Genomic DNA, 45,772 nt, shown 5'->3' with positions numbered 1-45,772 from the left:
CGGCGCCCCCCCCCCCCCCCCCCTCCGCCGCTGCGCTCCCGCGCGGGCGTGGGGGGGGCGGGGGGTGGGGGGGCGCCCCCCCCCCCCCGGGGGCCCCCCCCCCCCCCCCCCCCCCCAACGGCGAGGTCCATCTCGCCGACGTGGCCCAGCTGCCCCTGGTGGACTTCACACCCGGCTGGGCCATCCGCTACGCGGTCGACCGGGCCTTCCGGGCCGCGGGCGTCGATCGCGGCACGACGTTCGAGGTGAACGACATCGTCGCGGCAGCCGAACTGGTCCGTAACGACCTTGGCGTCTGCATCATGCCCGAGTCGATCGCGGACCGCTTCCCCGATCTGCCCCAGTACCGGTTCGGCCGGCACGCGCCGAGCTGGAAGATCATGGTGGTGCGACCTCCCGGCGAGGCGTCCCCGGCGGTCGCCGCGCTGCTGCGGCACATCACCTGACGGCGACCAGGGCACCCTCTGGGCCCTCCCGGGCCGACGCCGCCCCCAATGTCATGGCGGGCTGCGTGCCCCTGTCGAGCTGATGGGGCTCCACGCGGCAGGGCGCGGACCGCTGCTGCGGCGAGGTGGGTGAACGGCCGACGACGAGTCACACCGGCTGCCATGACAGCGCCTTGACGCGCCGAGCGTGAACCGACCCCCTCGGCGAGCACTGCCTCCTTCAGTCGCAACGCCCGGCTTGCGATGCGGAACCTCCGCTCCGACGGACAGGGCAGGAGAGGAGAACGCTGCGGGACCACTTCCCGCGGTTCGACTCCCGAAGTGACGGGCTCTGCGGGATTGCCACGCGCCGCGAGAGGACCGCCGCCCACAAGGTGGCGGTCCTTTCGCGGCGTTCAGGCTCCGGCAGGCCCGTTCCGAGGCGGGACCCTACCCGCACGCCTTGACGTGCAAGGTCGCCGGTACCGTGGTCATGCGTCCGGCTTGAGGGCGAGATCCATGCGGCGGACCCGATCGGGCCGCACTGTCGTCCTCCGGCGCAGCTCCGCGTAACCGGACGCGGTGACCTGGAGGACGTGCGGGCCCGGATTCGCCGAGAACACGGTGTAGAAGCCGTCCTTGACGGCCGGGTCCTCGGGCGTGGCCGTGGTGAGGGTGGATTCGTCCGGGTCCGCGGTGTCGCTGACGGTGGCGCCGACCAAGCCGGCGCCGCTTGTGCCGTCCCGGACCGTGCCGACGGTCAGGCCCCCGGGGGTGGGCACGAGGACGCGGGTCTGGACGTTCACGTCGTCGAGTGACCAGAAGTAGCCCCAGTCGGCGACGAAATGGAAGCGCAGCCGCACGGCTTTGTGCCCGGCGAACTGCCGGAGTGACACGGGCACGGTCAGGCGCTGCGCGGAGTCGCTGACCTTCGGCCCGGTCCAGACATTCTCCCAGGTGGCGCCGTCGTCCGTGCTGGCGTCCACGGTCATGTGCTGCTGGGTGGGGTTGGCCAGGTACGCGGTCTTGAAGGTGAGTTGCGCCGACTGTGCGGCGGACAGGTCGTATGCGGGGCTGATGAGTTGGCTGTTCTGATGCGGTCCGATCGGCCCGTTGTCGCTCTCGACGACGGCGAAGGCGCCATCGCCGCCGGTGGAGTTGCCGCGTTGGGTCGGGTCGTCGAACTCCCATCCGTTGTCGGTACCGGCCGCGTTCACCACGGTCCAGCCCTGGGGCGCGGTCGTGGTGGACTCGAACGTCTCGGCCCGGTCGGCGAGTTCGAGCCGGTAGCCGACGGCAGTGGCGGTGTCGGGATCGGCGGTCAGCGCCACGTCCGCGGTGACGGCCTTGTTGTGGACCGTCACCGGCCGTGCGAGGGATTCGTAGCCGGGCAGGGCGGCGGTGACGTTCAGCGTGTAGTCGCTCCCCTTCGGCAGGGTCATTTCGTATGCGCCGGTGACCGGGTCGGTCCAGACCGGGGCTTCCGGGGACCCGCTCACGGCGAGTCGGGCGTAGAGCGGCCAGCCGTGTCCTGACCCGTCCTTGACGGTGCCGTGGACGCGCTCACGAGGGATCGGGGAGAGACCGAAGTCGCGGGTGAGGGTCTGGCCGTCCGCGATGTCGAGGGTGACCGGTGTGGTCGTCGTGTAGCCGAAGGCCTTCACCGTCAGGGCGTTGACCGTGCCCGCGGGGAGGTCGAGCGTGTACGCCCCCTGCGTGTCGGTCGTGGCGATGTCGAGCCCGGACCCGACGGTCGCGTGGGCGACCGGCTTGCCGGTGGCCGCGTCCTTGACCGTACCGGAGAGGGTGCCGTGCGGTCCGCTGCGGAAGGCGGCCAGGCCCGCCGGGGTGCCCAGGCCGGTCGGACCGTCGTAACCGGTGCCGGCGTTGCACAGGTACGCGACGGAGCAGGTTCCGTTCGACCCGGTGGTGATGTCGTTGAGACCGACGCCGTTCGCAGCGTAGGGATAGGAGTTGGGGGAGGTGCCGGGGCGCGGGGGCCCGGCCAGCGCGTAGACGGAGGCGATCACCGGCGTCGCGACGCTGGTGCCGCCGTAGCGTTGCCAGCCGGTCCCCTGTGAGCCGTAGGTCAGGTAGACGGCAACGTTGTCGGCGACGGCTGACACGTCGGCGACGCTTCGCCCCGCGCAGCCTGTGTCCTGCTGGAAGTCCGGCTTCCTCTGCTGGGACGCGCACCCGGAGCCCGGTCCGTAGGAGTCCCTGGTCCAGACGGTCTCCGACCAGCCGCGCGCACTGGCCGGGTCGGCCGTCAGGGTGGTACCGCCGACCGCGGTCACGGACGGGAGGGTCGCGGGGAACGAGACGCCGTATTTGTTGTCGCCGCTGGCCGCGACCACGGCGACGCCGGGATGGTCGTAGGAGGACCCGTAGGTGGCCAGGTCGGTCGGGTAGTCACCGGTTCTGCCATAGGAGTTGGAGACGTACTTGGCGCCGAGGGCCACGGCCTCGTCCACACCGGCGGCGAGGTTTTCCAGACCGTCGTTGTCCGTCTCCACCAGCAGGATGTCGGCGTTCGGTGCCGCCGCGGAGACCATGTCCAGGTCGAGGGCGATCTCTCCCGCCCAGGCGTTGCTGGGGAGCGGGTAGTCGGTGCCGCCGCGCTGGTTCACCTTCCTGAAGCAGCCGTTGGCCGTGGTGCAGGGAGGCAGGCCGTACTGGGCGCGGTAAACGGCCAGGTCTGCCTCGGCGTTGGGGTTGTCGTAGGCGTCGACGATCGCGATGGTCTGGCCGGCGCCCCCGTCGGCGGGCAGGCTGTAGGCGCTCTGAATGTCCTGCGGACCGAGCCCCGCGGGAACCTCGGACGCGCTCAGCCGCATCCTGGCCGGCTGGTCCGTCGCGCGCATGGCGTAGCAGGTCGCGTGCCCCTTGGCCGGGGTGCCGCAGACGGGTGCCAAGTCGGGCTCGGCGTCGTATGCGTCCTGGGCGGTGCCGGTCGTGGCCTGCGCGAGCGTGGGCGGTGCGGCGTGCGCAAGGGGCTGGACGCCCAGGAGTGCCAAGGTCGCGACACCGACAATCGCCGCACCGCGATGGAATATGCGCAAGGCCGGGAACACACCTCTCGCACGAGTGGATATCGACACAAGACGCCAATCATGACTGGGCCCTCAACTCGGGCCGGACGAAAGTGAATACGCATGATGTGCGGGCGATCAATTAGCCGATGCCAATTGGCGGCCTGTCAACCCCCGAATTGTTGCGCGCATGTGTCGTCATCGACCCGATCGAGACAAACCCACAGCAACGCATCCGGCCCGGTCCGTGGCCTGCGCCCGACCCGTTCAACAGGCCATGCGCAGCCTCGGGGACCAAGCCGCCGACGGGCTTCTCACTTGCGCAGGATCACATATTCCGCACGGTTCACCCTTGCCGGGCAGGGTAAGCAGGCAACAGAATGAAATCGCACTCCCAGTTCTGAACTCCGCTCCATCCGGGGGTTTTTGTCTTCCTCCGGTAAAAGCGTCAAATCGAGTCGGGGAGAATACCGAGAACGGATCGGACGAGGTTGTGCTCCGGCCCTTACTCGTTCGAGTTCGGTGTCTCCAGCGGCAGCCAGCCTCGTTCGGCTGCCCGGAGGGCGATCTGGAAGCGTGTTCTGGCGCCGAGTGCGGTACCTGCCTCGCTCACATGCTTTTGCACGGTGCGGCGGCTGATGTCGAGTACCCGGGCGATGGCGTCGTCCTTCATCCCGGTCGCCATGAGGTCGAGTATCGCCTGGGTTCGTTCGTCGAGCGGTGTCGTTTCCCGGGTCTGGCGGGGGGCGGGCCAGTCCTGCCGGCTTTCGAGTGACACCGGCACCGCGTGCTTCCAGATGGCCTCGAACAGTGCGGCGAGTGCGGCGACGAGGGCAGGTGAGTGGACCACGAGTGATCCTGCCGAGGGGCGGTCGTCGTGCAGGGGCAGGAGGGCGGTGGTCCGGTCGAACAGGACCAGTTTGAGGGGGAGTCGGGAGCTGAGCCGGAACTCGCCGCCGCCGGCGCTGCCCCGCAGTGCCGTCTCGAGTGACACCGTGTCCGTGAAGCCCTCGGTGTCGTAGACCGACCGCAGCCGTATTCCCTCGCGGAACTCCGGCTGTGCGCCATCCACGTGACCGGAGGCATCCGCGTGATCGGAGGCATCCGCGGGCCCGGTCACATAGGGCGGCTTGGCCAGGTGCAGTACTTCATGGGTGCTGCCCTTGAGGAGATGCGCATAACGTGCGGCGACCTCCTCGTTGTCCTCCAGGACCTCCATCAGGTGCGGAGTCTGCGGGCGGGCCGCGACGTCGTAGATCTCGTGAAGCTGCTCCATGTACAGCTCGGCCTGGGCCAGTTCGGCGCGCCTGCGGGCCAGCAGGGAGCCCAGGGACGAACGTGGCGGGCCGGCCTTCCAGCGCGGGGGCCGGTCGGCAATGGGGATGACCAGGAGTACGTCCTCCAGAGACCGCAGTGCGCTCTCGGCCTGGTCGGGCGAGGCGCCGACCGCGGCGGCCACGGTGGGGGCGGAGGCGGCGGGGTGGCCCACCAGGTACTCCAGGACTCGGCCGCTGAGTGCGTCCAGCCCGAGGCCGGCCCAGGGGCTGTCCGACGTCACGTCCATGCGGTCTGACGCTCCTGCTGTAGTGCGCATCGGGGTGGCAGGTGTCGCTGCCGCATCTGTGCGCCGCCGCCCGCGGGAGGCAGGCGCATGTGCGCAATTGCGCGAAGCCGCGACAGCCGGATCTTGTCGCGCATGACGCGACACCGTCAAGGTGGGCACGCTCCCACCAGTCCCAAGGACGCGACTGGCCCTGTGCGTCAACTGCCAGTACGCCCATTCAAGTCGAGGGAATCCTTTGACACGCCACCCCTCCGGAAGACGGCGCCGCCTGCTCGTGGTCGCGACCGCCCTCCTGGTCACCGCGGCGACCCCGCACGTGGCCTCCTCCGCAGACACCTCGCCGACCGACAACTCGGCCCGTGCCACCCGCACTTCCGACAACATTGCCCCATCCGTCGTCACCCTGGTGACCGGCGACAAGGTCACCGTCGCCCCCGGCGCGGGCGGCGGCCCCGGCACGATCACCGTTCAGGGCCCCGGCGGCGAGTCGACCGGCGCCCGCGTGCTGACCGTGGGCCGCGACACCTACGTCTATCCCGACTCCGCCCGCCCCTACCTGGCGTCCGGCGCCCTGGACGACCAACTCTTCAACGTCTCCCGGCTCGTGGCCGACGGCTACGACGACGCGGCGCTCACGCACCTGCCCCTCATCGTCACCTACGGCGGCAAGGAGGCGCCCGCCTCCGCCTTGCGCAAGCGCGCCGTCGCCATGCCGGGCGACGCGACGGACGTACGCCCCCTCACCAGCGTCAACGGTGTGGCCCTCGCCGCGGACCGCGAGGACACCGGCGCCCTGTGGAGCGCGCTCACCGGCACCGCGTCCGGCTCCGACGTCGGCTCCGTGAAGGCGCCGGGCACCGACGCCGACGCGGCCTTCCGCGGCGGCGTCGTCAAGGTCTGGCTCGACGGCAAGGCCGAGGCCACACTCAGCGACTCGGTCGCCCAGATCGGCGCCCCCGAGGTCTGGGCGGGCGGCAACACCGGCGACGGCGTCGACGTGGCTGTCCTCGACACCGGCTACGACCCGGGCCACCCCGATCTGAAGGACGTCGTCGAAGACAGCGCCAGTTTCGTCCCCGGCCAGGACGTCACCGACCGCCACGGCCACGGCACGCACGTCGCCTCGACCATCGCCGGCAGCGGCGCCGCCTCCGACGGCAAGGAGAAGGGCGTCGCACTCGGCGTCGACCTGCACGTCGGCAAGGTCCTGGCCAACGAGGGTTACGGGTACGACTCCTGGATCCTGGCGGGCATGGAGTGGGCCGCCCGCGATGTTCACGCCCGGGTCATCAGCATGAGCCTGGGCAGCAGCGAGAACGCCGACGGTGAGACCGTCCTCGCCCGGGCCGTGAACGAGCTGAGCGCCGAGACCGGCGCCCTGTTCACCATCGCCGCCGGCAATGACGGTCCCGGTGCCCAGACGGTCCGCTCGCCCGGCACCGCCGACGCGGCCCTGACCGTCGGCGCGGTCGACTCCTCCGATGCCATCGCCGACTTCTCCAGCCGTGGCCCCCTCTACGGCGACGACACCCTCAAGCCCGAGATCACCGCGCCCGGCGTCGGCATCCTGGCCGCCCGCTCGCAGTACGCGGCCAACGGCAGCGGCTCCTACATGACGGCCAGCGGCACCTCCATGGCGACCCCGCACGTGGCCGGGGTGGCCGCGCTGGTAGCCGCCGCGCACCCCGACTGGACCGGCAGCCGCATCAAGGACGCCGTGGTCAGCACCGCCAGGCCTACCCCCGACATCAGCGCGGACGACGGCGGCAACGGCCGGGTGGACGCCGCCGCGGCGGCCACGGCGACGCTCACCGCCACCGGCAAGATCGACGCCGGCATCCACTCGCCCGGCACGGAGCAGGGCACCGTCCCGTCCACGGCGACCTGGACCAACACCGGCGACCGGGCCGTCACCGTGGACCTCGTCGTGGACGCCCCCGGCGTTCCCGACGGCGTCTTCACCGTCACCCCCAGCCGCGTCGAGATACCCGCGCACGGCACCGCGACCGCCACGATCACCACCGACCTGGACAAGGCGGGCGACCTCCAACGCCGGACCGGACAGCTGACGGCGTCCGCCGACGGCACCGCGCTGACCCGCACGCTGCTCGGCGTCAGCACCCGCCAGCAGCTGTTCCACGTGCGCACCAAGGTCACCGGTCGCTCGGGCGAGGCCACGGACGGCGTCCTCACCTTCTACCGCAAGGGCGACGAGTACGCGGGCACCTACCTCTACGGCAACAGCCAGTCCGACGAACTGCTGCCGCCCGGCCTCTACACCGTCTACGCCGACTTCCGCGTGCAGGGCACACATGGTTCCGCCTCGGCCGGATACGCCCGCATGGTCATCCCCCAGGTGAAGGTGACCGGAACCACCGGCCTCGTGCTCGACGGCACCAAGCTCAAGGAGGTCAAGACCGTCACGCCGAAGAAGACCGAGAACTTCTCCCGGCGCCTGGACTACTACCGCGAGTTCAAAGACGGCTCCTCGGTCGCCGACATGTCGCTGATCGGCGACGGCTACGACAGCATCTGGACGGCGCCCACGTCCGCCCCCAATGACGGCGAGCAGTACCTCACCGCCCGCTGGCGCAACCAGGAACCACTGCTGTCGGTGACCGCAGGCGGCCACGAGTTCGACGACCTGTGGATCATGCCCGGCTCGACGAAGCTCCCCGAGGACGACTACACCCTCGACCTGATCCACCCGGGCGACGGTCTCACGGAGGACTACCAGGGCGTCGACGCCGCCGGCAAGGCCGCCGTGGTGCCCTGGGACTCCAGTGACGAGGACACCGCGGACGACCAGATCAGGGCCGCACAGGCCGCGGGCGTGAAGCTGCTGCTGTTCGTCAACGACCTCGACGGGCGACTGCGCGAGCCCATCATCAAGTCCTCCATCGAGGTGGTAGGCCTGTCCCGCACGGACGGCGACAAGCTCATGGCGAGCGTCGACGCGAGCACGACGGGCAGTGTGCCGGTGCGGGCCGTCTCCCGCCCCGACACGGACTACCTGTACGACCTGGTCCGCACCTGGAAGGGCCGCATCCCCGCCGACCCGGTCTACGCACCCACGACCGGTCAACTGGCCCGGGTCGAGACCTCCTTCCGTAACCCAACCGGCCGCGAGGTGTACGAGAACCGCTACGACGTCCACCCCTGGACCACCTACCAGGTCGCCACCAACCGGCTGAGCACGGCCGGCGCGCACCGCACCGACTACGTCAGCACCGACAAGACCTTCTCGTGGACCGAGGAGGGCGAGCTCCAGTCCCTGTCCTACAGCGCGTCCGGAGCCGTCACCTATCCGGCGGGAAGCACCACGGACGTGGAGTGGTTCGGACCCGTGGTGCGGCCCCGCATCAACGACAGCGTCCAACTGCCCGTGCGCACCGGCGACCAGCTGGACGTCATCATCCCGTCCTGGGGCGACTCCGGCGGCGGCCACACCAACTACGCCGCCTTCGGTAGCACCGACACCACCCAGGAGACGTCCCTGTACCGGGGCGACACGCTGGTCGCCGAGGGCGGCGCCGGGGTGAGCGCGACCGTACCGGCCGCCAAGGGCACCTACCGTCTGGTGCACACGGCGACCCGAACCGCCACGGCCGCCTTCCCCTACTCGACCGCCACCCGCACCGAGTGGACGTTCACCTCCGCGGCGCCCGGGAACGCCGACGACAGCGAGCAACTCCCGCTCGTCCAGGTCGACTACACCCTGCCGACGTCCGACGACGGCAAGGCAGCCGCCGACGCGACCCTGCTCGTCACTCCGCTGCACCTTCCGGGCGGCTCCAACCCGGCGCTCAACACCCGCAAGGTGGAACTGTCCTACGACGACGGCGCCACCTGGACGGCGGCACGCCTCAGCGGCAGGGGCAACGGCAAGGTGACCCTGCACCTGCACGCGCCCGCATCAGCGCGATACCTCACGCTGCGCGTCCAGGTCGGCGACAGCCACGGCAACACCGTGACGCAGACCGTCGTACGCGCCGCGGGAATCGCCGGATGACCTGACCTGACCTCGGCCTGACCGAAGCCGCCCGGCGATCCCCGCACGACCGCCGGGCGGCATCCGTCCATGCCCATCCCCTCCTACACGGACCGAGTTGACGCACCGTCACCTCCCCTCCGCACGGTTGGCCCACGCATGCCGACGCACCCCTGGCAGGCGATCCCGCACAGGGTGCTCATGAGAGAGAAGAAGAAGCCGGTGCACATACCACCCCTCAGACGTCCCGACACGGGCCGCCCACGCCGCGGAGTCCGGATCGCGGCGGTCGCCCTGAGCGCCGCGATCGTGGCCGTGTCCGGTGCGGCGGACGCCTCCGCCGGCGACCGAACAGCGCTCGCCACGTCGTCCTCCTCTGCTACCTCCTCCTCTGCTACGTCCTCCTCCGGCAAGGCCGACGGCACCGAGTCGTTGTGCGGTACGCCCTCGCCCGGAGAGGCGACCTGCTTCGCCATCCGGCGCACCGGTCCGTCCGCGAAGCGGTCCGGCGCCGTGGCCGCGCAGGCGCCCCCCGGTTTCGGCCCGGCCGAGCTGCGAACGGCCTACGCGCTGCCCGGCGACGGCGGGGAGGGCCTGACCGTCGCCGTGGTCGTCGCCCAGGACGCCCCCACCGCCGAGGCCGATCTGGCCGTCTACCGCGCCCAGTTCGGCCTTCCGGCCTGCACGAGCGCGGACGGCTGCTTCACCAAGGTCGACCAGCGCGGCGGCACCGACTACCCGGAGCCCGAAGCCGGCTGGGCCGGCGAGGCCGCGCTCGACCTCGACATGGTGTCTGCCGCCGCGCCCCACGCCCGCCTGCTGCTCGTGGAGGCGAACGACGCCACCATCGACAACCTCGGCGCGGCCGTGCGGCAGGCCGTCACCCTGGGCGCCGACGTCGTCTCCAACTCCTACGGCACCCGGTACGACCTCTTCGACGAGGACCCGGCCGAGACCGCCTGGGACGCCTACTACGACCACCCCGGGGTGGCGATCGTCGCCTCGTCCGGCGACGACGACGCCGGCGTGTCCTTCCCCGCCGCCTCACCCCACGTCACGGCGGTCGGCGGCACCAGTCTGCGCCGGGACACCGGCACGGCACGCGGCTGGTCGGAGTCGGTGTGGTCGCACGACGGCTACGGCACCGGATCGGGCTGCTCCCGCTACCTGCCCAAGCCCGCGTTCCAGCACGACTCGGGCTGCGACCACCGGACCGTGGCCGACGTGTCGGCCGTGGCGGACCCGGACACCGGCGTCGCGGTGTACGACAGCTACGGCTCGGCGGGCTGGGGCGTCTACGGCGGCACCAGCGCCTCGGCGCCCCTCATCGCGGGCGTGTACGCCGCCGCCGGTGCCCCCGTCGAGGACACCGAGCCCAACGCCTACCCGTACGCCGCCCCCGACGAAGCGCTCAACGACGTCACGGACGGCTCCAACGGCACCTGCGATCCCGCCTACCTGTGCACCGCGACCGCCGGCTACGACGGCCCCACCGGACTCGGCACGCCGAACGGACTCACCGCCTTCCGCATGGGCCCGCACGGCCGGATCACCGGCACGGTCACCGACGCCCGCACCGGCCGACCGGTGCCCGGCGCCGCCGTCTCCGCCGACGACGACCACCGCACCAGCACCGACACCCAGGGCCACTACGCCCTGACACTGCCCACAGGAACGTACGACCTGACCGTCGACGCCTACGGCTACGCCACCGCCGCACCCGGCAAGGTCCGCGTCGACGACGGCACCGCCCTCGCCCGCGACCTCACCATCACCGCGGTGCCCAGCCGGACCGTCTCGGGAACCGTCACCGACGGATCGGGGCACGGCTGGCCGCTGTACGCGTCGATTACCGTGGACGGCACGCCCCTGGACCCGGTGTGGACCGACCCCGCCACCGGTCGGTACTCGGTGTCGCTGCCGACCGGTCACACCTACACGCTGAACATCGCCGCGGCCTACCCGGGATACCGGGCGGTGACCCGGGAGTTGAGGGTCGCGGGGCGTACGGTGAAGGCCGACGTCGCCGTACCCGCGGACGAGGAAGCGGCCCTGGCCCCCGGCTACGCGGTGCACCGCTCAGGCCCCACCGAGCCGTTCACCGAGAGCACCGCCGCACCGGACGGCTGGCGGGTCGCCAACACCGACTCGTCCACCGGCGGCTGGACGTTCGACGACCCCGGTGCGCGCGGCAACACCACCGGCGGCAAGGGGGCGTTCGCCATCGTGGACAGCGACCACTACGGGGGCGGCGTCTCCCAGGACAGTCAACTCACCAGCCCCGTCTACGACTTCACCGACCGCACCGCCCCCCGGGTCGCCTTCGACACCGCCTACCGCGGCATCGACGGGCAGAGCGCGACCGTCGACGTCAGCACCGACCACGGCACCACCTGGACCACCGTCTGGCGGCACACCACGGACTCGGTGGACGGCCCGGCCCACATCGAGATCCCCCTGTCCGACTACGCGGGCCGCGCCGCAGTCCAGTTGCGCTTTCACTTCACCGGCAGCTTCGGCTGGTGGTGGGCCGTGGACGACGTCTTCGTCGGCGACCGCACCTACGACAAAGTGCCGGGCGGGCTGGTCGTCGGCCACACCCGGGACGCCAACACCAAGGAGCCGGTCAACGGCGCCGAGGTCACCGGCGGCGCCACGGGTACCTCGCCCGCCGTGTCCGTCGCGACGCCCGCCGACCCGGCCACCGCGGACGGCCTGTACCGGCTGTTCGCGCCGACCGGTGACCACGGGCGCACCGGCACCGTGAAGCTGACGGCGGCCAAGTCCCTGTACGCCGACCGCACCGTGACCGCCCGCGTCGTACGCGACAGCGTCCGGACCGCAGACCTCGATATGCCGGCCGGCCGTCTCACCGTCACCCCGTCCGCCGTCGCCGCCTCGGTACGGCAGGACACCACGGCCCGCGCCACGGTCACGGTCCGCAACACCGGCGGCGCCCCGGCCACCGTCCGGATCCAGGAGTCCGCCGACGCGTCCGCGACACCGCCGCAGGGAGGGGAGTGGCAGCCCGCTCCCGACATCGCCTACGGAGTCATCGACAACGCGGCCGACACCTTCCGGGGAACGGTGTACACCGGTTTCGGAATGGAGGGCGACGACACCGTCGAGAAGGGCCTGTGGGCCTACGACTCGACGGCGGGCGACACCGCCGGCTGGGTCCGGCGCGCCGACGCCCCGGAAGCACGGCGCGGTCCCGTCCACGGCTTCGTCGACGGCAAGTGGTACGTCGCCGGCGGCAAGAACGAAGCCGGCCAGGCCGTCACTCCCGTCGCCGTCTTCGACCCGGCGACCGACACCTGGTCCCACGGCGCCGCCGCTCCCGAGGCATACGCCCTGGCCGGCAGCGCCGTTGTCGACGGCCGGCTGTACATGGTCGGTGGCTGCGGTGTCAGTTGCGGCGTCACGGCCGTCCAGTCCTACGACCCGGCGACCGACAGCTGGCGGAGCCTGGCACCGTACCCGCTGCCGATCGCCTATCTCGCCTGCGGCGGACTGGACGGTCACGTCGTGTGCGCCGGTGGGCAGTCGCCCGGCACGGGCGTCGTCGACGACGTCTACTCCTACGATCCGGCCGACGACACCTGGTCACCGGTCGCCTCCCTGCCCACCGGCACATGGGGCGCGGCGTACACCACCGCGAACGGCCGGCTGCTGCTGACCGGCGGCTCCGTCGCCACCCAGGCCACGGCGGACATCACCGCGGCCACCTGGGCCTACGACCCGGGCGCCGACGCCTGGCAGCGGCTCCCGGACAACACCGCGCCCACGTACCGCGGCGCGGCGGCGGCCGGCCTGTACAAGATCGGCGGTAGTACCGGATGGGGTGATGCCAACGCCGTCACCACCACCGAGCTGCTGCCCGGCTACGGACAGACGGAGGCCGACGACATCACCTGGCTCGGTGAGGAGGCCACCACGCTCACCGTCCCGGCGCACTCCGCCGTCACCCTGCGGCTCACGCTCGACGCAACGCTGCCCGAGACGCGGACCCCAGGCCGCTACACGGCCGCACTCGGTCTCGTCCACGACACGCCGTACACCGTTGCGCCAGTGCCGGTCTCGATGAAGGTCACCGCGGTCCGACCGCACTCCTGACCGGGCGGGGAGCCGGCCCGGTACACGCCATCCGTGCCGGACCCGGCTCCCTCGTCGAGCGTCACGTCCACAGCATCAGGCCCGGGTGCCGAACCTCCGCAGGACCCGAACGGTGTTCCAACAGGTTCCGATTTCAGCGCAGAGGCGGTCGCCGCGACCATGAGCGACGTCGGCCTTGTCCTGGGGTACTGCGTCGGCGAGTCAGGTGTCGAGCGAGTTGATCAGGTCTCGTTGGGCGGGGTTGACGTTGCGGGGGTGTGCGACCTCCTGCTTGTTCCAGACCTGCCGTCCGGTATGGCGGAGGTTGGACAGGATCGCGCGTCCTGCGCTCGTCGTCCCCTCAATAGGTCTCGGAGTCCGGGATCAGATGGATCGCGGCCTCCTCGGCCGATGCCCCGGCGCCGTCCAGGCCCATGTCAGAAGCGATCAGATCGGATTCGGTGTTCTCATGGCTGCCCTCGTCCGGCGCGACCAGCCGTCCGGCGCGCTCGTCTCCGACCTCGTAGTCGATGAGCTCACCGTCTGTGTCCCAGGTATCCCCGATACCGTCGCCCTCCGGGACACCGATGTCCGGCAACTCCTCGGAAAGACGCTCGTCCAGGCTCTCGCCCCGCCGCTGCTCCGACGCCGTGACGCCGGTGTGCTCCACGCCCCAAGGCCTCTCCGGGGGCGAGTAGCCCTCATCCAGGGCCTGGTCGCCGCCCCGGTAGTCCAGGGTGTCCGACGCGTCGAGCAGCCCGACATCGTCCTGCACCCCGGAACCGTCCGGCTGGTAGACATCGTCACCCATCGCTTCGTCCGCCATTTGTGTTCTCCATCGTTGTTCGGGGCCGGAGGGTTGGGGGTGGCCATCCCTCACCAAGCCCGTCCACTGCACCACGCCGTCCCGGCGAAGACGGTGACGGGCCACAAGCGTCCCGCCCTGGCTCCTTCGCCACCTCCCCGAACCTGGAACCGTGCACTCCTGGGCAAGAAGTGCGCGCGCGGAGGACACCGCCCGCGCCGGGTGGCCGCTCCCGGACGGCGCGGGTTGGGGGCTCGTTCGTGGGCACGTACAGCCGGACGGCTGAGCGGGAACGACGATTGCCTCCGAGCGTCGTCCACCTGACCGACACTCCACCCTTACGGCCGGACAGGCGGCGCCTCACCAGTCGGCCCCGGAGAGGGCGCTGACGGGCAAGCTCTCCTGCACACACAGGCACGACGACCGTCCGACCGGTGCCTACATTTCCGGCACCCACACAGTTGCCGGAACGGAGAGGTCCCATGCAGTTCGGTATTTTCTCGGTAGGGGACGTCGGCCACCAGCTCGGGGTCCGCCAACGTTGGTACCGCCGGCTCGTCGGGCAGACCGACGCCGACCGCGTCCGCGGCTCAGGCTCCGACGGCGACCCGATGCCACAGCTCCGAACTGCGGGCATCCGTCGGCCCGGACCACCCGGGCGCAGGGCAGGAGAACTTCGCCATCATCTTGGCCAATGGCTCGCACCGCACCTGCACGGTGTACGGATTCCCGGGTGTGGCGTTCGTCAACGGTGCCGGTGAGGCCGTCACACCGGACCCCGAGCGGACCACCGGGCAGGAGCGAAGGATCGTCACCCTTGCCCCGGGAGCGAGCGCGTGGTCGGCCCTGAGCTTCACGAATCCGGCGATCTCCGGGGTCACCACAGTGACACCCGTGGCCGTACGCGTCACCCCGCCCGACGAGACGGAGTCGATCAGAGTCCGCTGGACCGGCGGAAGGGTCTCCAACACGGGCAAGGCGTCGGTTCCCCAAGTGAGTCCCTTCAGGCGTGGCGACGGCAGCTGATTCCCACCTGACCAGCATCCTGGCGGCCGGGTGATCAGTGACAAGTGACCGGCGTCGACCTTCGCGATACGAGCGCCCGCACGGGTGGCCATGGCCGGCTGCTCGCCGGGCGGGATGACACGGTCGGCGGTGCCGACCACGGCCCAGGAGGGGATGGTCTGCCAGGTGGGCGTACGGGACGTTCGGATCCGGCGCTGACCGCGACACCGTGCGCGAGGGCGGCTCGGCCTCGGTGGCCGATCGTGGCAGCGCGCAGGAACCACTCGGCATCGGCGAAGCGGAGGGCATCGATGCCGCCGCCCATGGTCAGCCGAAGCGTTCGGTGCGGATCGCGGCCGGGTTGCACCCCATGTCGATCAGCAGATTGCTCACGGATTCGACGAAGCCGGTGGGCCCGCAGACGTAAACGGGGCTGTCCGGCTGAAGCCGTGCCGCCTGCTTGTCCAGGTCGCCACGGGTGACGCGGCCGGGCCTGCGCGTGCTGCCCGGCGGGGCCTGCCGGGTGTACACGATGCGGACGTCGAGCTGCGGGTCCCGCTCGGTCAGGTGCTCCCGGTACCAGACGTCGTCGGGAGTGCGCGCCGAGTACAGCAGCTGGAAAGCGCTGCGCGTCCCTGTCCGGCCGCGGGCGCGGATCATTGCTGCCAGCGGGACGACGCCGGAGCCGCCGGCCACCAGGAGCACCGGCTCTGTCTGCTCGGGCCGCCAGACGAACCAGTTGCCGAGCGGCCCGCGCAGTTCCACGTCGGCACCGAGCGGCAGATCGTGGGCCAGGTACGGGGAGACCTCCCCGTCGGACAGGGCTTGCACGCCGAGTTCGATGCGATCGCCGTCGGCGGGTGCGGCCAGTGAGTAACTGCGCACCGCCTGGTAGCCGTCGTCTGCGGTGAGCCGTACGTCGACGTGCTGGCCGGGCAGGTGGCCGGGCCAGCCGGGGACTGAGAAGACCAGGGAACTCGCCGTAGCGGTCTGGGGGCGGCGCTCGGCGAGCCGCGCGGCGCGCCAGGCGATGCTCATGGTCAGTCGCCCCAGTTGCGCTGCTCGCGCCACGGATCGCCGTAGTTGTGGTAACCGACGGACTCCCAGAAGCCCGGCTCGTCTTCGAGCGTGAGCTCAAGTCCGCGCACCCACTTGGCCGACTTCCAGAAGTACAGATGCGGCACGAGCAGCCGGGCGGGTCCACCGTGCTCGGGTGAGAGCGGGTAGTCGTCGTACGTGTGCGCGATCCAGGCCTTGCCGTCGAGGAGGTCCTCCAGCGGCAAGTTGGTGGTGTAGCCGCCGTAGCTGTGGACGACGACGTGGTCCGCGGCCGTCTCGACCTCGTCGAAGAAGGCGCTGACGGGGACACCGCGCCAGCGCGTGTCGAATTTGGACCACCTGGTGACACAGTGAATGTCGGTCACCGTCTCCTGCTGGGGAAGAGCCATCATCTCCTCCCAGGTCCAGCGGTGCGTGCGTCCCTGCTCCGTGGTCACCGTGAAGGTCCAGGTGTCGAGGGGAACGCGGGGCGTGGGCCCCGCAGACAGCACGGGAAACTGCTCCGTCGGGTATTGGCCGGGAGGCAGTCGGTCCGGCAGGGGACGGGCGCGCCCGCGAAAGCCGGGTGAGAAGGAGTTCATGCGTCGTCTCCTGAATGCCTGGGGCGCCGAGATGCTCGATGCGGTTGCCGCCCGTGTGTCCGGTGCGACCCGCGACCGGTGTGTCGCAGAAGGGCTCGACAGCGAGGCCGCGCGGACGCGGTAGGGGGAGTCCGTCCGCGCGGCTGCCTGTTTCACCTGGTCAACTCGTGGCGCGTACCGCGTCCAGGATCAGGCCGGCGACCTCCTTCGGCTGGGACACGGCGACCGCGTGCGACGCACCCTCGATCTCGACGACGGTCGCCCCGGCCCGCTTGGCGCCGAAACGCTCGACCTCGGGGTTGATCGCGTGGTCGGCGCCGGCCACGAGCGCCCAGGAGGGCTTGGTCTTCCACGCGGACGCGGAGGCCGTCTCCTCGAACGCCGCGGCGGCCAGCGGACGCTGGGCCACCGCCAGGACCCTGGTGACCTCGGCGGGCACGTCGGCGGCGAAGACGTCCGGGAATGCCTCGGGCGTGATGGTGACCTCGACCGCAGGGTCCGTGCCCTCGACGGGGTACGTCCACTGCTTCAGGTTGCTCACCAACGGGCTGTCGGGGAACCGGCCCTGCAGTTCGCCGAGGCTCTCGCCTTCTTCGAGGACGTAAGCAGCGACGTAGACCAGACCGACGACGTTCTCGGTGGCGCCGGCCACGGTGATGAGCGCACCGCCGTAGGAGTGGCCGACCAGGATGACGGGGCCGTCGATCTGGGCGGCCACCGAGGCGACGTACGCGGCGTCGGAGGCCAGTCCGCGCAGCGGGTTGGGCGGCGCGATCACCGGGATTCCGTGACTCTGCAACTCGGTGATGACCCCGGACCAGCTGGCCGCGTCGGCGAAGGCGCCGTGGACGAGAACGACGGTGGGAGCGGAGGTAGTCATGTCAGGGTTCTCTCTTCGGGATCAGGCTGTGTGAAGGGCGGCGCGCAGGGTGCCGACGGCGAGCGTGATGGCGGCCTCGGCGGCGTGCGTCCCGCGCAGGGCGTTGAGCATCACGAAGTCGTGGATGATGCCCTGGAACCGCACGGCGGTGACGGGCACGCCGGCCTCACGGAGCTTGGCAGCGTAGGCCTCGCCCTCGTCGCGCAGCACGTCGGCCTCGCCGGTGATGACCAGGGCCGGCGGCAGGTCCTTGAGCTGCTCGGTGGTGGCCCGCAGCGGGGACGCGGTGATCTGGGCCCGCTCCGCCTCGTCGGTCGTGTACTGGTCCCAGAACCACTGCATGCCGTCCCGGCGCAGGAAGTAGCCGGTGGCGAACTGGTGGTACGAACCGGTTTCGAAGCTCGCGTCGGTGACCGGGTAGAACAGCACCTGCTGGACCAGGGGAATGTCGCCACGCTCCTTGGCCATCAGGGTCAGCGCGGCGCTCATGTTGCCGCCCACCGAGTCTCCCGCCACGGCCAGCCGCGCACCGTCCAGCCCCTTGGAGGCGCCCTGCGCGACGACCCACTGGGCGACGGCGTAGTTCTGCTCGATGGCGACCGGGTAGCGGGCCTCGGGGGAGAGGTCGTACTCGGGGAAGACCACGGCGGCGCCCGCTCCGACGGCGAGTTCCCGCACCAGGCGGTCGTGGGTGTGGGCGTTGCCGAACACCCAGCCCGCGCCGTGGATGTAGAGGATCACTGGCAGGGTTCCCTCGGCACCCGCGGGCTTGACGATGCGTGCACGGACGCTGCCCGTCGGACCGCCCGAGACGGTGATCCACTCCTCGTCGACGTCCGGCTTGTCGATCTCGCCGGACTGCACCTCGTCGACGGCCTTGCGGCCCTCCGCCGGGGCCAGGTCGAACAGGTACGGCGGATTGGCGGTGGCCTCCGCGAACGCGGCTGCCGCGGGCTCCAGCACCGGCTGAACCGGCTTGATGGTGTCGGGCATGTGAATCTCCTGAATCGGTCGTGGGGACGCCGGCTCTGCCGGCAATTCGGCCAGGGTCTCGCGAAGAACGTCCCGGAGCCGCTTTTCGCCACGCTAAACCACCGAGCCGTGCGGTAATTGTCCCTGGGTGCACCGCCGCTGTCCTCACAGCGCACTGCTGCCTTCAGGCCAATTGAATGACATTCAGAGCGTGGCTGAGTCAGTGCGCTGTGAGGCCAAACCGTGTGCACTGACAGGACATGGTGGGCGCAACGGTCGCGTCTATGGTAATGGCCATGCAGCGGCCCCTCACCCACAGGGTCTTCCCTCGTTCTCAGGGCACGACGAGTGTCGGTGAAATTCACTCGGTTGGATTCGAGTAAACGGGAATTCGAGCATGACTCAATCGCCGGAGTCCGCCCGCTTCCGGCCACGACTCGAATCGAAGTCGTTTTCCGAAGGGGATTTCAAGAGATGTCGACCATGCCCGTCGGCGGACTGGTTCCGCAGGCCATCGACGATGCCGCGCTGTTCGCGGCGAGCATCGAGCGTGCCGCACTGGCAGACGGCTGACCCGGCCCGCGCATTGCCCTGCCCTGGATTGGCGCCCGGCTTGCACAAGTGGAGGAGGTGCAGGTCACCCAGAGTCATGGCCGGGCGTCGCGCTCAAGGGCGCGGAATGTTGCGCAGGTTGGCCCTGGCCAGATGAACCATGCGTCCGACCCCGCCCGAAAGGACCGTCCGGCTCGCCGACAGGGCGAAGCCACTGATCTGATCCGCCGTGATCTTCGGCGGAACGGCCAGCGCGGCGGGGTCGGTGACGACATCGACCAGCGCGGGTCCGTCATGGGCGAAGGCCTCGCGCAGCGCGTCGCGTACCTCGGTGGGCTTCTCCACCCGGATGCCCCGTGCACCTGCCGCCGCGGCGATGGCGGCGTAGTCGGTGTGCGCGTAGGTCGTGCCGTGCGGGGGCAGGCCGTCGACCAGCATCTCCAGGTCGACCATGCCCAGTGAGGAGTTGTTGAAGACCACCACTTTCACCGGCAGGTCGTACTGGACGAGCGTCAGGAAGTCGCCCATGAGCATGGAGAATCCGCCGTCGCCGGAGAGGGAGACGACCTGCCGCCCGCGGTCGAGGAACTGCGCACCGATGGCCTGCGGCAGCGCGTTGGCCATCGAGCCGTGCACGAACGAGCCGAGGATGCGGCGTCGGCCGTTCGGCGTCAGATAGCGAGCCGCCCACACACAGCACATCCCGGTGTCGACGGTGAAGACCGCGTCGTCGGCAGCTTCTTCGTCGAGTACCGAGGCCACGTACTCGGGGTGGATCGGGGTGTGCTTCTCGACGTTGCGCGTGTAGGCGCTCACGGCGCCCTCCAGCGCATGGGTGTGCCGCTCCAGCATGCGATCGAGGAACCGGCGCGACGGCTTCTCCCGCACCGCCGGGGTGAGGCACCGCAGTGTCTCGCGTACGTCCCCCCAGACGGCGAGGTCGAGTTGAGTGCGCCGCCCGAGCCGCTCGGGCTGCACGTCGACCTGCACCGTCCGCACCTGCCGCGGCAGGAAGTCCGTGTACGGGAAGTCCGTTCCGAGAAGCACCAGGAGGTCGCACTCGTGCATGGCCTCGTACGCGGCCCCGTAGCCGAGCAGCCCGGACATGCCGACGTCGTAGGGGTTGTCGTACTGAATGTGCTCCTTGCCCCGCAGCGCGTGTCCGACCGGTGCCTTGACCTTCTCGGCGAAGGCCATCACCTCGGCGTGGGCGCCGGCAACGCCTCGGCCGCAGAACACCATGACGCGTTCGGCGGAGTCCACCAGTCCCGTCAGCCGCGCGAGTTCCTGGTCGCTCGGGCGGATGGCGGGGAGGTCCGTCGGCATGGCGAGCTCGACGGCCGCCTCGGGAGAGTCCTCTGCGGCGGTGTCGCCGGAGAGGGACACGACCGACACCCCCCGTCGGCCGACCGCGTGCTGGATCGCGGTCTGTACCACGCGCGGCATCTGACGGGGCGAGGAGATCAGTTCCGAGTAGTGGCTGCATTCCGCGAACAGCCGGTCGGGGTGGGTCTCCTGGAAGTATCCGGTGCCGATCTCTCCGCTGGGTATCTGGGCTGCCAGCGCGAGCACCGGCGCCATGGAGCGGTGGGCGTCGTACAGGCCGTTGATCAGGTGGAGGTTGCCCGGTCCGCAGGAGCCGGCGCAGGCGGCGAGCCGGCCGGTGAGCTGGGCCTCGGCACCGGCGGCGAAGGCCGCGACCTCCTCGTGGCGGACCTGGATCCACTCCATGGCGTCATGTCGTCTGACCGCGTCGACGACCGGGTTCAGGCTGTCCCCGACCACGCCGTACATGCGGCGCACGCCGGCGCGGGCCATGAGGTCGACATACTGTTCCGCGATGGTCTGCTTGGCCATGGCACTCCTCGGATCCCGGCACCGCGGCGGGCTTGGTCGTGCGGTGGCACGGGCGGACCGCGGTTCGTCCAGATCACGCTACTGAGGAGCAGAGGAGGCTATTGACCGTCCGCGCACGAGACCGGTTCCGGCAGCGCACCGGCCCGCCCCGCGGAACGGGCGGCGCTCGCACCGGCGGAGGCGACGACCGAGCCGTCCGACACCGCCGCACAGGAATCCGCCTGCGCCACCGCCCGGGAGATACTCACCGACGACCGGATCTCCGCATCTCCGCGGTGACTTGGTTGGCGGTCACCATCAACGCGTTCAACCGTGTCTCGATCATGGCACGCGCGCGGTACGGGCAGAGCTATGAATCGGCGGTGCCGTCCGGCGCCGCGCCCTTCACCGTCAGCGGAGGGCCGCCAGGACCGGTTCGACGGCGCGGTGGAACGTCGGATAGGTGTAGATCATGTGCTGGAGGCGCTCGACCGGGACCTCCGCGTGGACGGCCACGTTCAGTCCGTACAGCAACTCGCCCCCGGCCGGTCCCGCCGAGGTCGCGCCGACCAGGACTCCCCGGTCCGCGTCCTCGACCAGCTTGACGAATCCTTCGCCGCCCGGCCCATGGATCCAGCCGCGGGTCGAGGAGGCGTTGGGCAGGACCGCGGTCCGCACGCGCAGACCCCGGTCGCGGGCCTGTCGCTCGGTGAGTCCGACGGCGGCGATCTCGGGATCGGTGAAGGTTACACGGGGCAGCGCCCGGTAGTCGGCGTCGGGACCGGGGCTGCCGAGGATGTCACGGACGGCGATCTGGGCCTGGTACATCGACACGTGAGTGAAGGCGCCGCGGCCGGTGATGTCGCCGACCGCCCACAAGCCCTCCGCCGCCCGCAGCTGCCCGTCCGTGGGCACGGCGCCGGCCGCCGGATCGAGCCCCACGGTCTCGACGCCCAGCCCTGCGAGCTCGACGTGACGTCCGGTGGCGACGAGCAGCCGCTCGGCGCGCAGGGGCTCCGCCGAGCCGTCGAGCAGGATGGTGAACTCGGTCCCGTCATGGCTCACTTGACGGGCCCGCACCCCGGTCAGGACAGTCACACCGTCGGCCCGCAGGGCCTTGGCGGTGAGCTCTCCCGCTTCCGGTTCCTCCAGTGACAGGAGCCGTTCCTGCCCCTCGACCACGGTGACACGGCAGGTGAAGCGGGCGAAGACCTGGGCGACCTCCACGCCGATGGCACCCCCGCCGAGGACGACCATCGATGCGGGCAGGTCCTTGGCGGCCATGGCATCGCGGTTGGTCCAGTACGGTGTCGCGGCGAGCCCGGGCACCGGGGGAATCCGCGGCCGACTGCCCGTGGCCAGCACGACACCCCGGCGGGCCGCGAAGGTGCGGTTGCCGACCGCGGCCCTGCGCGAGCCGACGAGGCGTCCCCTACCGCGGACCAGACGACCGCCCTTGGCTGCCAGGCGGTCGGCCGCCACCTGGTCGTTCCAGTCGTCGGTGGCCTCATTGCGGATGCGTCCGGCGACCTGGGCCCAGTCGGGAGTCACGTCCACCTGCCCCGCGAGGGTGGGCACACGCCGCGCCTCGGCCAGCAGATTCCCGGCCCGGATCATCATCTTGCTGGGCACGCACCCCCAGTACGGGCATTCCCCTCCGACGAGTTCCGCTTCGACGCCGACCACGTCGAGACCGGCCTCGGCCAGCGTGCCCGCGACATACTCACCGCCCGGGCCCAGGCCGACGACGACCACATCCACCTGCTCGTTCATGCCCATGCCTCCCTCTGCGGGCGGCTGTCCGACGTGCCGCCGCGCACCGAGGCTAGGGCTGTGGGGCGGCGTCCCGAGTCTCTGAGCGCACGGCTGTGGGCCCGAGAGTGAACACCTGGGGCCGGACCGTGTGGTCGGTGCGCTCACGGGCACCACCGCATGCGCTGCCGGTCAACTCGCCCCCGGCCCCAGGGCCTAGCGTCGCCGGCGTACGCACAGCACGGCACCCCAGGAGGCCGCCATGACCACCACTTCCCCGCACTCGAGCAGCCAGCCGTGGCTGCATCAAAAGGGCGCCGTCATCCAGGAGTTCGGGACCGTCAAGCAGTTCCCGCTGGGACTGTCGTACGAGGCGCGCATGTACGCCTGTCAGCGACTGAACAAGGTCCTCGCGGACACCCAGATCCTCTACGGCCTCTACAAGAAGCACCACTGGCTCCTGCGTGGCGCGACCTTCTACCAACTGCATCTCCTCCTGGACAAGCACGCGGGAGAACAGCTGGAACTCGTCGACACGATCGCCGAGCGGGTCCAGACCCTGGGCGGGGTCGCCGTGGGTGATTCCCGGCACGTAGCGGAGATCACGTCGATTCCGCGCCCGCCGGACGGCGTCGAGGAGGTCCCGGCCATGCTCTCGCGGTTGCTCGAGGCCCACGAGACCATCCTGACGCAGGCTCATGACGCGGCTTCCCGGACCGCAGAGCTGGGCGACGACGGTACCAACGACCTCCTGGTCTCACAGGTGATCCGCACCGGCGAACTTCAGGCCTGGTTCCTGGCCGAACACCTGGTGGACACACCCCTGGTCCGTACCTGAGGGGCAGTCCCCTCACTTCATGGCACCGCTGGTGGCCCCGGCGGCGACGTAGCGCTGAGCGACGACGAGCAGCACAGCCGCCGGGGTGGACGCCAGAACGGCGGTGGCCATGATGGCGTTCCACTGGTTCGTGTGAGCGCCGATGTACTCGTAGATGCCGAGGGTGACCGGCCGGACGGTGTCCGTGGTGGTCAGCGTGAGGGCGAAGAGGAAGTCGCTCCAGGTGAAGAGGAACGTGAAGAGGGCGGCGGTGATCAACGCGTTCACGCTCACCGGGAGCACCACGGAGCGGAAGGTACGCAGCCTCCCGGCGCCGTCCACGCGCGCCGCCTCGATGATCTCCCTGGGAATGCCCTGCATGAACGAACGCAGGACGATGATGGCGAAGGGGATCCCGGCGGTGGAGTCGGCGAGGATCAGTCCGAGGTAGGAGTTCAGCAGGCCCAGGTCGTTGTAGGTGCCGTAGAGCGCGTCGGCCACGACGATGCCCGGCACCATCTGTGTGACCAGGACGCCGAAGAGCACGAGGTTGATTCCTCGGACGGGGAGATGGGCCAGCGCGTAGGCCGCCGGCGCTGCGAGCCCGAGGCTGAGGGCGACGCCGCCGAGGGCCACGACGAGACTGGTGACGAGGTTGCGTCCCTGGTCGCGCAGTGCCGTGGCGTAACCGCTGAAGTCCGAGTGGAGGGGGAACCAGCCTCCCTGCAGTGTGTTGCCCGCCGGCTGCAGGGAGGCATTCACCATCCAGTACACGGGAAACAGCATCACCGCGAGCAAGACGATCCCGACGACCGTGGACAGCCGGCCACGTCTCGGTGCGCGCGTCACCGGTTCCCCTCTCCGCTGTTCCGGGCGTGCCGGTGGGCGCGCAGATAGACGAAGGCGAAAACGAGCGAGATGGCGACGAGTACGTTGCTCATCGCGGCGCCGCGCCCGAACTCGAACTGCTGGAAGGACAGTTCGTAGGACTGGGTGGCGAGGGTCTGGGTGGCGTCGGCCGGTCCTCCGCCCGTCACCACGAGGATGATGTCCAGCACCTTCACGGTGTAGACCACACCCAGCACCAGCACGACGTTCACCACGGGGCGCAGCAGTGGCCAGGTGACATGGCGGAATGAGGCGACCGGACCGGCGCCGTCCAGCTGCGCCGCCTCGTACAGATGCGTCGGGATGTCCTGCAGGCCGGCGTACAGGATCGTGGTGTTGAAGGGGATGCCCACCCAGATGTTGATGAGGATCACCGACATGAGCGCCTGTGAGGTGCCGGTGAGCCAGGGGATGCCGGAGGACACGATGTGGAGGTTGCGCAGCGCTTCGTTCACGACTCCCGTGTCGGGGTCGAGCATCCACTTCCACGTCGTTCCCGAGACGACCAGCGGCAGCAGCCACGGCAGGAGCAGGAGCGACCGCAGAACGCCGCCGAGCGGGAATCGACGGTGGAAGAACAGGGCGAAGGCCAGGCCGAGCACGAACTGCCCGGCTATGGAGCCGGCGGTGAACAGAGCCGTGGTCAGCAGGACCTGGGAGAACAGGTCCGACGACAGGATCTCCGCGTAGTTCCGCAGCCCCACGAACGGCGCCGCACCCGTGTAGAAGGTCGTGGTCGTGTACTGCTGGAAGCTCATCACGACGTTCTTGACGATCGGATAACCGAAGAACAGCAGCAGATACGTCGCGGCGGGCACGATGAACATCCACTGGGCGAACGATTCCCAAAGGCGTGCCCTGGCGGTGCTCACCCGGCGGATCGGGGACCCGTCAGGAACCGGTCGCGATCTGCTGCGCATGCTCGAGTGCTTCCTCCGGTGTCTGCTCACCCGTCAGCGCGGCCTGGATGGCGGTGTATATCCCGGTCGCCGCTTCGGGCCACTTGACGCCGAGTTCGGCGGTACGGGCTCGTGCCCTCCCCACGCTCTTGGCGAACGCGGCCATCGACGGGACCTGCTCGACGTACCGGGACGCCACCTCGGAGCGGGAGGGCACGGTGAAGTACTGCTTGGCCACGGCGAGCATGTTCGTGGAGTCGTTCAGGCAGGCGAGTACCTGGGCGGCCTTCTTCTGCCGGTCCTTGGAAGCGGTCCGCGGGACCGTCCACACCTCACCGCCGAGCGGAGTGACAAGGGTCTGCCCCTCCTGCCGGACGGGGATGGAGGCCACCCCCCAGTGCAGGTTCTTGTCCTTGTTCAGGTCGGAGATCCGCCAGGGACCGTTGACCATCATGGCTGCCTTGCCGGCGACGAACTGGTCGTGGACATCGGCCTGGGTCCAGTTCAGTACGGACTTCGACATGGAACCGCTCTTGACCAGGTCGACCCACAACTGGAGTGCCTGCGCGGCCTGCGGCGTGTCCAGCTGCTTCTCGTCCCCGCCGTTGGACCACAGGAAGGGCAGGAACTGCCAGGTGCCCTCGAACGTGGCGTTGGCATCGACCGCCATGCCGTAGCGCCCCGGGCGGGTCAGCTTGGCGGCCGCAGCCTTCAGCTCGTCCCAGGTCCTCGGTACGGTGACGCCGGCCTCGGCGAGCATGTCCTTGTTGTAGATGAGCGCGATCGTACTGACGGCAGGCGCCAGTCCGTACACCTTCCCCTGGTAGCTGCCGGCCGACAGGATGCCCTTGGTGACGCCGCCGGAGTCGACGCCGTACTGGTCCAGCGGGGTCAGCGCACCGGTCTGTGCGATCTGCTGCAGGTCGGGGTTGTCCAGCATCAACAGGTCGGGAAGGGTTCGCGACGACGCCTGCTGGAGGACCTTGGGGACGAGCGAAGCCCCCGGGACGCTTCTGTGCTCGACCGTTACGCCTGCGGCTTTGCCGCAGGCCGTCAACCGCTCGCCCCACTGGGCGTGTTCGGATGCGTCGGTGTAATAGTCGAGCGCGGTGATGGAGGTTGCCTTGCCTGCGGCGGATCCGTTTCCGGTTCCGCCGCTGCACCCGGTGGCGACCAGTGTCAGGAGGGCGGTTCCGACGAGGGTGGTGATCCGCCGTGCCGGCGGTCTGGCCGGTGAGGTCATGGTGGCGCCTTCCCGCGGCGAAGGTGAGCGTTCGTACACGTCGCCGACGAGACGGTTCATACCGGCAACAACTTCACAAGAGCCCCGGAATATTACCTCATTCTCTACTCAGAAGATCGATCGAAGTGCGTCACCGTCGCCGCGACCAGAGCTCTCTCCGGCGGCTTCCCGGATCATCGCCGCCACGGCGCCAGGCTGCGAGAGGACCACGGCGTGCGAGGCGTCCAGCAGGTATTCGGTGGCCGCCATGCGCTGTGCCATGAAGCGCTGAGCGGTGGGGTTGACCATCCGGTCGGCCGCCGCGATGGCGTACCAGGACGGTTTGGAGGCCCACGCGGGCGGGCCCGACCTGTCGGTCAGCGCGCTCCGGGCGATCGGGCGTTGCGTCACGGCCAGCGCCTGGTTGACGTGCGGCGGCAGGTCCGCGGCGAACACCTGCGGGAACCGCTCCTTACGGATGTACAGCTCCTTTCCCGGGCCGCCGGGAGACCCGCTGGGGAAAGCGGCGGTCAGGGTCGCATCGGTTACTGGCATGAAGGCGAAACGGCTCCTGATGTCCAGGACGCACTCACCGGCGTCCAGGCCGAACGCCGCGACGTAGCACAACGCCACGACGTTGTCGGCGTCGGAAGCGGCATGAGTGATGACCGCGCCACCGTATCCGTGGCCGACGAGCACGATCGGGACTTCAAGGTGGCGCACGACGCTCCGGATGTAGGCGGCGTCCTGCGCCAGGCCGCGCAACGGGTTCGCCGGTGCATGCACGGTCAGCCCGGCGCTGTGCAGGAGGCTGATGACCCGTGCCCAGGACGAGGCGTCGGCGAACCCTCCATGGACGAGAACGATCACCGGCGGTGTGGGGGTGGGCTCGTGCATGTCGGCGGCCTCCGAATGAACTTCGTTCCAGCCAAGCTCACTCATCCACGACCGGCATCGCGTGAACGTACCAACAGGCCCGCTCAGTCCTCGCGCAGGATCGTCACCAGGTTGGCCAACTGCACCCGGGAGTTGACGGACAGCTTCCGGAAGACGGACGTCAGATGAGTGTTGACCGTATGCGGGGAGACGACGAGCAGGTCGGCCGCCGACCGGTTGGTGTGGCCCTCGGCGATGAGGCTCGCGACCTTCTTCTCCGAGGCGGTCAGCGCCCCCCATCCCTGGACGGGGCGCTGCCCGCTCGCTTCCCTGCGGCTGCCGATCCCGGCGCCCTTCAGAGCGCCCTGTATGCGTGCCGCCGCGGCGTGCGCGCCTGACGCGGCGAACGCGGCATGGGCCTGGGTCAGGGCGGCCTCTGCCTGAGGTTTCCGGCCCGCTGCCAGGAGTGCCTGTCCGAGGTCGGCGCAGGCGGCGGCCCGGACCAGCGGGCGAGGGCTTGACTTGAGCAGGGTGACGGAGCGTTCCAGCAGGACGAGATCGTTTTTCACCAGCCCGAGACCCTGCGCCGCGATACCTCTGGCGGTGGGTACGGCCGGGTTGCGTGCCGCGTGGGCCTCGGCCTGTGCGGCCAGGTCCTCGGCAAGGCCATGGTCCGCGCCGCTCAAGGCCATGCGGATCGCGGAGTCGACCCAGGTGCGCAGCAGCCGCCAGCGCATGAAGTGACCTTCCTGCTGCACCTGCCGGATCTTGTCGACGGCAAGTCCGAAGTCCCCGTCGTCCTCGGCGAGGAGGGCTTCCAGGAAGCGGACCGCGGCCGTGTTGCCCGGGTTCGGTTTCACCGCCCATCGTTCCTGAGCCGCGGCCAGATGCTGCCGCGCTGCTTCCCGCTCGCCTCGCAGCAGGGCGATCCGAGAGCGGATCACACGGGCGTTCACCTGCTGGACGGGCACCTGTACCTCGTCTTCCAGGCGCTCCATGGTGACGAAGTCGGCCTCGGCGTCGTCGAGCCTGCCCAGCCCCAGATTCTGCTGACCCTGTGCCCACAGCAGCATCGCCTGGCGGGGTGACCCGGCATGGTCCGCTGTCCCCAGGAGCAGCCGTTCGCCGGACTCGAAGTCGTCCAAGTGCTGGTACGCGACGATCTCCTCGGGCAGGAAAGCGGAATCGACCGCGCTGAGCGCGGTGAAGCGCTCCAGAGAGGTGGCGTTCTCGCCCGCGTTGAGCGCGATCTCGCCGAGCCCGAACAGGGAAAGGACGTGCGCCTCCCGGTCGCCGACCGCGATGGCGGCCTGCAGCGCGGTCTCGCCCGCCTGACGCGCCGCGACCAGATCGTGGCTCCGGGACAAGGCCAGTGCGCGCAGGGCGGCCAGCCGCGCCTCGACCTCGGGGGCGGCGCCCCCGACCGCCAGGGCCGTTTCGGCCCGGCGGCGCAACTCGTCGGCGAGGTCCAGGTTCCACAGCGTCCCGCCGAGGGCGGCCTGCAGCCGGCCGACTGCCGCCAGGGGCGGCCGGCCGGCCAGCAGCCGGTCGCCGGTCGACAGCGCGTCTCGATTCCGGCCGGCCCGTGTCAGGCAGACGATCGCCTGCTCCCCCGTGTCGAACCTCGACGGCCGCGTGGCCGGCACGAGTTCCAGGGCGCGCGTCATGAGGTCGGCCGCAAGGCCCGGCGTCACCGGAAGCACGTCGTCGGCGGCTCGCCGCAACAGCGACACTGCTTCCTCGTCCCCGGGCACGGCGCCCCTGAGGATGTGCGACACCGCGTCGATCGGCTGGTGGCCCGCGGCCACCAGGTGGCTCGCGGCCTCTCGGTGCAGAGCCTTCCGGGCCGACCGCGGGATGTCCACGTAGACCGCCTGGCGCAGCAGATCATGCCGGAAGACCAACTGGTCGCCGTCGTCGTCCAGAAGTCCGGCGCGCACCACCTCATCGAGCGCGTCGACCAGCGTGGCCGAGGGTTGGCCGCAGAGCGCGGCGGCGTCGTGGAAGCCGAACCTGCGTCCCAGAACGGCCCCCATCTGGAGGAAGCGCAGTGTGCCAGGCCGGAGGGAGGCGAGCCTGCCGCGCACACCGACCACCAGCCCTGGGGGCACGGACTCGCCCGAGGCGTCGGCGGTCCGCAGTCCGGCGAGCATCTCGACCGCCAGAAACGGGTTGCCGCCGGCTCCGTCGAGCAGCTCCCGTATCCGCTCGTCGACAGTCGTCCCCAGGGTGTCGCCGACCACTTGGCCCATGGCCGTGCCGGACAGGGGGCCCAACGGCACGCTGAGCGTGGGCAGTTCGCCCCACGCAGCAGCGACGATCTCCTCCGCCGGCCCAGGGGCGCCCTGTCGCCCGGTCAACATCCACAGCACCGGCGACGTCTGCAGACGGGTCGGCAGCTGCTTCAGGGCGAACAGACTGAGCGAGTCGGCCCACTGGACGTCGTCCAGGGCGATCAGTACCGGCACGCTGCCCGCTCTGGTTTCGATCGCCTCCGCGAGGCGCTCCACCAGCCAGATCCGCTGATCGTGATGGCGCGCGAGATCGGCGAAGGTGTCGCCGGACAGCAGCGGCTCGTCGCCCTGCAGGACGCAGGCCGCCAACGACGAGAGCGGGACGATGTGATGCAGTTCGTCGGCCTTGCCGAGGCCGACCGAGAATCCCGCTGCCCCGGCCCTGCCGACGGCCTCGGCGAGCAGCGTGGTCTTACCGATGCCCGGTTCGCCCCGGATCAGGATCAGCGCGCCGCTTCCGGTGCGGGCCACCGAGGCGATCAGCGCCTGGAGCTCTTCGAGCTCGGCCTCTCGGCCGCGCAGACCGCTTCGGGACAGCGACCCGCCCGACCTCGCCACTCCCGCCCCTCCCCGTCCGCATCCGCCGGGTGTCCACTATGGCAAGAGCGGCAGCCCGGTTCACAACTCGGCACACAGGGTGAGACGACCACGCGGTGCAGGATCGACGCGGAACTCCTCAGGCCAATGCGGCCTGCGGCATCCTTGACGCGCCACCCGGCGACCGGGGCACCCGCGCCGCAGAATCCCGCCACTCGGCGGGGGACAACCCGTAAGCGTCCCGGAACACCCGGCTGAAGTGTGCGGCGCTGGTGAAACCCCACTGGCGAGCCACTGCGGCGATGGTCCGGCCCGCCGCCTCCCGGCGGGCAAGCTCACGTCGGCACTCCTGCAGCCGACGGCGCTGGATCCACCGGCTGACGGTGACGTCCTCCGTCTGGAACAGCTTGTGCAGGTAACGCACGGAGATCTGGTGGGCGCGGGCGATGGCGTCCGGCGTCAGGTCCGGATCGGCGAGGTGCCGGTCGATGAACACCTGAATCCGCGGCAGCAGCACCTGGGTCGTGCTCGGCGTGTCACCCACCTCCTGGTGAAGTCGCTCCCCGACCAGGACGGCGAGGAGGTCGACGACGTGGCGGGCCAGCACCTCACCGGTTGCCGACGGGTACGTCGCCGCCGTGTCCACAAGCTGGGTCAGAAAGGGGGACAGCAGCGAGCCCACCGTCGTGTCCGGGCGGATCGGTGTCGCGGTGAGCCGCCGCAGGTCGGACTCTCCCAGGCCCAGCAGGCGCCGGGGCAGGACCAGGGATTTCGTCTGGAACGGCTGGGGGAATGCCATCCTCAGCGGGCGCGCCATGTCGCAAATGGCGATCGCCCCGGGACGCAGGTGGACCTCGCGGGCGTCCTGCTCGACGCTGGCGACGCCTCGGACCAACAGCTTGACGATCAGCCGCTGGTCTTCGCCCCGCGCAATCAGCCGCGGAGTCCGCCGCACGCACAGGGGACCGCCCTCCACCGTGGCGATCTGCAGACGGCCCAGCGGGGACGTGCGGAGGGATCCCGAGCAGACCTCGTCGGGGACGGCAATGTCGACCGAGGTGAACGTCCGGGACAGGGCTGCGCGCCAGAACTCCTGTCTTTGGTGGGTGGGCACCGAACCGGTGGTGTAAAGGGCGCCTGAGAGCGGCCACCCGGGCATCGGTATCGATGAATCCAGCGACATGAGGGCAGCCTTTCCGCCAGTACGTTTCTGGTCACCGTGTCAGGGGGTGTACGTCGGCACATCGCGTGAATCCGCTAGATCTGGGGGACGGGACGGACATACCGGAGATACGGCACCACGGTGTGCGGTCGGCAGGCCGTGCGGGCGTGTTCGATCCTGTAGAGTTCTGTGCGGAAAGGGGTGGACATTGTGACCAAGGTTCGCTGTGGCGACTAGGCGCGGCACCTCGCACCGCTCCCTGCCGGCCACGGATCTGGTGGGCCGGCAGGCCGAGATCGCCGAGATCCGGGACGTCATCGAGGAGGGACGCGGCCAACCGCGGATGCTGCTCCTGCTCGGCGAGGCCGGCACGGGCAAGTCGAGACTTATGGCGGTCGCCGTCGGCCGCGCACGGGACAGCGGAACACTCGTGCTGGCCTCCCAGGGCAGCGAGGCGGAGTCACTGCAGTCCTTCGCGTCCCTGCACCAGCTGTTGCTGCCCCTCCTGCCCGACCTCGGCTCGTTGCCCGACCATCTGCGGGGGGCGCTCGAGGCCGCGTTCGGCATCGCTCCCGCCGAGGGACCGCCCGACCCGATGGTGCTGCGGGTGGCGGTGCTGACCCTGCTGACGGAGGTCTCCCGCCGGCAGGGCATCCTGCTGGCCGCCGACGACATCCAGCACTTCGATCGCGACTCTCTCGACGTACTGGGCTTCGTGATGCGCCGTATCACCGCGGAAGCCGTTCCGGTGCTGCTGGCGGCCCGCGGGCAGACGCCCCCGGACGGTGTCGCCGCGGACCTGCGCACGCTGCTCCTGGGGCCGCTGACCGAACAGGCCGCGGCCGAGCTCGTGGACACTCAGCCGCACGCGCCCACCGGCCGGACGCGGAGCGAACTGCTGCGGCAGGCGGCAGGAAACCCGCTGGCCATCGTCGAACTGTGCCGCGCGGCCGGAGCGGGCGGCACGGGAGCACTGCCCGGCGGCGGACTGCCGCTGACAGAACGCATCCAGGAGCTGTACGCTGCTCGGCTGCGCGGCCTGCCGGAGACGACCCGGCGGCTGATCCTGTACGCCGCGGCGTCGCAGTACGGATATCTGGCCACGATCATGGCTGCCGCGGGCGCCGGGTCGGACCTCTCGGCGTGGGCCCCGGCCGAGGAGGCCGGTCTCGTGACCGTCCTGGAAGGGCGGGTGATCTTCAGACATCCGCTGGCACGCGCGGGTTCCTACCAGGGGGCGCCGGCCTATCTGCGGCAGCAGGTGCACCGGGACCTGGCGGCCGTCCTCACGACCGACCCGGCCTCCCGCGCCTGGCACCTGGCCGCCGCATGCGTCGGCTACGACGAGTCCGTGGCGGCGGCCCTGGAGGACACCGCCGAACTCGCCGAGCGGCGCGGCGGCTTCTACGCGGCGGCCCAGGCGCTGGAACGGTCCGCGGAGTGCAGTCCCGCCGCCGCCGACCGGGCGCGACGGTACGCCAAGGCACTCCGTGCCGCCATCAACGCAGGCGACCCTTCATGGGTACGCGAGTTGTACGAGAAGGTCACCGCACTGACCGAGGACCGAGACGTGCTGGGCGTCGCGGCCTGTGGCGCCGGCCTGGCCCTGTCACTGCTCGGCCACCAGCGGCAGGCGTTTCACGTGCTGATGAGCGCGCTGGAGCCGGATCCGCCTGGGGAAGGCATGACCGTGCTGGCCCTGGCCTCCGTGCTCCAGGCGGTCGCCTTCGAGTCGAGCCTGCCCGAGGCCAGACGTCCGATCGCGGGCCTTCTCGACGGAATCGAGGTCGGCGACCGCGACACTCCCTACGCCGAAATAGCGACGACCGAAGCCTCCGGCGCCGTGCGGGCCGTGACCCTGGCCGGGGCCGACCCGGCCGCCGCTCCCGAGCTGCTGCGGCCCATGCGCCGACGGCCGGGCGCGCCGGAGCCGGCGGCCGCGGTCTCGGAGATGACCCGCGTGCACGCACTCGGCGGAATCGCCTGGTACGCCGACGAGTCCGACCTGTGCGTGGAGTCCTTCCGGCACGTGTTCAGCATGCTCAGGGCGTACGGGTTCATGGGCACTGCCGCGCCCACGTTGGCGACGATGGGCTCGGCGCTGATCGACACCGGCCGGTGGGCGGAGGCCGACGGGCATCTGGAGGAGACCGCGGCGCTTGCGGCGGTGCACAAGTGGAGGCACCTGCAGATCGACGTCGAGGCGCTGCGGGCGACTCTGCGGGCCCTGCGCGGCGAGTCCGCCGCCATGCCGGCGGACTCGGCCTGGACGGCAGTCGATCTGGAGGAGAACCGTGCCACCCACGCACGCCTGTTGCGGGCGGCGGGCACCGCCGCCGCGGCGGCCGGCGACTTCGACAGCGCGTTCCGGCACTTCCGGCTGCTGTTCGGTGAGGACGGCACGCCCCTGCACTACTTCCTGTCCCCCCGTTCGGTCGCCGATCTCGCCGCGGCCGCTCAGCGGACCGGGCGGCAGAAGGAGGCAGCGCACATCGTCGACGGGGTGCGCGCCGCGATCGGGCCGCAGCCGACGACCCGGATGACCCTGCTGCTGCACCACGCCGCCGCGCTGACCGACGATCCCAAGGACGCCGAGCACCACTTCCGGCTCGCCACGGTCAACCCGGCGGGCGATGAGTGGCCGTTGGCCCGGGCACAGGCAAGGCTCCACTACGCGCAGTGGCTGCGCAGAAGGCGGCGCCCCCTGGACGCCCGCCCGATTCTGACCACGGCGCTGGAGTCGTTCAACCGGCTCGGCGCGTCGGGCCTCGCCGAGGAGGCGCGCGCGGAGCTGCGGGCGAGCGGCGTGGCCAGCGCGCCCGCCCAGGCCGACCCGCTGGCGGAGTTGACCGCCCAGCAGCGCGAAATCGTACGGCTGGCGGCGCGGGGCCTGCGCAACCGGGAGATCGCCGAGCAACTGATGCTCTCGCCTCGCACGGTCAGTTCACACCTCTACAACGTGTATCCGAAGCTGGGTGTCAGCAGCCGCAACCAACTCCGGGGTTTCTTCGAGGATCTGTGACCGCGGCGGTGGGCAGTAAGGTGGGGGCGCTTGTGCGGCGCCGCCTCGCACCTCATGGCCGTCGGCGGGAGTCCGCGGGGCGATTCGTCCTCATGTCGAGGGAGGAGCGTGAACTCCGATTCCACCATGGGCACGGGTGGATGCGACCGTCCTGCCGTCGTCCTGGATCCCCTCGTTCAGCGGTTCGTCGACGCCTCGGCCGGACCGCCCTACCTGCACCAGATCGGTCCCGTCGACGGGCGCCAGGCACTGCTGGAGATGCAGGGCCACACACGCGACGACTTCGACGTGGACGCCGAGTTCAGGGTGGCGCCGGTGGGGCCCTCCGGGCTCGTCGGCTTCTGGATCTTCAAGCCGGCGCGGCCCACCGGTCCTCTTCCCGTGGTCGTGTACCTGCACGGCGGCCGGTGGATGCTGGGTGACGCCCGGACCCACGCGCGGATGATCAGCGAGCTGGCTGCCACCAGTGCCGCCGCCTTCGTGGTGCCCGAGTACACGCGTACCCCGGAGGCCCGCTATCCGGTCGCGCTGGAGGAGTCGTACGCGGTGGTCACATGGGTGGTCGAGCAGGCCGCCGAACTGGCCCTGGACGCCCGGCGGCTGGCGGTGGCCGGCGACTGCGCCGGCGCCACCATGGCCGCGGCACTCACCATGATGGCCAAGCGGCGCGGCGGTCCTCGCATCCGAGCTCAGGTGCTCTACTACCCGATGACGGACCCGCACGGCGACACCCCGTCGCGAGAACAGTTCGCGTCCGGCTACCTCCTGACGCGCACGGCTCTGGAGTGGTACTGGCAGCAGTACAGCGACGATGCCTGCGAACTCGGCGAGCCCACGGCCGCACCGCTGCGGGCCACCACGGCGGATCTCGCGGGGCTGCCTCCCGCCCTGGTCGTGACGGCGGAGGCGGACGTCGTGCGGGACGAAGGGGAGCAGTACGCGCGCCTGTTGCGGCAGGAGGGCGTGCCCGTGACCGCCGTCCGCTACCTGGGGGCGGTGCACGACTTCGCCTCCCTGAATCCCCTGCGCCACAGCCCACCCGCCATGGCCGCGATCAAGCAGGGAGGCAGCTTCCTCAGAGACGCCCTGGCCGACCGGCGCTGACAGTCCCTCGACCGAGCGGCGCGTACGCCAGAGATGGACCGTCAAAATACTGATGCCTCTGAAAGAGGCTGCTTGCAGGGTGGGGAGCATGCTCACCCCCAAGCCGGTTCTCGAAGCGGCCGCGCAGGCTTTCGCCGTCGCCATGTCGAACCCGCCGTTCCTCCACGACCTCGACCCGGTCGAGGGGCGAAAGGCCGTCGACAGCGTTCAGGAGGGCGACGTCCCGGTACCGGATGCCGACGTGGAGGACCTGATCGTCTCGGGAGGCCCGTCGGGCCAGGTGTCGATCCGCGTCTTCTGCCCGGCCGGTGCCGAAGGGCCCTTGCCCGTGGTCCTGTACATCCACGGCGCAGGCTGGGTCTTCGGCAACGCCCACACCCATGACCGGCTCGTCCGGGAGCTCACCGTACGCGCTCGCGCCGCTACGGTCTTCGTCAACTACAGCCTCTCCCCGGAAGCGAAGTACCCGACGGCGGTCGAGGAGATCTACGCCACCCTGCTGTGGATCTCGCGGGAAGGAGCCGCACACGGGCTCGACCCGGCCCGCGTCGCGGTGGCCGGCGATTCGGTCGGCGGCAACATGGCCGCGGCCACCACTCTCCTGGCCAAGCAACGCAAAGGCCCGGAACTGGCAGCGCAGTTGTTGTTCTATCCCGTGACCGACGCGCATTTCGACACCGGCTCCTACGAGCAGTTCGCGAGCGGCTACCACCTCAGCCGCGACGGAATGAAGTGGTTCTGGGACCAGTACACAACCGACCCGGCCGAGCGGGCGCAGATCACCGTCTCCCCGCTGAGGGCGTGCCCGGAGGAACTGGCCGGGCTGCCGCAGGCGTTGGTCATCGTCGCCGAGGCCGACGTCCTGCGTGACGAGGGCGAGGCATACGCGGCCGGGCTGCGCGCCGCCGGCGTACCGACCACGGCTGTGCTCTACCAGGGCGTCATCCATGACTTCGTCATGCTCAACGCGTTGCGGGCCACGTGCGCCGCAAGGGCGGCGACCCGGCAGAGCGGCGAATTCCTCTACGAAGCACTGCACGACTGATCCTTCGGAGCCACTCACGGTTGGAGCTCTCATGCCCGAGTCGGCGACGCCCTACATGTCAAGGACCACCGTGGAACACATACTGACCCTCTTTCCACTGCGCGATTCCGAACCAACCGGCTCCCTCTGCCAGTTGCCAGGAGGGGAAGACTTCGCATTCCTTCATCTGGGACTGCAGGTACGCGGATCCGCTGCTGTCTTCCATCAGGGAACGAAGGTTCTCCTGGAGGCGGGCGACCTGGTCTTCTGTGACCCGGTCCGCCTTCGTTTTCTGCCCCTCGGCGATGGCTGCCAGTGGATGGTCTTCCGCATGCCCCTGCGTCACCTGGGGGTGTCGGAGTCAGACCTGCGCCGGCTCGCCGGTGTGCCCGTGCGAGGCGGCGAGGGCGTGGGCGCAATGGTGTCGATCTTCCTGTCCGCACTCGCCGCCGGGGCGGAGTTCCACGGGTCGAGGATCGGCGACCGGCTCACCCGCAGCGCCCTGGATCTCGTCACCGTACTCGTCATGGAACTCCTGGCAAAGGAGAGCGGGCCGGAGGCATCCGACGGTTCGAGGGTCGGCAGCGAGACGCTGACCAGGATCAAGGAATTCATCGAAGCGAACCTGACGGATCCCGATCTGTCGCCCCAATCCATTGCGCTCGCGCACCATGTTTCCGTGCGTTACCTGCACAAGCTCTTCCAGAACGACGGCACGACGGTGAGCCAGTGGATGCGGCAACGAAGACTCAACCTCAGTCGGCAGGAGCTGAGTCGGACGGGCAACCAAAGGCTGACCGTGGCGGCTGTGGCGCGTCGGTCGGGTTTCACCAGCCCGTCGCATTTCAGCCGGGTATTCCGCGACGCCTACGGCATGTCCCCCAGTGAATGGCAGGCATGCACGTGGTCGGTCCTGGAATCTCCGATCACCGAAACCGAGGTTGCCCACCACCGAAAGAGCGTTTTGATCAGTGATGCCGCTTGATCCCGCTCCGTGCACACCAGCAGTAGCCCGGCCTTGAAGCCGTTGAGTGGGCGACAGCGAGGGGCGGCATGCTCGCCGAGCCGGCCTGTCACTCACTTCCCGCCATTGAGTTCGGCCACGACGCGGTCCAGGTCGAGGTGGCATCCCTCCGCGCCCGGCGACACGACCATGGCGGTCTTCTCCAAGAACGCAGTGACCGCCGAAGCCGCGATGCCCAGCACCGCGGCCCCCGCAGCGGACCTGACGACTATGCGCACCGAGTGCCTGTGGCAGCGGTGCGGGGGTATCACCAGGACGTCTCCGACACCCGCCGGTCGGCTCAATCCCTCCGACAGGAGGCTACGGGCGAACACCCAGTCGACCGTGCCGGTCGACGTCCCTCCGAGGGAGAGGCACACGGCGTAGGGGTCTGTCCTGTCGTAGCGCAGCTCGGCGGGCAGCGATATCGGCGGTTCGTCCGCGACGACGGCATGCACCACGACCTCGTGAGCGACTGAGGTGCCATCGGTGGCGCCGGAAAACGGCTGAGTCATTTCTTACCCCGATCAGCGACTGGTCCTTGGGGGGCAGCGTCTACGTAAATAACCCTAAAGTCGCTGATGGTATTAGCTTGTCGCAGAACGTACGAAGTGTTGCCCGTGAGAGCCCCGAACGTGGACTTCCACGATCGGTGATTCCCAGAGGACCGCGATCATGGTCTGTGGGTGTCGCGCCACTCGCTGGGGGGCATTCCATAGGCGTCTCGGAACACCCGGCTGAAGTGAGCGGCGCTGGTGAAACCCCACCGCTGTGCCACCGCGACGACGGTGCGGTTCGTGGCCTCCCGATGAAGCAGATCCCGTCGGCACGCTTCCAGGCGGCGGCTCTGGATCCAGCGACTGACCGTGGTGTCCTCGCCCTCGAAGAGCTTGTGCAGGTAGCGCACTGAGATGCGGTGGGCCCGGGCGATGACCTCCGGGGTCAGTTCGGGATCGGCCAGGTGCCGGCCGATGAACGTCCGGAGCTGCAGCAGCATCGCCGCATCGCCGCTGGGTGTTCCCTGGGAGATCCTGCCGAGTTGTTCATCGGCCAGGACGGTCAGCAGATCCACCACATTGCCGGCGAGCAACTCGCGCGTGTGCGGTCGGTACGATCCCGCGGTGTCCGCCAGCCGGGACAGAAGGACGGACAGCAGTCCACCGAGTGGCGTGTCGGAGCTGAGCGCAGATGCTGTGATCTGCCGCAGGTCCGACTCGCACAGCTCCAGGATCAGTCAGTCCGTCCAAGAGGCGAACAGGGCGTTCAGGCCCTCAGCCATCGTCGGATGGGCGATCATCCCGTCGCGTAGCCGGGTGAAGGGCATCTGCGCCCACATGGCCGTCTGCACCACGGACAGCACTTCTGCCGACTCGGGCCCGAGCAGGGCCACCCCCAGGATCTGCTCGCTGTCCCGGTCGACGACCGCCTTCCACAGCCCTCGTGTGTCCCGCAGGGTCCGGGCCCGCGGGATCGCCTTGACCGGCAGCTTCGCCACCCTGATGGCGCGGCCCGTGGCGCGGGCCTGTTCCTCGGTGAGGCCGACGCGGGCGAGTTCGGGGTCGGTGAACAGGTTCCAGGGAACCAGCCTGCCGACCGTAGTGCGGTTGCCACCATTGATGTTGGCCTTGACGATGCGGTAGTCGTCCAGGGACACATGCGTGAATTGGGGGCTGCCGGCCACGTCACCCACGGCCCAGGTGTGCGGAGCGTGGGTCGCCAGCCTGTCGTCGACGCGCACGAAGCCCCGGTCGTCGGTGTGCACGCCCGCGGTGTCCAGGCCGAGACCTGGGGTGGCCGGGTCCCGCCCGGTCGCCGCCAGGACGTCGTCGGCGGTCAGGGTCCGTCCGTCCCGCAGCAGCACATTCACCGTGTCCCGCTCCCTGAGGACCTTCTCCACCGCCGCATCGGTGATCAGCTCGACGCCGTCCTCCTGGAGGTACGTCGTCAGGGCCGTGGCGATGTCCCGGTCCTCGTGCGGCAGCAGTTGAGTACCGCGCTCCAGGACCGTCACCTGGCTGCCGAAAGCAGCGAACATGTGGGCGAACTCCAGTCCCACATAGCCGCCGCCGAGGACAATGAGCCGCTCCGGAATGCGCCGCAGGTCCATGATGCTCTCGCTGGTCAGCGGCTTCGCCTCGGCGAGCCCGGGAATGGCCGCGATGTGCGGCGTCGTCCCGGTGTTGATCACGACGTCGGCACCGCGTACGACCCGGCGGCTTCCGTCAATGACCTCTATCTCCACCGTCCGCTCTGCCACAAAGCGCGCCGTACCCAGGACGAAGTCCATGCCGCTGTCCAGAAACTGCCGAAGGTTGAGCTGGACCATGTCAGAGACGACACCCTCCTTGTGTGCGCGCAGCAGACCCAAGTCGATCACGGGGGTGCCGAGTTGGAGTCCCAGGGAGTCGGCACTGGCGGCCCTGCGCGCCAGACGGGCGCTGGTCACCAACGTCTTGGTGGGGATACAGGCGACGTTGATACACGTACCGCCGATCATGCTCCGCTCCACCATGACCACCCGGCCACCGGCACGCGCGATGTCCATGGCGAGTGTTTTGCCGGCCTTGCCGCCACCTACCATCAGCAGGTCGACGTCTTCCACTGTCTTCTCCGTAACGCTCATTCCGCTGGGTTCTCCTCGGCTGGTGAACAAGTGGTGGAACGCTGCGGCCGACACGCCGGGCCGTTTTCCCTTGCAAGAGTCACCGTCGGGGCGATCACTCGCATCGGTCGAATGACTGGCCCCCTCTGCGGTGCCCTTACGCGCATGTGTTCGTCCGGCCGTGACCTGCCACCCGACGGCTGCCGCGGCGGGCGGAACCACGGAGGCGTCGGCCCACTCGCGTCGCACGTCAGAGCGCCACGCGGGCGTTCTCGTACGCCGTGACATCCGTCGTCCGGTGTCGTGAGCGGTCCTTAGTCATCCGACTGATGCCCCCTGTCGGGAGCCGGGCCTACCTTTCCCGTACCGGGCATCGATGGGCTCCGGCCCAACGAACCAACCGCGAGGCCAGGACGGTGGGTGCCGGTGGCCGTGGTGGTCCGCCCCCAGTGTCCTGGGCGGGTCCATCGGCCGACTTTCCGGGCGGACCGGATCCGAGCCACCGCCATCAGGACTGCGAAAGGAGACGCTGCGATGCTCGCGATACCGAGCCGACGCCTTGGCGAGGCTGAACCTGAGAAGGGCGTACGGTTCTCGTTGCTGGGCCCGGTGCGGGCCTGGCGGGCCGGGGAGGAACTTTCGCTCGGCCCCCGCCAGCAGCGGTTGATCCTCGCCGCTCTGCTGGCCGCCGCGGGCCGGCCCGTTTCGCTGACGGAACTTGTCGGCCTGCTCTGGGACGGTGACCCGCCGGCCAGCGCAGTCAACGCGGTCCACCGGTATATCGGCGCTCTGCGCCGACTCCTGGAACCGGGTTTGCCAGCCAGGTCGTCGGGCCGGTGGCTCGTCCGCCAGGCGGGGGGCTATCTGCTGAGCATCGACGCCGACCAGCTCGACCTGCTGACCTTCCGCGACCTCGTCGGCCGGGCCCGTACCGCGACCGCCGGTGGTGATCTGTCGGCGGCGGTCGATCATTATCTGGAGGCACTGGGCCTGTGGCGGGGGCACTGTGCGGAGGATCTCGGCACGGTCGCTGCGGTGCACCCGGCTTTCACCATGCTGGACCACGAATACGCTCCGGTTGTCTGCGAGGCGGCAACCGCGGCTCTCGGCTGCGGCCGCGCCGGCGCCGTCCTGCTGCCCGTCCGACGGGCCGCCGACCGCTGCCCGCTCGACGAGACGTTGCACGCCTCCCTGGTGTTGGTGCTGGCCGCGGACGGCAAGCAGGCCGAGGCGCTCATGCAGTTGCGCGACTTCCGTACGAGGCTGGTGGACGAGTTGGGTGTCGAGCCCGGTCCGGAACTGCGTGCCGCTCAGGAACACGTTCTGCGCGGCAGCCCCGCGTCTCGGACATCCGTGTCCGCAACACCGGCGGCGCCGCTGTCGGCGCCCCGCCCGGCGTCCCGGGCACCGTGGGTCGTGCCCGCCCAACTGCCGCCGGACCTGTCGTGCTTCACCGGACGCGAGCAAGCCCTTGCCCAGGCACGGGACGCCGCGCATAGGGCCGGTGACGGCCTGCGCATCCTGGCGATCGACGGCATCCCCGGCGTCGGCAAGAGCGCATTCGCGGTTCACTTCGCCCACCAAGTGGCAGCGGATTTCCCCGACGGTCAGCTCTATATGGATCTGGGCGGCTTCGCACCGACCGCGGAGCCCCTGCGTCCCGGTGATGTTCTGTACGCGTTCCTGGAATCCCTGGGAGTCGACCGAAACCAGATCCCCGCCTCGCCGGAGGCCAGATCGGCCCTCTTCCGCAGCGTTCTGTCCGGTCGGCGGGTACTCGTGGTCCTGGACAACGCATTCGACGTGGACCAAGTGCGGCCCCTGTTGCCCGGAACCACCGCGTGCATGGTCGTGGTGACCAGCCGGAGGCGACTGATCGGTCTTGCGGCCGCCCACGGTGCGCGGCTCCTCGCCCTGGACACCCCCTTGACGGCCGAGGCGACGGCGGGATTTCTCCGCCGCGTCGGCCCGACGCACCCCACTCCCGACCCGGCGGCCGTCGAGGAGATCGTTGCGCGCTGCGGTAGGCTGCCGCTCGCCTTGGCCGTCGTGGCCGCCCGCGCCGTGAGCCGTCCTGAGCAGCCACTGACCCGGCTGGCAGCCGAACTGGCCGCCACACAAGGAACACTCGACGGTTTCAACGACTTCGACGAAGGCAACGGCCTACGCGAAGTCTTCTCCTGGTCCTACCGGAGGCTCGGCACCGAGGCCCGAAGAGTCCTCTCCTTGCTTCCCTTGGTTCCCTCGCACCGGACCGCCGATATCACCACGGCGGCACTGGCCGACCTGGTCGGCATGTCCTGGGGCGCCGCGGCCGCGACAGCCGGAGAACTGGTGCACGCCCGTCTGCTGGACGTCCGAAAGGGCGACCGGTACAGCGCCCACAGCCTAGTACTGGCATACGCCGCCGAACTCGACTGCGGGAGCGAGACGAAACACACGAACGCCACAGACGCACGAGCGCCGATCACCGACACACATGCGGTGTTGGGCCTGGTCGTCGACCCACCGGTTCCTGTGTTGAGCGACGTGTCTAACACCTCACGGCTGCCGCGCACACGTGATCGCCTTCTCCTGTCGACCCTGGCGAGCTGACCGGAGCAATGTCGGGCGATGCGGCACCGGTCAGCGAGAGACGGCTCACGCGCAATGGCTCAGCAACGACAATTGGCGGCCACGGGCATGCGGGGGATCATGCCCGGCGTGAGCCGTCCCGCTGCGGGGCCCTGGTTGGCGAGGGCCGGGGGAGGCGGTCCGGTGCGCCTATTGGATCAGAGCCCCTGTCACGGCGTCCAAGACGGATCCGGCATCGGACGATGCCGGAACAGCATGTCTCCCGGCCCGCGGGAGAGCTGGAGAGGCAGCCCCCTGTGAACACGTATGAACCGGACATGTTTCTGGACGGTGCCGAGCCGGACATCGACCCTCGTCTCCTGCGGGCTCTACTCGCCGTGGCCAGGGAGGGGCACTTCGGACACGCCGCAGCGGGTCTGGGCATCGCCCAGCCGGCGCTGAGCAGGCAGGTCCGCCAGTTGGAACGTCTTCTGGGAGCCGAACTGCTTGTCCGTACGCCGAGGGGCGCTGAACTCACCGAAGCCGGGAGGATGATCGTTCCGGAGGCGGAACGTGCCCTGGATCACAACTGGCGCATCGTGCGGGTCGCCCGCCGGTCCGTGGCCGATGCGGGAACCGATGTGCTGACGGTTTCGGCTCCCATGCCCAGCTCACCACGCGGTCTGCTTGCCGAGGCGGTGCGCCGTCTGCGCTCCGACCATGCGCATCTGCGGTTGTCGGTCGTCGACTTACGAGATGGTCAGCACGCCGCCGCCCTTGTCGCCGGCCGTGTTGACGCCGTGCTCACCTGGCATCCGCCCATGGCGGACGAACTGGTCACCGAGGCCGTGGTGGAGGAGCGCATCAGCGGCCTCCTGGCCGCCGGGCATCCGCTTGCTGACGCCGAGGTGTTGTCGTTGGCCGACTTGGCGGCCCAGTCCGTCCTGTTCCCTGTGAGCGAGCGTAGTCACTGCTGGGCACAGTTGGACGCCGCTGCGGCGGCCGAGGGCGTGGAGCTCACGCCGGTGCCCACAGCGCCTGCGGCCGTGCCCGACCTGGTCTCGGCCGGCCTGGGAGTCTCCGCCGTACCGGCATCCTTCCGGTTCACGGGCCATCCGGGCGTGACGTTGGTGCCGCTTGAACGGTTGTTCGGCACGGTGAGCGTGGTCCGGCGGCGCGAGGACGATGCGCGGGCTGTGACCAGCTTCCTCCTGGCCTGCCGCGACGCGGCCCACCAACTGGCTGCCGCGCACGAAGACGTGTGGCGGCTCACAGAGGCTGCCGGGCCCGGCAGTCGGCAGGGCTGAGCTGGTGGGGCATAGGCCGGGCTTGGCACGTCAGACGCGTAGCGCGTCCAGAGCGATGCTCACCTCGTCGGCAAGGAACGTGTCGGCCTCGGAGATCCTGGCTCGTAGCGTCGCACCTTGCAGGAGGTCCAGCAGGAAGGCGGCGAGGGCTGTGGCCGACCGTCGGGTGGTGATCTCCCCCGCCGCCTGGCCCTCTTCGATCGTCGCGCCGATGGCGTCAGCCCAGGAGGCCAGCGCCTCGCGTACGGATGTGCGCACCTTCTCGCCGACCAGGGCGCCGTCGTTGGCGAAGCTGCCCAGCAGACAGCCGAACTCGGTGCCGTACGCGCGGATGCGCTCGATCTGGGCGATCAGATGCTCGCGCAGGCGCTCCACCGCGGGACCGCTCCCGGTGAGGGGTGAGAAGTCGATGGCACGGACATAACAGGTGACGATCTCGGCCGCGAGGTCCTGTTTGCTCTCGAAGTGGTTGTAGAACGAGCCTTTCGGGACGCCCGCGGCCTGTGTGAGGTCCTGGATGCTCGCCCCGCTGAAGCCGTTTCGGCGGAAGACGGCCTCGGCGTGCTCCACGAGTCTGTTCCGGACGCTGACTTGGGGCATCTTCACCGTTTCTGAGGCGGATTCATTCGGGCGCGGCGAGCGGCGCGCTGACAGAACATCTCAATATGTCCAGTCGTCTTGAGCTTGTCAAGTTGAGTGCCCAGCGCGCTCCGCGCCGGGCATGGGGCCGTCAGAAGCCGGTGAGGGTGACCTTGCCGATGGAGGTCCCCGACTCCATGATGCCGTGGGCTGTACGCAGACTCGCCGCGTTGACGGGGCCCAGGTCCTTGGTCGCGGTGGTGACCAGGATGCCGGCGTCCACCAGGCGCGCCACCTGGGTGAGGATCTTGCGCTGCCGGTCCATGTCCTCGGTCCAGAACAGGGACCGGGTGAACATGAACTCCCAGTGGAAGCTGATGCTCTTCGGCTTCAGCAGGCCGACGGGCAGGCTGTCGAAGTCGTCGATCGCGACGACCTTCCCGAACGGGTTGAGCGCCTGGGCGTAGGCGGCGAGATTACGGTCGGTCCCCGCGGTGCTGAACACGTGGTCGATGCCGTCAGGCGCCACCTCCGTGAGCTGCGGCGTCAACGGCTGGTGGTGATCCACGATGTGGTGCGCGCCCATCTGACGGGCGAAGTCGACCGTTTCGGGGCGGGAAGCCGTCCCGATCACCGTCAGATCCGTGAGAGCGCGGGCCAACTGGCTGACCATGGCTCCGACACCGCCGCCGGCCGCCGTCACCAGCAGCGAACCCGCCTGGTCCAGCAGGTCGTGGCGCAGGCCCAGCCGCTCGAACAGCCCCTCCCACGCGGTGAGCGACGTCAGCGGCAACGCCGCTGCCTCGGTGAATGTCAGCGTGGTCGGCTTCAGTGCGACGATCCGTTCGTCGACCGTGTGGTACTCGGAGTTGGCGCCCGGCCGGTCGATGGCCCCGGCGTAGAAGACCTCGTCGCCCGGCTTGAACCACTCCACCTGCGAACCGGTCGCCAGGACCGTGCCGGCGGCGTCCCAGCCGAGCACCCGGTCCTGACCGCCCGGGTTCTCATTCCGGCGGACCTTGTAGTCGACCGGGTTGACGGCGATGGCCTTGACCTGGACCAGGAGGTCCCGTGGACCAGGCTCGGGTACGGGGAGCTCGACGTCGAGGAGGCATTCATCGTCGGTCACCGGCAGGGGCGCGCGAGAGGCGACGGCACGCATCGTGGTGGTCATGTCGAAAGGCCCTTCTGATCGGACGGCGCTGGTCGGACGGCTTTGTTGGCGTTTCATGCGGTTCCCGAGGTGGGGGGGGGGGGGGCGCCCCCCCCGCCCCGGGGGGGGCCCTCAAACCCCGACGGCACACCACACACAAAAAACACAACACACCCAACAA

Annotated in this window: 31 protein-coding genes and 2 pseudogenes; 13 read left to right on the top strand and 20 right to left on the bottom strand. The window is 70.0% G+C overall.

What is annotated here, in order from left to right:
- On the top strand, nucleotides 1-446 hold a 446-nt coding region (locus ACFYO2_RS40840), incomplete at its 5' end, for a LysR substrate-binding domain-containing protein (RefSeq protein ID WP_388360088.1).
- A 470-nt stretch (nucleotides 447-916) separates the two neighbouring features.
- On the opposite strand, the gene ACFYO2_RS40835 is transcribed toward ACFYO2_RS40840, so the two are convergent.
- Complete coding sequence (locus ACFYO2_RS40835; protein ID WP_388360087.1) at nucleotides 917-3,487, bottom strand: carboxypeptidase regulatory-like domain-containing protein; 2,571 nt, start codon at nucleotides 3,485-3,487, stop codon at nucleotides 917-919.
- A gap of 475 nt (nucleotides 3,488-3,962) precedes the next feature.
- Nucleotides 3,963-5,021, bottom strand: a complete 1,059-nt coding sequence (locus tag ACFYO2_RS40830) for a LuxR C-terminal-related transcriptional regulator (protein ID WP_388360085.1) — start codon at nucleotides 5,019-5,021, stop codon at nucleotides 3,963-3,965.
- A gap of 235 nt (nucleotides 5,022-5,256) precedes the next feature.
- Here ACFYO2_RS40830 and ACFYO2_RS40825 point away from each other — a divergent pair, with 235 nt between their 5' ends.
- Both ACFYO2_RS40825 and ACFYO2_RS40820 read left to right on the top strand, forming a co-directional pair.
- A complete protein-coding gene (locus ACFYO2_RS40825; RefSeq protein ID WP_388360082.1) occupies nucleotides 5,257-9,033 on the top strand; it encodes a S8 family serine peptidase in 3,777 nt (1,258 codons plus the stop codon).
- Between the two features lie 138 nt (nucleotides 9,034-9,171).
- Nucleotides 9,172-13,128 carry a carboxypeptidase regulatory-like domain-containing protein gene (locus ACFYO2_RS40820; protein WP_388360079.1) on the top strand — a complete coding sequence of 1,319 codons (3,957 nt, stop codon included), beginning with the start codon at nucleotides 9,172-9,174 and terminating at the stop codon, nucleotides 13,126-13,128.
- 340 nt (nucleotides 13,129-13,468) lie between these two features.
- On the opposite strand, the gene ACFYO2_RS40815 is transcribed toward ACFYO2_RS40820, so the two are convergent.
- The gene (locus tag ACFYO2_RS40815) at nucleotides 13,469-13,933 is read right to left on the bottom strand and encodes a DUF5709 domain-containing protein (protein WP_388360076.1); all 465 of its coding nucleotides are present in this window, start codon (nucleotides 13,931-13,933) and stop codon (nucleotides 13,469-13,471) included.
- Nucleotides 13,934-14,536: 603 nt separating this feature from the next.
- Between ACFYO2_RS40815 and ACFYO2_RS40810 the strand changes: the two are divergent.
- Nucleotides 14,537-14,938, top strand: a pseudogene (locus ACFYO2_RS40810) (DUF4232 domain-containing protein); the annotation flags it as partial.
- A 306-nt stretch (nucleotides 14,939-15,244) separates the two neighbouring features.
- Here the strand turns inward: ACFYO2_RS40810 and ACFYO2_RS40805 are convergent.
- Entirely contained in the window at nucleotides 15,245-15,955 is a 711-nt protein-coding gene (locus ACFYO2_RS40805) for an FAD-binding oxidoreductase (RefSeq protein ID WP_388360073.1), read from the bottom strand.
- Nucleotides 15,956-15,957: 2 nt separating this feature from the next.
- Complete coding sequence (locus tag ACFYO2_RS40800; protein ID WP_388360070.1) at nucleotides 15,958-16,557, bottom strand: sulfite oxidase-like oxidoreductase; 600 nt, start codon at nucleotides 16,555-16,557, stop codon at nucleotides 15,958-15,960.
- Between ACFYO2_RS40800 and ACFYO2_RS40795 the strand changes: the two genes are divergently transcribed.
- Nucleotides 16,556-16,681 (top strand): hypothetical protein, encoded by a 126-nt coding sequence (locus ACFYO2_RS40795; protein ID WP_388360068.1) that lies wholly within the window; start codon nucleotides 16,556-16,558, stop codon nucleotides 16,679-16,681. The two genes, ACFYO2_RS40800 and ACFYO2_RS40795, sit on opposite strands and share 2 nt — an antisense overlap.
- Nucleotides 16,682-16,717: 36 nt before the next feature.
- On the opposite strand, the gene ACFYO2_RS40790 is transcribed toward ACFYO2_RS40795, so the two are convergent.
- The 3 genes from ACFYO2_RS40790 to ACFYO2_RS40780 form a co-directional block, all read right to left on the bottom strand.
- Nucleotides 16,718-17,437, bottom strand: a complete 720-nt coding sequence (locus ACFYO2_RS40790) for an alpha/beta fold hydrolase (protein WP_388360065.1) — start codon at nucleotides 17,435-17,437, stop codon at nucleotides 16,718-16,720.
- A 21-nt stretch (nucleotides 17,438-17,458) separates the two neighbouring features.
- A complete protein-coding gene (locus ACFYO2_RS40785; RefSeq protein WP_388360062.1) occupies nucleotides 17,459-18,430 on the bottom strand; it encodes an alpha/beta hydrolase in 972 nt (323 codons plus the stop codon).
- Nucleotides 18,431-19,075: 645 nt separating this feature from the next.
- On the bottom strand, nucleotides 19,076-20,818 hold the full coding sequence (locus ACFYO2_RS40780; protein WP_388360059.1) for a pyruvate dehydrogenase: 1,743 nt from the start codon (nucleotides 20,816-20,818) through the stop codon (nucleotides 19,076-19,078).
- A 147-nt stretch (nucleotides 20,819-20,965) separates the two neighbouring features.
- Here ACFYO2_RS40780 and ACFYO2_RS40775 point away from each other — a divergent pair.
- Nucleotides 20,966-21,150, top strand: a pseudogene (locus ACFYO2_RS40775) (carboxymuconolactone decarboxylase family protein); the annotation flags it as partial.
- Nucleotides 21,151-21,208: 58 nt separating this feature from the next.
- On the opposite strand, the gene ACFYO2_RS40770 reads toward ACFYO2_RS40775, so the two are convergent.
- Nucleotides 21,209-22,570: a dihydrolipoyl dehydrogenase family protein gene (locus ACFYO2_RS40770; RefSeq protein WP_388360056.1), complete on the bottom strand. Its 1,362-nt coding sequence runs from the start codon at nucleotides 22,568-22,570 to the stop codon at nucleotides 21,209-21,211.
- A 241-nt stretch (nucleotides 22,571-22,811) separates the two neighbouring features.
- On the opposite strand from ACFYO2_RS40770, the gene ACFYO2_RS40765 reads away from it, so the two are divergent.
- Nucleotides 22,812-23,387 carry a Dps family protein gene (locus ACFYO2_RS40765; RefSeq protein WP_388360053.1) on the top strand — a complete coding sequence of 192 codons (576 nt, stop codon included), beginning with the start codon at nucleotides 22,812-22,814 and terminating at the stop codon, nucleotides 23,385-23,387.
- A 12-nt stretch (nucleotides 23,388-23,399) separates the two neighbouring features.
- Here ACFYO2_RS40765 and ACFYO2_RS40760 read toward each other — a convergent pair whose 3' ends face one another.
- The 6 genes from ACFYO2_RS40760 to ACFYO2_RS40735 all read right to left on the bottom strand — a co-directional run bounded on the left by ACFYO2_RS40760 (nucleotide 23,400) and on the right by ACFYO2_RS40735 (nucleotide 31,196).
- Nucleotides 23,400-24,215, bottom strand: a complete 816-nt coding sequence (locus ACFYO2_RS40760) for a carbohydrate ABC transporter permease (RefSeq protein WP_388360050.1) — start codon at nucleotides 24,213-24,215, stop codon at nucleotides 23,400-23,402.
- Nucleotides 24,212-25,174, bottom strand: a complete 963-nt coding sequence (locus ACFYO2_RS40755) for a carbohydrate ABC transporter permease (RefSeq protein ID WP_388360047.1) — start codon at nucleotides 25,172-25,174, stop codon at nucleotides 24,212-24,214. The genes ACFYO2_RS40760 and ACFYO2_RS40755 overlap by 4 nt, the downstream gene beginning before the upstream one ends.
- Nucleotides 25,146-26,456: an extracellular solute-binding protein gene (locus ACFYO2_RS40750; RefSeq protein WP_388360044.1), complete on the bottom strand. Its 1,311-nt coding sequence runs from the start codon at nucleotides 26,454-26,456 to the stop codon at nucleotides 25,146-25,148. The genes ACFYO2_RS40755 and ACFYO2_RS40750 overlap by 29 nt, the downstream gene beginning before the upstream one ends.
- Nucleotides 26,457-26,504: 48 nt before the next feature.
- On the bottom strand, nucleotides 26,505-27,272 hold the full coding sequence (locus ACFYO2_RS40745) for an alpha/beta fold hydrolase (protein ID WP_388360041.1): 768 nt from the start codon (nucleotides 27,270-27,272) through the stop codon (nucleotides 26,505-26,507).
- 83 nt (nucleotides 27,273-27,355) lie between these two features.
- Nucleotides 27,356-30,103 carry an AAA family ATPase gene (locus ACFYO2_RS40740; RefSeq protein WP_388360039.1) on the bottom strand — a complete coding sequence of 916 codons (2,748 nt, stop codon included), beginning with the start codon at nucleotides 30,101-30,103 and terminating at the stop codon, nucleotides 27,356-27,358.
- Between the two features lie 118 nt (nucleotides 30,104-30,221).
- Nucleotides 30,222-31,196, bottom strand: coding sequence for a helix-turn-helix domain-containing protein (locus tag ACFYO2_RS40735; protein ID WP_388360037.1), 975 nt, complete (start codon nucleotides 31,194-31,196; stop codon nucleotides 30,222-30,224).
- A 274-nt stretch (nucleotides 31,197-31,470) separates the two neighbouring features.
- Between ACFYO2_RS40735 and ACFYO2_RS40730 the strand changes: the two genes are divergently transcribed.
- The 4 genes from ACFYO2_RS40730 to ACFYO2_RS40715 all read left to right on the top strand — a co-directional run bounded on the left by ACFYO2_RS40730 (nucleotide 31,471) and on the right by ACFYO2_RS40715 (nucleotide 37,379).
- Nucleotides 31,471-34,266, top strand: a complete 2,796-nt coding sequence (locus ACFYO2_RS40730; protein ID WP_388360034.1) for a helix-turn-helix transcriptional regulator — start codon at nucleotides 31,471-31,473, stop codon at nucleotides 34,264-34,266.
- Between the two features lie 126 nt (nucleotides 34,267-34,392).
- Nucleotides 34,393-35,370 (top strand): alpha/beta hydrolase, encoded by a 978-nt coding sequence (locus ACFYO2_RS40725; RefSeq protein WP_388360104.1) that lies wholly within the window; start codon nucleotides 34,393-34,395, stop codon nucleotides 35,368-35,370.
- A gap of 88 nt (nucleotides 35,371-35,458) precedes the next feature.
- Nucleotides 35,459-36,415, top strand: a complete 957-nt coding sequence (locus tag ACFYO2_RS40720) for an alpha/beta hydrolase (protein ID WP_388360032.1) — start codon at nucleotides 35,459-35,461, stop codon at nucleotides 36,413-36,415.
- A 70-nt stretch (nucleotides 36,416-36,485) separates the two neighbouring features.
- Nucleotides 36,486-37,379 carry an AraC family transcriptional regulator gene (locus tag ACFYO2_RS40715; protein ID WP_388360029.1) on the top strand — a complete coding sequence of 298 codons (894 nt, stop codon included), beginning with the start codon at nucleotides 36,486-36,488 and terminating at the stop codon, nucleotides 37,377-37,379.
- A gap of 92 nt (nucleotides 37,380-37,471) precedes the next feature.
- On the opposite strand, the gene ACFYO2_RS40710 is transcribed toward ACFYO2_RS40715, so the two are convergent.
- The 3 genes from ACFYO2_RS40710 to ACFYO2_RS40700 form a co-directional block, all read right to left on the bottom strand.
- Complete coding sequence (locus ACFYO2_RS40710) at nucleotides 37,472-37,912, bottom strand: SsgA family sporulation/cell division regulator (protein ID WP_388360027.1); 441 nt, start codon at nucleotides 37,910-37,912, stop codon at nucleotides 37,472-37,474.
- Nucleotides 37,913-38,070: 158 nt separating this feature from the next.
- On the bottom strand, nucleotides 38,071-38,487 hold the full coding sequence (locus ACFYO2_RS40705; RefSeq protein ID WP_388360024.1) for a helix-turn-helix domain-containing protein: 417 nt from the start codon (nucleotides 38,485-38,487) through the stop codon (nucleotides 38,071-38,073).
- Between the two features lie 144 nt (nucleotides 38,488-38,631).
- Nucleotides 38,632-40,020 carry a dihydrolipoyl dehydrogenase family protein gene (locus tag ACFYO2_RS40700; RefSeq protein ID WP_388360021.1) on the bottom strand — a complete coding sequence of 463 codons (1,389 nt, stop codon included), beginning with the start codon at nucleotides 40,018-40,020 and terminating at the stop codon, nucleotides 38,632-38,634.
- A 513-nt stretch (nucleotides 40,021-40,533) separates the two neighbouring features.
- Between ACFYO2_RS40700 and ACFYO2_RS40695 the strand changes: the two genes are divergently transcribed.
- Together ACFYO2_RS40695 and ACFYO2_RS40690 are read left to right on the top strand one after the other, a co-directional pair.
- Entirely contained in the window at nucleotides 40,534-42,594 is a 2,061-nt protein-coding gene (locus tag ACFYO2_RS40695) for a BTAD domain-containing putative transcriptional regulator (protein WP_388360019.1), read from the top strand.
- Nucleotides 42,595-42,890: 296 nt separating this feature from the next.
- On the top strand, nucleotides 42,891-43,859 hold the full coding sequence (locus ACFYO2_RS40690) for a LysR family transcriptional regulator (protein WP_388360016.1): 969 nt from the start codon (nucleotides 42,891-42,893) through the stop codon (nucleotides 43,857-43,859).
- A 30-nt stretch (nucleotides 43,860-43,889) separates the two neighbouring features.
- Here ACFYO2_RS40690 and ACFYO2_RS40685 read toward each other — a convergent pair whose 3' ends face one another.
- Both ACFYO2_RS40685 and ACFYO2_RS40680 read right to left on the bottom strand, forming a co-directional pair.
- The gene (locus ACFYO2_RS40685) at nucleotides 43,890-44,459 is read right to left on the bottom strand and encodes a TetR/AcrR family transcriptional regulator (RefSeq protein ID WP_388360015.1); all 570 of its coding nucleotides are present in this window, start codon (nucleotides 44,457-44,459) and stop codon (nucleotides 43,890-43,892) included.
- Nucleotides 44,460-44,589: 130 nt separating this feature from the next.
- Entirely contained in the window at nucleotides 44,590-45,612 is a 1,023-nt protein-coding gene (locus ACFYO2_RS40680) for a zinc-binding alcohol dehydrogenase family protein (protein ID WP_388360013.1), read from the bottom strand.
- Between the last annotated feature and the right edge of the window lie 160 nt (nucleotides 45,613-45,772).

This window comes from Streptomyces sp. NPDC006602 (assembly GCF_042870385.1).
Lineage (GTDB): Bacteria > Actinomycetota > Actinomycetes > Streptomycetales > Streptomycetaceae > Streptomyces.
The sequence above is the reverse complement of the archived record's forward strand: the minus strand, read 5'-3'. Positions and strand labels throughout refer to the sequence as shown.

Excerpts from the sequence above, each read along its gene's own strand:
- ACFYO2_RS40685 (WP_388360015.1), bottom strand. The coding sequence starts at position 44,459 with ATGCCCCAAGTCAGCGTCCGGAACAGACTCGTGGAGCACGCCGAGGCC.
- ACFYO2_RS40695 (WP_388360019.1), top strand. The coding sequence starts at position 40,534 with ATGCTCGCGATACCGAGCCGACGCCTTGGCGAGGCTGAACCTGAGAAG.
- ACFYO2_RS40745 (WP_388360041.1), bottom strand. The coding sequence starts at position 27,272 with ATGCACGAGCCCACCCCCACACCGCCGGTGATCGTTCTCGTCCATGGA.
- ACFYO2_RS40800 (WP_388360070.1), bottom strand. The coding sequence starts at position 16,557 with ATGAACTCCTTCTCACCCGGCTTTCGCGGGCGCGCCCGTCCCCTGCCG.
- ACFYO2_RS40820 (WP_388360079.1), top strand. The coding sequence starts at position 9,172 with ATGCCGACGCACCCCTGGCAGGCGATCCCGCACAGGGTGCTCATGAGA.
- ACFYO2_RS40690 (WP_388360016.1), top strand. The coding sequence starts at position 42,891 with ATGTTTCTGGACGGTGCCGAGCCGGACATCGACCCTCGTCTCCTGCGG.
- ACFYO2_RS40815 (WP_388360076.1), bottom strand. The coding sequence starts at position 13,933 with ATGGCGGACGAAGCGATGGGTGACGATGTCTACCAGCCGGACGGTTCC.
- ACFYO2_RS40785 (WP_388360062.1), bottom strand. The coding sequence starts at position 18,430 with ATGCCCGACACCATCAAGCCGGTTCAGCCGGTGCTGGAGCCCGCGGCA.
- ACFYO2_RS40700 (WP_388360021.1), bottom strand. The coding sequence starts at position 40,020 with ATGAGCGTTACGGAGAAGACAGTGGAAGACGTCGACCTGCTGATGGTA.
- ACFYO2_RS40790 (WP_388360065.1), bottom strand. The coding sequence starts at position 17,437 with ATGACTACCTCCGCTCCCACCGTCGTTCTCGTCCACGGCGCCTTCGCC.
- ACFYO2_RS40830 (WP_388360085.1), bottom strand. The coding sequence starts at position 5,021 with ATGGACGTGACGTCGGACAGCCCCTGGGCCGGCCTCGGGCTGGACGCA.
- ACFYO2_RS40750 (WP_388360044.1), bottom strand. The coding sequence starts at position 26,456 with ATGAACCGTCTCGTCGGCGACGTGTACGAACGCTCACCTTCGCCGCGG.
- ACFYO2_RS40765 (WP_388360053.1), top strand. The coding sequence starts at position 22,812 with ATGACCACCACTTCCCCGCACTCGAGCAGCCAGCCGTGGCTGCATCAA.
- ACFYO2_RS40725 (WP_388360104.1), top strand. The coding sequence starts at position 34,393 with ATGGGCACGGGTGGATGCGACCGTCCTGCCGTCGTCCTGGATCCCCTC.
- ACFYO2_RS40710 (WP_388360027.1), bottom strand. The coding sequence starts at position 37,912 with ATGACTCAGCCGTTTTCCGGCGCCACCGATGGCACCTCAGTCGCTCAC.
- ACFYO2_RS40805 (WP_388360073.1), bottom strand. The coding sequence starts at position 15,955 with ATGAGCATCGCCTGGCGCGCCGCGCGGCTCGCCGAGCGCCGCCCCCAG.
- ACFYO2_RS40780 (WP_388360059.1), bottom strand. The coding sequence starts at position 20,818 with ATGGCCAAGCAGACCATCGCGGAACAGTATGTCGACCTCATGGCCCGC.
- ACFYO2_RS40680 (WP_388360013.1), bottom strand. The coding sequence starts at position 45,612 with ATGACCACCACGATGCGTGCCGTCGCCTCTCGCGCGCCCCTGCCGGTG.
- ACFYO2_RS40720 (WP_388360032.1), top strand. The coding sequence starts at position 35,459 with ATGCTCACCCCCAAGCCGGTTCTCGAAGCGGCCGCGCAGGCTTTCGCC.
- ACFYO2_RS40755 (WP_388360047.1), bottom strand. The coding sequence starts at position 25,174 with ATGCGCAGCAGATCGCGACCGGTTCCTGACGGGTCCCCGATCCGCCGG.
- ACFYO2_RS40770 (WP_388360056.1), bottom strand. The coding sequence starts at position 22,570 with ATGAACGAGCAGGTGGATGTGGTCGTCGTCGGCCTGGGCCCGGGCGGT.
- ACFYO2_RS40795 (WP_388360068.1), top strand. The coding sequence starts at position 16,556 with ATGCGTCGTCTCCTGAATGCCTGGGGCGCCGAGATGCTCGATGCGGTT.